At 70.1% G+C, this 57,671-nt stretch carries 43 protein-coding genes (1 of these 43 only partly in view); 12 read left to right on the plus strand and 31 right to left on the minus strand.

The window, feature by feature from the left end; translation table 11 throughout:
• Positions 1–55: 55 nt before the first annotated feature.
• A complete protein-coding gene (locus ACFWIW_RS16725; protein ID WP_378369258.1) occupies positions 56–1,759 on the minus strand; it encodes an AMP-binding protein in 1,704 nt (567 codons plus the stop codon).
• 40 nt (positions 1,760–1,799) lie between these two features.
• Positions 1,800–2,642, minus strand: coding sequence for a crotonase/enoyl-CoA hydratase family protein (locus ACFWIW_RS16730; RefSeq protein ID WP_378369259.1), 843 nt, complete (start codon positions 2,640–2,642; stop codon positions 1,800–1,802).
• Between the two features lie 128 nt (positions 2,643–2,770).
• Between ACFWIW_RS16730 and ACFWIW_RS16735 the strand changes: the two genes are divergently transcribed.
• Positions 2,771–3,658 (plus strand): alpha/beta fold hydrolase, encoded by an 888-nt coding sequence (locus tag ACFWIW_RS16735; protein WP_378369260.1) that lies wholly within the window; start codon positions 2,771–2,773, stop codon positions 3,656–3,658.
• Complete coding sequence (locus tag ACFWIW_RS16740) at positions 3,648–4,202, plus strand: GNAT family N-acetyltransferase (protein ID WP_378369261.1); 555 nt, start codon at positions 3,648–3,650, stop codon at positions 4,200–4,202. The genes ACFWIW_RS16735 and ACFWIW_RS16740 overlap by 11 nt, the downstream gene beginning before the upstream one ends.
• On the opposite strand, the gene cobA is transcribed toward ACFWIW_RS16740, so the two are convergent.
• The 6 genes from cobA to rpmB all read right to left on the minus strand — a co-directional run bounded on the left by cobA (position 4,190) and on the right by rpmB (position 6,888).
• Positions 4,190–5,407, minus strand: coding sequence for a uroporphyrinogen-III C-methyltransferase (gene cobA, locus ACFWIW_RS16745; protein ID WP_378369262.1), 1,218 nt, complete (start codon positions 5,405–5,407; stop codon positions 4,190–4,192). The genes ACFWIW_RS16740 and cobA overlap by 13 nt on opposite strands.
• Positions 5,408–5,461: 54 nt before the next feature.
• Positions 5,462–5,869, minus strand: coding sequence for an ankyrin repeat domain-containing protein (locus ACFWIW_RS16750; protein WP_378369263.1), 408 nt, complete (start codon positions 5,867–5,869; stop codon positions 5,462–5,464).
• 65 nt (positions 5,870–5,934) lie between these two features.
• The gene (gene rpsR, locus ACFWIW_RS16755; RefSeq protein ID WP_378369264.1) at positions 5,935–6,183 is read right to left on the minus strand and encodes a 30S ribosomal protein S18; all 249 of its coding nucleotides are present in this window, start codon (positions 6,181–6,183) and stop codon (positions 5,935–5,937) included.
• Positions 6,180–6,485: a 30S ribosomal protein S14 gene (gene rpsN / locus ACFWIW_RS16760; RefSeq protein WP_378369265.1), complete on the minus strand. Its 306-nt coding sequence runs from the start codon at positions 6,483–6,485 to the stop codon at positions 6,180–6,182. Before rpsN ends, rpsR begins: the two co-directional genes overlap by 4 nt.
• Entirely contained in the window at positions 6,485–6,652 is a 168-nt protein-coding gene (rpmG, locus tag ACFWIW_RS16765; protein WP_378369266.1) for a 50S ribosomal protein L33, read from the minus strand. The genes rpsN and rpmG overlap by 1 nt, the downstream gene beginning before the upstream one ends.
• Positions 6,652–6,888: a 50S ribosomal protein L28 gene (rpmB, locus tag ACFWIW_RS16770; protein ID WP_005149951.1), complete on the minus strand. Its 237-nt coding sequence runs from the start codon at positions 6,886–6,888 to the stop codon at positions 6,652–6,654. The genes rpmG and rpmB overlap by 1 nt, the downstream gene beginning before the upstream one ends.
• Before the next feature lie 84 nt (positions 6,889–6,972).
• On the opposite strand from rpmB, the gene mrf reads away from it, so the two are divergent.
• From mrf to ACFWIW_RS16790, 4 genes are read left to right on the plus strand one after another with little or no spacing between them, the layout of a single operon-like run.
• Entirely contained in the window at positions 6,973–8,226 is a 1,254-nt protein-coding gene (gene mrf, locus ACFWIW_RS16775) for a ribosome hibernation factor-recruiting GTPase MRF (protein WP_378369267.1), read from the plus strand.
• Positions 8,223–8,480 (plus strand): type B 50S ribosomal protein L31, encoded by a 258-nt coding sequence (locus ACFWIW_RS16780; protein ID WP_378369268.1) that lies wholly within the window; start codon positions 8,223–8,225, stop codon positions 8,478–8,480. Before mrf ends, ACFWIW_RS16780 begins: the two co-directional genes overlap by 4 nt.
• Entirely contained in the window at positions 8,480–8,638 is a 159-nt protein-coding gene (gene rpmF / locus ACFWIW_RS16785) for a 50S ribosomal protein L32 (RefSeq protein WP_378369269.1), read from the plus strand. Before ACFWIW_RS16780 ends, rpmF begins: the two co-directional genes overlap by 1 nt.
• Positions 8,635–9,732, plus strand: a complete 1,098-nt coding sequence (locus ACFWIW_RS16790) for a GTP-binding protein (RefSeq protein WP_378369270.1) — start codon at positions 8,635–8,637, stop codon at positions 9,730–9,732. The genes rpmF and ACFWIW_RS16790 overlap by 4 nt, the downstream gene beginning before the upstream one ends.
• 63 nt (positions 9,733–9,795) lie before the next feature.
• Here ACFWIW_RS16790 and ACFWIW_RS16795 read toward each other — a convergent pair whose 3' ends face one another.
• The 13 genes from ACFWIW_RS16795 to ACFWIW_RS16855 form a co-directional block, all read right to left on the minus strand.
• Positions 9,796–10,092: a hypothetical protein gene (locus ACFWIW_RS16795; protein WP_125794207.1), complete on the minus strand. Its 297-nt coding sequence runs from the start codon at positions 10,090–10,092 to the stop codon at positions 9,796–9,798.
• Positions 10,093–10,145: 53 nt separating this feature from the next.
• Positions 10,146–10,997, minus strand: a complete 852-nt coding sequence (locus ACFWIW_RS16800; RefSeq protein ID WP_378369271.1) for an LLM class flavin-dependent oxidoreductase — start codon at positions 10,995–10,997, stop codon at positions 10,146–10,148.
• Between the two features lie 51 nt (positions 10,998–11,048).
• Positions 11,049–12,464 carry a class I adenylate-forming enzyme family protein gene (locus ACFWIW_RS16805; RefSeq protein WP_378369272.1) on the minus strand — a complete coding sequence of 472 codons (1,416 nt, stop codon included), beginning with the start codon at positions 12,462–12,464 and terminating at the stop codon, positions 11,049–11,051.
• A gap of 21 nt (positions 12,465–12,485) precedes the next feature.
• Entirely contained in the window at positions 12,486–13,178 is a 693-nt protein-coding gene (locus tag ACFWIW_RS16810; protein WP_378369273.1) for a DUF899 domain-containing protein, read from the minus strand.
• Positions 13,175–13,624, minus strand: a complete 450-nt coding sequence (locus ACFWIW_RS16815) for an SRPBCC domain-containing protein (RefSeq protein WP_378369274.1) — start codon at positions 13,622–13,624, stop codon at positions 13,175–13,177. Before ACFWIW_RS16815 ends, ACFWIW_RS16810 begins: the two co-directional genes overlap by 4 nt.
• Positions 13,621–13,956: an ArsR/SmtB family transcription factor gene (locus ACFWIW_RS16820; protein ID WP_378369275.1), complete on the minus strand. Its 336-nt coding sequence runs from the start codon at positions 13,954–13,956 to the stop codon at positions 13,621–13,623. The genes ACFWIW_RS16815 and ACFWIW_RS16820 overlap by 4 nt, the downstream gene beginning before the upstream one ends.
• Positions 13,946–14,377 carry an SRPBCC domain-containing protein gene (locus ACFWIW_RS16825; RefSeq protein WP_378369276.1) on the minus strand — a complete coding sequence of 144 codons (432 nt, stop codon included), beginning with the start codon at positions 14,375–14,377 and terminating at the stop codon, positions 13,946–13,948. The genes ACFWIW_RS16820 and ACFWIW_RS16825 overlap by 11 nt, the downstream gene beginning before the upstream one ends.
• A 151-nt stretch (positions 14,378–14,528) precedes the next feature.
• Positions 14,529–15,932: a pyridoxal phosphate-dependent decarboxylase family protein gene (locus tag ACFWIW_RS16830; protein WP_378369277.1), complete on the minus strand. Its 1,404-nt coding sequence runs from the start codon at positions 15,930–15,932 to the stop codon at positions 14,529–14,531.
• Positions 15,929–17,233: an MFS transporter gene (locus ACFWIW_RS16835; protein WP_378369278.1), complete on the minus strand. Its 1,305-nt coding sequence runs from the start codon at positions 17,231–17,233 to the stop codon at positions 15,929–15,931. The genes ACFWIW_RS16830 and ACFWIW_RS16835 overlap by 4 nt, the downstream gene beginning before the upstream one ends.
• 34 nt (positions 17,234–17,267) lie before the next feature.
• On the minus strand, positions 17,268–18,227 hold the full coding sequence (locus ACFWIW_RS16840) for a sphingomyelin phosphodiesterase (protein ID WP_378369279.1): 960 nt from the start codon (positions 18,225–18,227) through the stop codon (positions 17,268–17,270).
• Positions 18,228–18,244: 17 nt separating this feature from the next.
• Positions 18,245–20,260: a neutral/alkaline ceramidase gene (locus ACFWIW_RS16845; protein ID WP_378369280.1), complete on the minus strand. Its 2,016-nt coding sequence runs from the start codon at positions 20,258–20,260 to the stop codon at positions 18,245–18,247.
• A gap of 382 nt (positions 20,261–20,642) precedes the next feature.
• On the minus strand, positions 20,643–21,668 hold the full coding sequence (locus ACFWIW_RS16850) for an LLM class F420-dependent oxidoreductase (RefSeq protein ID WP_378369281.1): 1,026 nt from the start codon (positions 21,666–21,668) through the stop codon (positions 20,643–20,645).
• 12 nt (positions 21,669–21,680) lie between these two features.
• Complete coding sequence (locus ACFWIW_RS16855; protein WP_378369282.1) at positions 21,681–22,601, minus strand: oxygenase MpaB family protein; 921 nt, start codon at positions 22,599–22,601, stop codon at positions 21,681–21,683.
• 90 nt (positions 22,602–22,691) lie between these two features.
• On the opposite strand from ACFWIW_RS16855, the gene ACFWIW_RS16860 reads away from it, so the two are divergent.
• Complete coding sequence (locus tag ACFWIW_RS16860) at positions 22,692–23,285, plus strand: TetR/AcrR family transcriptional regulator (protein ID WP_378369283.1); 594 nt, start codon at positions 22,692–22,694, stop codon at positions 23,283–23,285.
• On the opposite strand, the gene dmpG is transcribed toward ACFWIW_RS16860, so the two are convergent.
• Positions 23,276–24,310, minus strand: coding sequence for a 4-hydroxy-2-oxovalerate aldolase (gene dmpG / locus ACFWIW_RS16865; RefSeq protein ID WP_378369284.1), 1,035 nt, complete (start codon positions 24,308–24,310; stop codon positions 23,276–23,278). The genes ACFWIW_RS16860 and dmpG overlap by 10 nt on opposite strands.
• The gene (locus tag ACFWIW_RS16870; protein WP_378369285.1) at positions 24,307–25,209 is read right to left on the minus strand and encodes an acetaldehyde dehydrogenase (acetylating); all 903 of its coding nucleotides are present in this window, start codon (positions 25,207–25,209) and stop codon (positions 24,307–24,309) included. The genes dmpG and ACFWIW_RS16870 overlap by 4 nt, the downstream gene beginning before the upstream one ends.
• A 41-nt stretch (positions 25,210–25,250) precedes the next feature.
• Here ACFWIW_RS16870 and ACFWIW_RS16875 point away from each other — a divergent pair, with 41 nt between their 5' ends.
• Entirely contained in the window at positions 25,251–26,018 is a 768-nt protein-coding gene (locus tag ACFWIW_RS16875; RefSeq protein ID WP_378369286.1) for an IclR family transcriptional regulator, read from the plus strand.
• A 5-nt stretch (positions 26,019–26,023) separates the two neighbouring features.
• Here ACFWIW_RS16875 and ACFWIW_RS16880 read toward each other — a convergent pair whose 3' ends face one another.
• From ACFWIW_RS16880 to ACFWIW_RS16890, 3 genes are all read right to left on the minus strand, one after another.
• Positions 26,024–27,127 carry an LLM class flavin-dependent oxidoreductase gene (locus tag ACFWIW_RS16880; RefSeq protein ID WP_378369287.1) on the minus strand — a complete coding sequence of 368 codons (1,104 nt, stop codon included), beginning with the start codon at positions 27,125–27,127 and terminating at the stop codon, positions 26,024–26,026.
• 518 nt (positions 27,128–27,645) lie between these two features.
• Complete coding sequence (locus ACFWIW_RS16885; protein ID WP_378369288.1) at positions 27,646–28,356, minus strand: MBL fold metallo-hydrolase; 711 nt, start codon at positions 28,354–28,356, stop codon at positions 27,646–27,648.
• An 18-nt stretch (positions 28,357–28,374) separates the two neighbouring features.
• Positions 28,375–28,899, minus strand: a complete 525-nt coding sequence (locus ACFWIW_RS16890; RefSeq protein ID WP_378369289.1) for a DinB family protein — start codon at positions 28,897–28,899, stop codon at positions 28,375–28,377.
• A gap of 41 nt (positions 28,900–28,940) precedes the next feature.
• Here ACFWIW_RS16890 and ACFWIW_RS16895 point away from each other — a divergent pair, with 41 nt between their 5' ends.
• Positions 28,941–29,792: a DMT family transporter gene (locus ACFWIW_RS16895; RefSeq protein WP_378369290.1), complete on the plus strand. Its 852-nt coding sequence runs from the start codon at positions 28,941–28,943 to the stop codon at positions 29,790–29,792.
• Here ACFWIW_RS16895 and ACFWIW_RS16900 read toward each other — a convergent pair.
• Positions 29,773–30,810, minus strand: coding sequence for a FecCD family ABC transporter permease (locus ACFWIW_RS16900; protein ID WP_378369291.1), 1,038 nt, complete (start codon positions 30,808–30,810; stop codon positions 29,773–29,775). The genes ACFWIW_RS16895 and ACFWIW_RS16900 overlap by 20 nt on opposite strands.
• A gap of 23 nt (positions 30,811–30,833) precedes the next feature.
• The gene (locus ACFWIW_RS16905; protein WP_378369292.1) at positions 30,834–31,877 is read right to left on the minus strand and encodes a FecCD family ABC transporter permease; all 1,044 of its coding nucleotides are present in this window, start codon (positions 31,875–31,877) and stop codon (positions 30,834–30,836) included.
• Positions 31,878–31,982: 105 nt separating this feature from the next.
• Between ACFWIW_RS16905 and ACFWIW_RS16910 the strand changes: the two genes are divergently transcribed.
• The 3 genes from ACFWIW_RS16910 to ACFWIW_RS16920 all read left to right on the plus strand — a co-directional run bounded on the left by ACFWIW_RS16910 (position 31,983) and on the right by ACFWIW_RS16920 (position 36,621).
• Positions 31,983–33,668: an ABC transporter ATP-binding protein gene (locus ACFWIW_RS16910; RefSeq protein WP_378369293.1), complete on the plus strand. Its 1,686-nt coding sequence runs from the start codon at positions 31,983–31,985 to the stop codon at positions 33,666–33,668.
• Positions 33,665–35,422, plus strand: a complete 1,758-nt coding sequence (locus ACFWIW_RS16915) for an ABC transporter ATP-binding protein (RefSeq protein ID WP_378369294.1) — start codon at positions 33,665–33,667, stop codon at positions 35,420–35,422. The genes ACFWIW_RS16910 and ACFWIW_RS16915 overlap by 4 nt, the downstream gene beginning before the upstream one ends.
• A gap of 113 nt (positions 35,423–35,535) precedes the next feature.
• On the plus strand, positions 35,536–36,621 hold the full coding sequence (locus tag ACFWIW_RS16920; protein WP_240598811.1) for an iron-siderophore ABC transporter substrate-binding protein: 1,086 nt from the start codon (positions 35,536–35,538) through the stop codon (positions 36,619–36,621).
• Positions 36,622–36,976: 355 nt separating this feature from the next.
• Here ACFWIW_RS16920 and ACFWIW_RS16925 read toward each other — a convergent pair whose 3' ends face one another.
• The 3 genes from ACFWIW_RS16925 to ACFWIW_RS16935 all read right to left on the minus strand — a co-directional run.
• Positions 36,977–38,002 (minus strand): metallophosphoesterase family protein, encoded by a 1,026-nt coding sequence (locus tag ACFWIW_RS16925; RefSeq protein ID WP_378369295.1) that lies wholly within the window; start codon positions 38,000–38,002, stop codon positions 36,977–36,979.
• Between the two features lie 225 nt (positions 38,003–38,227).
• Positions 38,228–38,437, minus strand: a complete 210-nt coding sequence (locus ACFWIW_RS16930; RefSeq protein WP_007029404.1) for an MbtH family protein — start codon at positions 38,435–38,437, stop codon at positions 38,228–38,230.
• A protein-coding gene (locus ACFWIW_RS16935) for a non-ribosomal peptide synthase/polyketide synthase (RefSeq protein WP_378369296.1) crosses the window boundary here: on the minus strand, positions 38,434–57,671 show its 3' portion. The gene runs 2,995 nt beyond the window's last position; only the last 19,238 of its 22,233 coding nucleotides appear in the window; its start codon lies beyond the right edge, outside the window; it ends in the stop codon at positions 38,434–38,436. The genes ACFWIW_RS16930 and ACFWIW_RS16935 overlap by 4 nt, the downstream gene beginning before the upstream one ends.

Consider the following 57,671-nt stretch of genomic DNA (forward strand, 5'->3'; position numbering starts at 1 on the left):
CGTGAGTGGCGAGGACGGTTCTAACCGTCCTTACCACTCACGAGGCCACGGGGCGTCAGCCCTTCAGTTGCGGGAAGTCCTCCTCGCGGAACTCCCCCGCCGGCCGTTCGGAGGCCTCGTTCTCGCGTCCGCGCAGTTCGACGCGGCGGATCTTGCCGGAGATCGTCTTCGGCAGGTCGGTGAACTCCAGGCGCCGGATTCGCTTGTACGGGGCCAGATGTTCCCGGCAGAAGGCCAGGATGGACACCGCGGTGTCGGCCGTGGGCTCGTGCCCGTTCGTCAGGACGACGTACGCCTTCGGCACCGCGAGCCGGATCGGGTCCGGCGCCGGGACGACCGCCGCTTCGGCGACCGCCTCGTGTTCGAGCAGGACACTTTCCAGCTCGAACGGCGAGATCCGGTAGTCCGACGCCTTGAAGACGTCGTCGGTCCGGCCCACGTAGGTGATGTAGCCGCGTTCGTCGATCGAACCGACGTCCCCGGTGTGGTAGAAGCCGTTCGCGAAGGCCGCGGCGGAGCGTTCCTCGTCGTCGGCGTATCCGGCCATCAGCCCGACCGGCCGCTTGGCGAGGTCGAGGCAGATCTCGCCCTCCTGCGCGCGCTCCCCCGTCACGGGGTCCACGAGCGCCACGGTGAACCCGGGCAGCGGGCGGCCCATCGACCCGGGCACGACGTCCTGTCCGGGCGTGTTGGCGATCTGGACGCTGCTCTCCGTCTGCCCGAAACCGTCGCGGATCGTGACGCCCCAAGCCTTTTCGACCTGGTCGATCACTTCGGGGTTGAGCGGTTCGCCCGCGCCGACCACCTTGCGCGGCGGCGTCTTCAGTACGGTCAGATCCGCTTGGATGAGCATCCGCCACACCGTCGGCGGGGCACAGAAACTGGTGATCCCGCACCGTTCCATCTGCGCCATCAGCGAGACGGCGTCGAACCGCGCGTAGTTGTAGAGGAACACCGTCGCCTCGGCGTTCCACGGCGCGAAGACGTTGCTCCACGCGTGTTTCGCCCAGCCCGGCGAGGAGATGTTGAGGTGGACGTCGCCCGGTTCCAGGCCGATCCAGTACATTGTGGACAGATGGCCGATCGGGTACGAGACCTGCGTGTGCTGCACCAGTTTCGGCTTCGCCGTGGTCCCCGAGGTGAAGTACAGCAGGAGCGGGTCTTCCGCCGCCGTCGGGCCGTCGGGGGTGAAGGTGTCCACTTCCTCGTAGGCGTCCACAAAGGACCGCCAGCCCTCGACGGGCTCACCGACGGCGATGCGCGTGTAGTCGCCCTCGACGTTCTCGAACTTGTGCGCGTCGACGGATCGGATCACGACGTGTTTCGCCGCGCCCCGCTCGACCCGGTCGGTGAGGTCCGCCGGGCCGAGCAGGGTCGAGGCCGGGATGATGACGGCGCCCAGTTTGATCGCGGCGAGGATCGTCTGCCACAGCTCGCCCTGGTTGCCCAGCATCAGGATCAGCCGGTCGCCCCTGGCCACGCCGAGCGAGCGGAGCCAGTTCGCGACCTGGTTGGACCGCCGAGCCATCTCCGGGTAGGTCCAGCGGTTCTCGATGCCGTCCTCTTCGACGATCCACAGCGCGTACCGGTCCTGATTGGCCGGATCGGCCGCGACGACGTCGAACCAGTCCAGTGCCCAGTTGAACTCGGCGGGCTGGGGCCAGGTGAAGTCCCGATAGGCGGTTTCGTAGTCCTCGCGATGGGCCTGCAGATAGTCCCGTGCCTCGCGGAACGTGCGGTATGCCTCCGAAGCGCTCACGATCGTCCTCCTGGTCCGCTGGTTGGGCCGCCGGTTCTTTCTACTCTCCCTTGAACTCGGGCGCGCGGCGCTCGAGGAAGGCCTGCACGGCCTCGCCGAGGTCCTTGCTGGGCAGGAAGGCCGCGTTCCAGGCCGAGACATACCGCAGGCCGTCCGCGACCTGACGTTCGGTGTTGGCCGAGAGGACGTTCTTGGTGCCCTGCACGACCAGCGGCGGGTTCGTGGCGATCTCCGCCGCCAGCTTGCGGGCTTCGGTCAGCAGGGTCTCCTGATCCGCGTGGACGTCGTTGACCAGGCCGATCTTCTCGGCACGGGCGGCGTCGATGTCCTTGCCGGTGAGCGCCAGTTCGCGCAGGTGCCCCTCGCCGATGATCGGCGCGAGCCGCTGGAGGCTGCCGAGGTCGGCCACGATCGCGACCTTGACCTCACGCACGCTGAACTTCGCGTCGGCGCTCGCCAGGCGGATGTCCGCGGCCGCGATCACGTCGACGCCGCCGCCGATGCACCAGCCGGAAATGGCCGCGATGACCGGTTTGCGGCATTCCGCGATCGAGGAGACACTCGCCTGGAGGGTCTTGACCTCGTCGAGGAACTTCGTCCGCGGGCCCGCGAGCGCGTCGCCGCCGAGCATTTCGCCCCAGCTGGGCATCATGGCGGGCAGGTCGAGCCCGTAGGAGAAGTGCTTGCCGCTCCCGGTCAGCACGACCGCCCTGACCTGCGGGTCCGCGTCGAGCGCGCGGAAGACGATCGGCAGCTCGCGCCAGAAATCGGGGCCCATCGCGTTGCCCTTGGACGGACCGAGCAGCGTCACTTCGGCGACGTGCCCGTCGATCTCCACCTTGAGCGAAACGAGATCGGGAAGACTGTCAGCTGTAGCGGTCATGGGGTCATCTTGACTCATGTGATTGACAGGCTGCCAACGGCCACTGTGCCCGGCCGCGCCTGAGATGCTTTCCTGGTAGCAGCGAGTACTACCGGTGAGTACCGACGATCGACGAAGGACGGTGGGAGATGAGCCCGGCCAGCAGTGCCACCGCGGTCGCCGACCTGCCCGCACCGACCCCCGGACGGCGACGGGAACGATCCTCCCGGCCGATCGAACTGTCGGGATCCTTCACCCATGAGGGTCATCGGCTCGCCTACACCGAGTTCGGCTCCGGCGACCGGGTGGTCGTGCTCACCCACGGCATCATGCTGACGAGGCGGATGCACGCCCCGCTCGCCCGCAGGCTGGCCCGCGCCGGTTTCCGGGCGGTGACGCTCGACCTGCTCGGGCACGGCGATTCGGACCGCCCCACCGACTCGTGGCTGTACTCGATGCCCGCGTTCGCGGAGCAGACCGTCGCGCTGCTCGACCACCTGGAGATCGACGCCGCCGTCATCGGCGGGACCTCCCTGGGCGCCAACGTCGCGCTCGAAGTGGGCGTCGCCGCGCCCGAGCGGGCGCTCGGCCTGGTCGTCGAGATGCCCGTGCTGGACAACGCGATCGTCGCCGGGCTGATCACCTTCGCGCCGCTGCTCATGGCCGCCCGGTTCCTGCCGGTGACCGTGCAGGGGGTGGCGCTGGCGGCGAAACTCGTGCCGCACGGCAACCAGTGGGTCGACGTCGTCACCGACACGCTGTCCCAGCAGCCCGCGCCGATGGCGGCGCTCCTGCACGGCGTGCTCTTCGGGCGGATCGCGCCGCCCAAGTCGATCCGGTGCAAGATCGAGAGCCCGGCGCTGGTCATCGGGCACGAGCGGGACCCGATCCATCCCTTCGGCGACGCGGACACGCTGGCCGCGGACATGCCGGCGGCGGAGTTCGTCCAGGCCCGCAGCCCGGTCGAGCTCCGCTTCGACCCCACCCGCCTGACCGACACCATCGCCGACTTCTCCGCGCGCTGTCATGACCGTTGACCCGGCGCCGGTCCGCGGCTCGGAAGAACTGCGGACCGGGCGGCTGGTCCTGCGCCGACCGGTGCCCGAAGACCTCGACGCGATCTTCGCCCTCCACACCGATCCCGAGGCCTGCGCGCACAATCCTTCGGATCTCCTGGACACGCGTAAGGAGGCCGAGCTGCTGCTGCTCCGCTGGTCACACCAGTGGAACCGGTACGGCTTCGGGTACTGGACGATCCGGCGCCACGACTCGGCGGAGACACTGGGATTCTGCGGGGTGAAGATCGTCGGTTTCCGGCGCCGCCCGGTCCTGAACCTCTTCTACCGCTTGTTCCCCGCGTCCTGGGGTTACGGGTACGCCGGCGAGGCCGCCACCGCCGCGGTGGACTGGGCCCGTGCCCACCGGCCGGACGACCTCGTGATCGCCCGCGTCCGGCCGGAGAACGTCGCGTCGCAGCGGGTGGCGCTGCGAGCCGGGCTGGTCCGCGCGGAACACCTCGACACCCCCGGCGACGACGGGACCGACTGGTTCTACGTCTCAGACGTCGGCTACGAAGGCTGAGCCAGCCCCGCCACCGGGCCGAAGACGATCACCGCGGGCGGGCGCACCCCGGCCGCCGCCGCGTCCTCGACCACCTTGTCCAAAGTGGAGCGGAGCACCCGCTGCGTGCGCATGGTGCCGTCCTCGACGATCGCCACCGGCGTGTCGCCCGGCCGCCCCGCCTGGAGCGCCTTGGCGAACAGCGGGAGCCGCTCGACGCCCATCATCAGCACGATCGTGCCGCGCATCTTCGCCAGCAGATCCCAGTCCACCAGCGACTTCTCGTCGTCCGGCGCGACGTGACCGGACACCACGACGACCTCGTGCGCGACGCCGCGATGCGTCACCGGGACGTCCGCCGCGGCGGGGACGGAGAACGCGCTCGTGATGCCGGGGACCATCGTCACCGGGATGCCCGCTTCGGCGCAGGCGAGGACCTCTTCGAAGCCTCGGCCGAACAGGTACGGGTCGCCGCCCTTGAGCCGCACGACGAATTTCCCGGCCTTGGCCCGCTCGATCAGGGTGGAGTTGATCACGTCCTGGCTGGCGGCGCGGCCGTACGGGATCTTCGCGGCGTCGACGATCTCGACGTGGGGCGCGAGTTCGTCGAGCAGTTCGCGCGGGGCCAGCCGGTCAGCGACGACGACGTCGGCCCGGGCGAGGAGACGGCGGCCGCGGACGGTGATCAGTTCCGGATCCCCGGGGCCACCGCCCACGAGGGCGACGCCCGGGAGCTCGTCGTGCGCGTCGGGGACGCGGCCGTCGGCGACGGTGCCCGCGCGGAGGCCGTCGAGAACGCTGTCCCGGACGGTGGCCGACCGCAGCGGCTCACCGCCGGAGAGGACGCCGACCAGCAGCCCGCCGTGCCTGCCGGAAGCCGGCGTGACCGCGCTGCCGAGGTCGCCGTCGTCGGCGCGGACGCAGAACACCCGCGCGCGTTCGGCCTCGGCGCAGACGGCGGCGTTGACCTCGGGATCGTTCGTGCACGCCAGCGCGTACCAGGCGTCGGCGAGGTCGCCGTCGGCGTAGCGGCGTTCGTGCCAGACGATCTCGCCGGCGTCGGCCATGGCACTGACCGACGGTGTGGTGTGCGGCGAGACCAGTTCGACCCGCGCGCCGGCGCTGATCAACCGCGGCAGACGGCGCTGGGCGACCGTCCCGCCACCGATCATCACGACACGACGGCCGGCCAGGTCGAGGCCGGAGAGGTAATGCGGGTCATCCATGCGGGGCAGTGTAAGGATTCAGAGCCCCGGACCGCGATCCGAGTGAGAACCGCCTCAGCGCTCGAGCAGCTTCAGCAGCTCGGTGTTGCCGAACATCCTGGCCGCGTCGATCGCCGACGGCTCCCCCGCCGTCGCGTCCGCGCCGCCCTTCAGGAGCTCCTTCACGACCTTGGGCTCGTTCTTGAAGACCGCCCCGGCGAGCGGGCTCTGGCCGCGGTCGTTCTCGCGGTTCGGGTCGGCGCCGCGCTCGATCAACGCCGCGACGGTCTCGGCATGACCGTGGTAGGCGGCGAGCATGACCAGCGTGTCGCCCCGGTCGTTGGTCAGGTTCGCCGAGATCCCGGCGTCGACGTACGCGGCGAGTTCGGCCGTCGCGCCCGAGCGGGCGTAGCCGAACACCTTGGCCCACAACTCCAGCAGTTCGGGATCGAATTCCTCGGCCTGTCCGGGGTTCTCCGTCATGGCGCCCGATTCTTCCACACCGGACGCGGTCCGGGCGGCGCGTCGCACCGCCCGGACCGGCGGCGTCAGCGCCCCGCGTTGGGATAGGGCAGCAACGCCATCTCACGGGCGTTCTTGATCGCCGTGGCGACCTGTTTCTGCTGCTGGGGGGTCAGCCCGGTGACCCGGCGGGCGCGGATCTTGCCGCGGTCGGAGATGAACTTCCGCAGCAGGTCGACGTCCTTCCAGTCGACCTCGGTGATCTTGTTGGCGTGCAACAGGTTGGTCTTGCGCTTGTGGGGACGGTCGCGGTTCGGCTTGCCCATCGCGCTCACCAGCTCGACTTCGTGACGCCGGGCAGTTCGCCGTTGTGCGCCATCTGCCGCATCCGGACCCGCGAGAGACCGAACTTCCGCAGGTAACCGCGAGGACGGCCGTCCGCGGTGTCGCGATTGCGGATCCGCGTCGCGCTGGCGTCCCGCGGCATCGCCTGCAGGGCCGACACCGCGGCCGCCTTCTCCTCCGGCGACGAGGAAGGCGAGGCGATGGTGGCCTTCAGCTCGCGACGACGTTCGACGTAGCGGGCGGCGATCACCTTGCGCTGCTCGTTCTTGGCGATCTTCGACTTCTTGGCCATCAGCGCTCCTCCTTGAACTCGACGTGCTTGCGCGCGATCGGGTCGTATTTGCGCAGCACCATGCGGTCCGGGTCGTTCCGGCGGTTCTTCTTGGTGACGTAGGTGTAGCCGGTGCCCGCGGTCGAGCGGAGCTTGATGACCGGCCGGATGTCGGTGCTCTTGGCCATCAGAGCTTCACCCCTTTCGCGCGGAGCTCGGCCACGACGGCCTCGATCCCCCGCTTGTCGATGGTCTTCATGCCCTTCACCGAGACCCGCAGCCGGACCCAGCGCCCTTCGCTCGGCACGAAGTACCGCTTGGCCTGCAGATTCGGTTCCCAGCGCCGGGACGTGCGCCGATGCGAATGCGACACCTGCTTCCCGTAGCCCGGTTTGCGGCCGGTGACCTGGCACACGGCGGACATACACCCTCCCGAGTTGATATCGGTTGTCGTTTTCATTTACTCTACACAGCCGAACCAGAACGCCCTCGACGCCCCGGAGCTTCAGTGACCGACAACCCCCGCGTGCCCCTCGTCCTGATCAGTGGCCTCGCACCGGGACCGAACGCCGACCTCGCCGAGCGGCTGCGCCTCGCCGAACCCGGCACCGCCGTCGTGCACCACGACCTGAGGCAGATTCACTCCGGAGTGGTCCGGCGGCGGATCCGGCTCGGCGACCGCGACCAGCTGACGGTGCTCGAACTGGCGCACGGCTGCGTGTCGTGCACGCTGCGCGAAGACCTGTTGCCGTTGCTGCGCAAGCTCTCCCAGATGCCGCAGGTGCGGCGGATCGTGGTGCGGCTCGACGAGGCGATGGAACCCGAGCCGGTCAGCTGGGCGCTGCACAACGTCCTCGTCGGCGAGCGGCCGGTGATCGAGGACGTCGACCTGCGGGCCGTGCTGACCGTCGTCGACTGCGCGGGCTGGCTCGCCGACAGCACCGGCGACGACACGCTGGCCGAGCGGAACCTGCTGGCCAGCCCCGAGGACGAGCGCACCGTCGCGCAGGTCGCGCTGTCCCAGGTCGAATTCGCCGATCTGCTCGTGCTCTCCGGCGCGGCGACCGACGCCTGGACCGCGGCGAAGGCCTCGGCCGTGCTCGACCGGGTCGCGCCATCGATCCCCCGCGTCGAGCTGTCCTCCGTGGACGGGAAGACCGTGCTCGACGCCGTACCTTCCGATGCCCGGCGCGGCGAGGTCACCGACATGCACGGCCCGCTGCTGCGCGGCCAGCCGCCGTTGCACACCGACTGCGGGATCGGGCTGCTCACCTTCACCTCGCAGCGCCCGTTCCACCCGGAGCGCCTCCACGACGCGATCGACGTCCTGCTCGACGGCGTCGTCCGCACCCGGGGACGGCTCTGGGTGGCGAGCCAGCCGGATATGGCGCTGTGGATCGAATCCGCCGGCGGCGGCCTCGGCGTCGGGCACGCCGGGCCGTGGCTCGCCGCCCCGGACGGTCCGGACTGGGCCGCCGTCTCCCCCGAACGACGCACCCTCGCCTCCCTGCGCTGGGACCCGCTGTTCGGCGACCGCGCGCAGGAACTGGTCGTCGTCACCGATCAGGCCACACCGGACGAGATCGAGTCCGCACTGAACGGGGCGCTGCTGACCGAAGAGGAACTCGCCGCCGGGGAGCGGGAATGGCTCCGCTACCCGGATCCGTTCGGCGAGTGGCACGAAGAACCGTGCGAGGACACGGAAACCGACCCCGAGAAGCACGACGTGAACGCGTCGAACCGAAAGGACGAAACGCAGTGAAACCGGGAATCCACCCCGACTACCACCCTGTGGTGTTCAAGGACCTCTCCACCGGGGACGCCTTCCTGACCCGCTCCACCGCCACCTCGGACCAGACCATCGAGTGGAGCGACGGCAACACCTACCCGCTGGTGAACGTCGAGATCAGCTCGTGGTCGCATCCGTTCTGGACCGGTAACCAGCGGATCATGGACAGCGCCGGACAGGTCGAGAAGTTCCACCGTCGCTACGGACGGCGCGGAGGGTCGAAGTAATGGCCGTCCCGAAGCGGAAGATGTCGCGCAGCAACACCCGGTCCCGTCGTTCGCAGTGGAAGGCGGCCGTGCCGGATCTGGTGCCGATCAAGGTGAACGGCGAAACGAAGCTCGTGCCGCGCAAGCTCATGAAGCACTTTCATCAGGATGGGGCGTGACGACGCCGGTCACGGTGCTGTCCGGATTCCTCGGCGCGGGCAAGACGACCGTGCTCAACCACGTCCTCGCCAACCGCGACGGGCTGCGGGTGGCGGTGATCGTGAACGACATGAGCGAGGTCAACATCGACGCCGCGCTGGTGCGGGACGGGAACAGCCTGTCCCGCACCGAGGAACGGCTCGTCGAGATGACCAACGGCTGCATCTGCTGCACCTTGCGCGACGACCTCTTGGAGGAGGTCTCGCGGCTGTGCGAGGACGGGCGGTTCGACTATCTGCTCATCGAGTCGAGCGGGATCTCCGAGCCGATGCCCGTGGCGGCGACGTTCTCCTTCGCCCGTGAGGACGGCGCGACCCTGCTGGACTCCGCGCGGCTCGACACGATGGTGACCGTGGTCGACGCGGTCAACTTCGAACGGGAACTGGCGGCCGGGGACGCGCTGACCGAACGCGGGCTGGACCAGTACGACGGGGACGAGCGGACGGTCAGCGACCTGCTGATGGACCAGATCGAGTTCGCGGACGTCCTCCTGCTCAACAAGGCGGACCTGGTCCCGGCCGGTTCGCTCGACCGGCTGACGGCGGTGCTGCGGCGGCTCATCCCGGCCGCCGACGTCGTCGTTTCGACGCACGGCCGGATCCCGCTCGACCGGGTGCTCGGCACCGGACGCTACGACGTCGAGCGGGCACAGGAAGCACCTGGCTGGGTGGCGGAGCTCAACGGCGATCACGTTCCGGAGACGGAGGAGTACGGGATCTCCAGCGTCGTCTTCCGCGCCGCGCTCGCTTTCGACGCCGAGCGGCTGTGGGACTTCGTCGGGCGGCTCGACACCGGGGAGTTCGGGACGGTCCTGCGGTCGAAGGGGTTCTTCTCGCTGGCGTCGCGACCTGGGGTGACCGGGTTGTGGTCGCAGGCTGGTTCGGTCGCCCGGTTCGAGCCGCAGGGCGTCGAGGAGGCGCCGCGTCAGGAACTGGTGTTCATCGGCGTGGGACTGGAGAAGGACGCTCTGCTGGACTCGCTCCGGTCGTGCCTGGCCACCGATCCCGCCGGTGCGGACCCGTTCCCGGCGTGGGAAGCGGTGCACGTCCACTGAGCAGTGCGCCTCGTGAGTGGTAAGGACGGTTCTAACCGTCCTTACCACTCACGAGGACGAGGGTCAGTGGTCGTCGTAGTGGTCCCCGTGCGCGGCGTGGCGGTGGCCGTCGTGCAGGTAGTCGACATGGTCGCCGTGCGGCACGGCGACATGGCCACAGCCCTCGCCGTGCGCGTGGTCGTGACCCTGGTGCGGGATGTGGTCGCCGGTTTCGCACTCGTCGAAATGCCCGTCGTGCGCGCGGTGCAGGTGACCGTCGTGCACGTAGTCGACGTGGTCGCCGTGGGGTACGGCGACGTGGCCGCATCCTTCGCCGTGAGCGTGCGTATGGCCGGCGTGTTCGGTGTGCGCGGCGGTCATCACCGGGTCCTTCCTGATCGGAAATGCCTGATCAGGCGGACCGTAGCACCGGTCTACGGCCCCAGCAGCGCTCTCACCCGACCGAGTGCCCGCACCTGGTCGGCCCAGCGCGGGCCCGCCAGCCCGACGACGATGTGGGCCGCTCCCGCGTCCCGGTACGCCGCCAGCCGTTCGGCGACGGCCTCGGCGGAACCGGTCAGCGGCAAGGAGAGCGCCTGGTCGAGCGGCATCCCATAGGTGCCGGTGATCCCTGACGCCAGATCCGCCGCCGTCGGCAGGTCCGCGCCTTCGCCCAGCGCGCCGGTGGCGCCGACCGCGATCACCGGATTCGCGAGGCCGAGATCCGTCAGCCGTCGCCGTCCGCCGGCGACCGCGTCCGGCGGCAGGAGCGACGGGAACCACCCGGTGCCGTGTTCGGCGACGCGCTGGAGCACGAGCCGTCCCCGATTGCCCACCCAGATCGGCGGAACCGCCACCGCGGGCGCCAAGGCGACGACGGCATCGCCGATCCGCACCTCGTTGCCCGCCAGTAGCTCCGGCAACAGGCGGAGCGCCTGGTTGGTGCGGGGGCCGCGTTCGCCGAACGGTACCCCGGCCGCGGCGAACTGGGCCTCTCCCCCGCCCGAGCCGATGCCGAGGATCAGCCGTTCGCCAGACACCTGCTGCAGCGTCGCGATCTGCTTGGCCGCCCACGCCAACGGCCGCATCGCCGGGACGAAAACGCTCAGCCCGATCCGGATCCGGGTCGTGACCGCGGCGGCGACCGCCAGCCCGACCGTGCTGTCGAGCGAGGGACGGCCGGTCATCAGGTGGTCGCCGAGGAACACACTGTCGAGGCCCGCGTCCTCGGCCTGCCGGGCGGAGACACGGAGGTCGCCGGACGGGAGGATCACACCCAGTTTCATGAGCCCATCCTGCGACCTCCACTTGGCTGGAGGTCAAGGCGCGGATCACGGTCAGGCGATGTGGCGGCGGTGCCCGGCCCAGAACGGCTCCCGGAGCGCCCGCTTGTCGACCTTGCCGATCGCGGTCAGCGGCAGCGCCTCGGCGAAGTCCACATCGGACGGTACGAAATGCTCGCGTCCGAAGAACTCCCTGGCGTGCGCACGGACATCTTCGGCCGACAGCGCTCCCGAGGCGACCACCACGGCGTGGACCCGCTCGCCCTCGCCGCCGTCGCCCGGCACGCCGAACACGGCCGCGGAGCGGATCAGCGGATGCCGGGTGAGCGCGTTCTCGACCACCGTCGAGTACACCTTGGTGCCGTGCTCACCGGTGATGATGACGTCGTTCGCCCGGTCCAGCAGATAGAGGTAACCCTCGTCGTCGAACCGCCCGAGATCACCGGTCCGCAACCAGCCGTCCCCGATCGGCGCCGACCCGTGGTAGCCGTCCATCATGGACAGTCCGCGCACCAGGACCTCCCCGTCGTCGATCCGGGCCTCCATGCCCGGGACGATCCGGCCCACGGACTCGAGCCGTTCCGGCCGCCCGTCGAGCTCCGCCGCGGAGATGCTCGCGATCATCGGCGCCTCGGTGAGCCCGTATCCCTGGCCGACCACGGGCCCGAACACGTCGAGCGCCTGGGCCAGCCGCCGTGGCGGAAGCGGGGCGGCCCCCAGCGAAAGCCCGCGCACACTGCCGACGTCGCGCGACGTCATGGCCGGATGATCGAGCACCGCGGCCAGCCGCGCGGGGGTGAGGGACAACGTGGTGATCCGGCGTTCCTCGATCGCGGCCAGTACGTCGCCCGCGTCGAAACCCCGCAGCAGCACCACACTTTCCCGCCGCAGGATCGCCCCCAGCACGGTGGCGTTGCCGGTCATATGCGTCATCGGCGCGATCAGCAGGGTGCGTCCCGGCCCCGCCGGATCAGGCGCGAAGATATGGGCCATCCCGTCGTAGATCCCGCTGTGCCGGATGAGTTTCGGCGTTCCGGTGGTGCCACCGGTGGGGAAGACGACGGTGACCGACTCCGGCAACGTCGCCGGGTCGGCACCCTCGCGGTCCACCAGTTCGTCGAGGATGGTCACCCTCGCGTCGCCGTCAGGCCAGTCCGCCGCCTGCTCGGCCACCAGGGTCGTGACCCCGGCCGCTTCGACCGCGGCGAGCCGATCCGGCGAACTCGCCGACGCGGCGACGAGCAGGACCGTCGAACCCCGCAGGAGGGCGGCGATCTGCAGGAGGACGGTTTCGGGCCGGTTGCCGGCGTCGATGGCGACCACCCCGCCCTCCGGCAGCCCCGCGTACATCCGGCGCAGGAGTTCGAGCGCCTGCCCGTAGCCGGTCTCGACGCCGTCCTGGACGAACAGCACCTCGTCGCCACCCGAACGAAGCGCGTCCAGCACCCGGGTCAGAAACAGACTCTCCACCGGCCGGACCCTAGCCCAGGCTCACGAACCCGAGCAGCACCCGCCACCGGACGAAGCGGAATCCCCGTAAGCGTCGTGCCAGTTCCACCACTCGTACGGCGGCGTCTGCGGATAGCCCTCCGGCGAGTCCTCCCACTCCTCCTGCCGTCCCAGCGCGGTGATGTCGAGGTAGCTCCAGGTGCTCCCCATCGTCTCGTCGCCGCGATCGTTGACGAAATACGTCCGGAACACCTGGTCACCCTCGCGGATGAAGGCGTTGGTGCCGTGCCATTCATCGACGCCGAAGTCGACGTCGAAGTCGCCGGTGATCGTGTACCACGGCATCGTCCAGCCCATCCGGGTCTTCAGCCGCGCGATGTCCGGCTGCGTGCCTCGCGAGGCGAAGGCCAGTGTGGTGTCGCGGGCGTTCAGATGCGCGACGTGCGCGACCTGGTCGGCCACCAGCGAACAGCCTTTGCAGGCGTGGTCGGGGAAACCCTCCACGCCGGGATCGAAGAAGGCCCGGTAGACGATCAGCTGACGGCGTCCCTCGAACAGGTCGAGCAGGTTCACCTTCCCGGACGGGCCTTCGAACTCGTACGGCTTCTCCACCGCGAGCCACGGCATCCGCCGCCGCTCGGCCGCGAGCGCGTCGCGGGCTCGGGTCAGCTCCTTTTCCTTCACCAGCAACCGAAGGCGCGCTTCCTCCCATTCGGCCGCGGACACCGTGTTCATCGGGCCAGCTCCGCGGGCAGCACGCTCTGCCGGTTCGGCTGCCCCTCGCCCGTGGTGATCAGGTCCCGCAGGCTGGTGCCGACGTAGAACGTCCACGCCTTGTGGCAGACGTCGAAGCATTCGTACTCCGGGACAAGCCCGTGATGGGTGAACCGCGCTTCGGTCTTGCCGTCCTTCTCCTCGATCTCGAACGTGATCGTGGTGCCGACCCATTCGGTGTCGTCGCGGGTGAAGTCGAAGTGGTTTTCCAGGACCAGCCAGGAGACCTTGCGGCCCGGTACGGACTCGGTGATCCGGATCCGGCAGCGGTGGACCTCTTCGTAGTGGTACTCGAATTCGTCGCCGGTGTACTCGATCTCTTCCGACCACCACCGGCGGGCGTCGGTGAAGGCGTCGAAGACCTCCTGCGGCGTCTGGTCCACGGTGAAACTCGTCGTGAAGCTCATGATGTTCCCTCCAGATGGTCTTTCAGAGCCGCGAGCGGCCCGTCCCAATCGCGGGCGAGCGCGGCGAGGAACTGCTGGGCCACCTGCATCGGGGCCGAGTGCAGGCGATACCGGACGCGGCGCCGCTCCCCCTGTTCCGGGGTCACCAGGCCGGCGTCGGTGAGCAGGGCGAGGTGCTTGGCGATGGCCTGCCGCGTGATCGGCAGCCGCTCGGCCAGGTCGGTCGCCGTGGCGGGGCCGCCCGAGGCGAGCGTGGCGAGGATGCTCCGCCTGCTCGGGTCGGCCAACGCGACGAAGACCTGTTCGGCGATCGCTTCGATGTCAGGCGGCATCGAGGTATTCGATCAGTTCGCCCAGCTCGGCCGCCCACCCCTTCGTGTTCCCCTCGAACGCGACCTGGTGGACGTCGTCCGGCAGCTGGGAGAAACCGGTCTCGACGACCGTGAGCCGCGTGCCTTCGCCGTTCGGGGCGAGGGTGAACTCGACGTAGGTACGACGCGGGTCGTCGTCGGGCAGGCCGTAGATGTTCCAGGTGAAGCCGAAGACCTCCGGCTCTTCGACCCGCTCCACGCGCATGTTCGCCTTGTGCCCCTCGTCCCATTTCATCTCCGCCTCACCACCGGGCCGCAGGTCGATGCTGGCCTGGTTGCCGAACCAGGTGCCGAGGCCCTCGGCCGTGGTCAGCGCGGCCCAGACCTTCGCGGGCGGATGGGCGATCTCGACGGTGCGTTCGATCCGGTCGGGGAATCCCACGACGGCCTCCTCAAGTAGCAATCAATCGGTTGCTATAACTTTGTATAGCAACCGGCTGATTGCGTCAAGCGTCGATGACGCGAAAGCCACTTTCGCAACGTTGGAGGTTGCGAAAGTGGCTTTCACAACCCGTCACTCAGGCCCTACCCCCTCAGGGCGAGGCCGTGTACAGCGCGCCGAGGAACTCGAGCAGCAGCCGCTCCCGCAACGGACCGGGCGCCGTGGCCAGCAGCGCGTTGATCTCCGCCATCCGGGTGGGCAGCCCGTCCGCACCGCCGAGCCCCGCGGCGGCCAGCAACCCGGCGAACTGCTCCGGCGTCAGCGTCGCGGGATCCAGCGCGGCGACGAACTCCGCCACCCGCGGATCGACGACGACCGGCCCGGCCTCCCGGGCGGCCGCGACCGAAGCGGCGAGATCGGCCAGGAAGTCCTTTTCGCTCCCCCTGTTCGCGGCCGTCACGGTCAGGTGCAGGTTCGCCGGCGACGACTCGTGGGCGAACTGCGGCTGGACGTACCAGCCACGCTCACGCATCTCGTCCGCGACGGTGAACAGATCGAACCCGGCCCCGTCCGCCACGGTGAACGCGAGCAGGGTCGACACCGGATCGCCGAGGACCCGCAACCCGTCCAGCGCCTCGATCCCGGTACGGATCTCCACCGCCGCCTCACGCGCCGCCGAAGCCAGCTTCCGGTAACCCTCTTCGCCGACATGACGCACGACGGCCCACGCCGCGGCGAGCGGACCACCGGACCGCGTGCTCTGCAGCGTGGTGTTCAGCATCGTGTAGCCGGGCCAGTCCGCGCTGGCGAAGTACTGCGGCCGGCGAAGGTCCGCGTTGGCGTGCAAGAGAACCGACACGCCTTTCGGGCAGTACGCGTACTTGTGCAGGTCCACCGAAACGCTGGTGACGCCGGGGATGTCGAAGCCGAACGGGCCGAGCCCCAGATACGGCAGCACCCAGCCGCCGATGCAGGCGTCGACGTGGAACCGGACGCCGTCCAGCAGCGCGGCGATCTCCGGGATCGGGTCGAGGACGCCGTGGGCGTACGACGGCGCGCTCGCGACGACGAGCACTGTGCCGTCGTCGACCGCGGCGGCCATCGCCTCTGGGACGGCGCGGAAGCTCACCGGATCTACCGGCACCGAAACCACGCGCACACCGAAGAAATGCGCCGCCTTGTGGAACGCGGCGTGTGCGGTCGTGGGCAGCACGATGTTCGGCGAAGCCACGTCCGGACGCGCGTCCCGGGCGGCCAGGACGGCGAGCATGCACGACTCCGTGCCGCCCGAGGTCACCGATCCGGCCGTCTCCGCCGTCCCGCCCAGCAACCGGGCGGCGGTGCCGACGAGATCGTTCTCCATCCGCAGCAGGCTCGGGAACGCCGTCGGGTCGAGCCCGTTGGCCGACGAGGCCAGCGCGTGCGCCGCCGCGCCGAGTTCGTCCACTTCGGACAGACCGCTGTCGTAGACGTACGCGAGCGTCCGGCCTCCGTGCGTCGGCAAGTCCCCCGTGCGTAGTTCCCGCAGTTCCTCAAGGACGTCTTCGGCGGTCACGCGCGGCGCTCCAGCACCGATTTACGCAGCAGCGGGATACCGAGCACGATCAGCACGGCCGGCAGGATCGACGCGCCGAGCAGGATCGCGGTGAGCGCGCTGTCCGGCTGCGCGGCCTTGGCGTCGAGACTGGACTGGTAGCCGCCGAACTGCAGCACCAGTCCCCAGAGCCCCGGTCCGAGCGCGAGCCCCAGCGTCTCGGACGCGGTCCATACCCCGGCCGCGACCCCGGCCCTGGTCTCGCCGGTCCGCTCCTCCTCGTCGCTGATCAGATCCGGCAGGATCGCCAGCGGGAACACCGAGATCCCCGCGTACCCGACCCCGCAGAAGGCGACGAACACCATCGTGACGGCGAACGGGAGCACCTCGGCGCCGAGAAGGCCGAGCAGGCCGACCCCGAACGCGGCGGTGGCGATCCGGAACCCGGCCAGTTTCCCGACGCTCGCCCCGAGTTTCGGCCACAGCGGCATGGTCAGCAGTGCCGGACCGACGAAACCGACGAAGAGCACCGTCGAGTAGCCGGAGCTGCCGAGGATCCGTTCGGCGAAGAACGGGATCGCGGCCAGCACCGTGCCGATACCGAGCGCCTGGATGAAGTAGACGCCGAGCAGCCAGCGGAACGGCCTCCACTGCGCCAGTGTCCGGAGCAGCTCGCGCGGGCTCACCGTGTTCGGCCGCAGCGCGCCGACGGGAGCGTCCTTGAGCCCGAAGTACACGCCGAGGGTCGCGAGCAGGATGACCACGGCGATGAACAGGCCCATGACCCGGTAGCCGGTGACACCGCCGACGAGGTCCGTGATCGCGGGCGCGCCGCCGCCGGAGACCAGGATGGCGACCGCGAGGAAGCCGATCCGGACGCTGGTCAGCTTCGTGCGCTCTTCGGCCGAGTCCGTCAGCTCGGCGGGCAGCGCGTTGAACGGCACCTGGAAGAAGGCGTACGCCGTGGCGCACAACAGGAACACGACGACGACGTAGATCGCGTCGGGCACGGGGCCGCCGAAGCCCGGGTGCGCGAACAGGGCCGCGAAAAGCACCGCGACACCGATGCCGCCGTAGAGCAGGAACCGGCGGCGGCTCCCGGTGCGGACCATGTCCGCGTCCGACAGCCGTCCCGCGATCGGGTTGAAGAGCACGTCCCACGCTTTGGGAACGAAGACGATCAGGCCGGCCACGCCCGCCGCGACGCCCATCGTGTCGGTGAGGTACTTCAGGAGGAGCAGGCCGGGAACCGTGCCGAAGGCGCCGGTGACGAACGAGCCGAGCGAGTAGCGGTACCTCGTCCGTGCTGGCAGCGATGCCATGATCCTCCTCGAGGCGGTTCTCCCGATGAAGGCCTCAGTATTGGATCTTGGCCACCACCGGGTAGTGGTCGGAAGGAATCGTGCCACCGTCGTAATGCACGAGCTGTACCGGGCCGACAGCGGCGAGTGGACGGCCGCCCGCGCGCACGGCGCCGACGTAGTCCAGCGAGTCGCGGTAGGTCGCCGGAACGGACTTCGCCGCATTCGGGTTCGTCGCCGCGTCGAAGGTGTACGCGCCTTCGCCGGTCGTGCGGAGAACGCCGTCGAGGAACGCCTCGCCCTGCTGAACCTGGGTCCTGCCGAGGGAATCCTTGCGCGTCTGTCCCGCCCAGTACTCGATGTTCAGGTCGCCGGCGATGACGACCGGTTCGTGGGCTGGGGCGTATTTCGTGACCAGGTCCCGGATCTCACCGAGCTGCGCCATCCGGACGTCGTGCGCCTTCGGCAGTGTCTCCGGGCCCTCGTCGGCCTGCATATGGGTGCCCGCGATCCAGACCGGCTTCCCGGCGACGACCAGGCGCGCGAGCGCGGCGCCCTTGTTGGACAGGTAGTCCGCGGTGCCGGAGTGGGAATTGCGGAACACCAGCTGGTGCTGTTCGGTCACCGGCGCCTTGCTGAGCACGGTGACCCCGCCGTTGACCACGATCGGGGAATTCGAGCAATTGCCGTTCACCGAGTTCCAGCCCGGCGAGGTGGAACAGTACTGGCCGACGAGCGGGGTCTGATGCGGCCAGACGTCCTTCAGCCGGTTCCGCATTTCCTCCGCCTGGGCGCTGAAGGCCTCGTCCAGGACGACGACGTCGGCGTCGGTCGCGCGGATGACGGCCTCCGCCGCGCGAGCCCGCGCTTGTTTGTCCGAGGTGTTCGGGCTGGCGATCCAGGGCAGCTGCCAGATGTTGAACGCCATGACCTTCACCGAGACCGCCGCTTGGGCGGGGACGGCGGTTCCGGCGAACAAGGCGGCGGCGATGGCGAGTACGGCGAGCTTCCGCACGAAAGACCCTTCCGGTGTCAGGAGACGACGAACGTCCGAGAAGTCCCGCTGAACGCGGAGATCGCCCCGTTCCAGCCGTTCTTCCAGTCGCCGAAGTGGACCACGCGATATTTGCCGATCGGGGCGTTCGCGGGGATCTTCCAGTGGACGACGGCTTTCGATTCGGCGACGAACGTCCGCGCCCAGTGGTACTTCGTGTCCCAGTCGCCGTCGTCGGCATGGCGGACCCACTTGCCGTCGACCAGCCGCTGGATCTCCAGGAACGTGCCGCCGCGCCGGAGGTCGTTCTTCGGATGCCCGGTCACGAACTCGACCGCGACCTGTTCGCCGCGCGCGTAGGTGCTTTTCGCGTCGGTCAGGACGTCACCGAAGTTCTTGAACGCGGGCGGGCTGTCGAAGACGACGCCGGGCTGGAAGTTGATCAGCTTGCCGCGCAGATCCCGCGGCGTCGGCCCGTGCGGGACCGATGTCCCCGCCTTCATCGCCGCCGCGAGTTTCGCGAATTCCTGCTGGTACGCGGGAAGCGTGTAGCGGCCATAGAGGGTCGACGCGCCTTCGTACTGCTGCGAGTCGTACTCCTCCGGCGTGGTGACGTACTGGCTGTAGGCGTTGGAGTAGCCCTGGATGAGCACGTTCTCCAGCGGGACACCGAGTTCGGCGGCGACGGTCCGGCGCAACCGGAGCCCGGCGACGATGGTCAGTTCGGCCGGGACGGCCACGAGGTGCAGCTGCCCGATCCGGACGAGTTGCAGTGGCAGGACCTCAGGCGTCCACGGATACGGCTTCATCGCGCCGAACGGCACCGCGATCACCTTCGGCGCGTGCGCGTCGGCCAATGCCTGCGGGATGGGCGCGTCGATACCGCCGAGCCAGTCGATGAACGGGTTCTTCACCCCTTCCGGGAGCGGCAGGCCGGGGCCGTCCTCGCGGCTGCCCGCCAGCATCGAGACCCCGATCGCGGCCGTGCAGGTGCGCTGCGGCCGCCCGTTCGGGGTGTACTTCGCGTCGACGGCCACGTCGGACATGTCCACGTAGCACATCCGGTGGTCGACGCCGCCCGTCACGGCTTCGGCCGCGGCGTCGAAGGCGCTCTTCGCCGCGCGGAACTGGAGATCGCCGATGGTGCGGGTGTTCTCGAACTCGGTTTCGGGCGTACCGGGTTCGAGGTTCAGGTTCGGGCTCATGTCGCCGGTGTTGGTCTGCGGGAACGCGGCGACGAACCGCGGGTTCCCGTCGAGGTAGCGCACGCCGGCGTGGTCGTGCTCCCACTCGTAGGCGGCGTACCCCTTGTTGTCGCCGCTGATCAGGTGGTTGCCGTTGCTCATCGACGTCCCGTGCGTGGCGAACCAGCTGATCGCGCCGACGTCGGCGCCGTTCTGGCTGAACCGCAGCACCGTGACGGCGGGGTCGATCGCCTGCGGGAAATGGTCCTTGTCGGCCTGCGGGTTCAGGTCGAAGGCCTTGCGGGAGCGATTGACGCTCGCCTCGGTCAGCTCCGCCCGGCCTAGCCGGATCGAGCCGGGCGCGAGGTTCGCGTGTGCCCGGGTGATGGCCTCGAAGATCCCGTCGACGTGCGCGTCGTACACCTGCTGCTGGAAGCCGAGGATCGCCAGATCGTAGGCGGCGTAATGGGAATCCCCGCCGCAGGCGGAGTGGGTGTGCGTGGCGTTGAGAAGCACGTTCTGCTCGGTGTACAGGTCGCCGTACGCGGCCTGGAGCTTGCGCAGCACGCCCTGGTGGACGGACTGGAACAGCGCGCCGAGGTCGGCGGTGACGAAGGCGATCCGCTTGGTCCCGTCGTCGACCACGAAGGCCCGCGCCCGGGTGCGGAGGTGGATGCCGGCGGTCTGCTGCTGCGGCATCGAGTAACCCATCATGCCGTTCTCGGCGGCCGGGCCGGTGACGTCGGAGATGCCGACGCCGACGCGGAAACCCTTCGCCGACGCCGCTTGGCCCTGCTGGGCGCCGAGCACGCTCGCCGCGACGGGCAACGCCGCCGCGCCCGCGAGAACCCGCCTCCGGCTCACCGTCATGAGTCGCACCTCCAGGCCGCGAACATGAACCGACTTCATGTTCGTGGCCGGGACGGTACGTGATCGACCTCACTGCCGCAACCCACGAAAGGCCGGGGGGCTGAAGGAGCCTTTCCTCGCATCTGACGCGGCGAAGGGCGCTTTCACCGCGTGTGATGCGGTGAAAGCGCCCTTCAGCAGAACGACACTGAGCCTCGCCAGCGGCGATAGGGACCCGGCCACGACCGCCGCTCTCCGCCGGCCACCCACCAAGTGACGCGAAAGCCACTTTCAGGACACCAGACGTCGCGAAAGTGGCTTCCGCGACATCATTTCCGACAGGATTCCTCGTGAGTGGCAAGGGCGGTTCTAACCGTCCTTGCCACTCACGAGACCGGGGCGGCTACGCGAGGGTTTCCGCGACTTTCGTGAGCGTCGCGGCATCGCCCCGCAGGAGCAGGGTGGTCACCACGGTCTCCTCCCACGCCGCGAGTTCGTCGCGGATCTTCTCCGGCGGACCGATCAGCGACGTGTCCTCAACCAGCGACGTCGGGATCGCGGCCGTCGCCTCGTCCTTGCGGCCTGCCAGGTACAGCTCCTGCACCTTGTCGGCGACGTCCTCGTACCCCATCCGCGCGAAGACGTCGTGGTGGAAGTTGACCGATTTCGCGCCCATACCGCCGATGTAGAGCGCGAGCGACGGTTTGATCCAGCTCGCGGCCTCTTCGACGTCGTCGTGGACGAGCACCGGCACGGACGCGGCGACCTCGAAGTCGCCGAAACCGCGCCGCGCGCCGGGCCGCGAGAAGCCTTCCTCCAACGCCGTCCGGTAGAAGGCGTCGCTCTTGGGCGAGAAGAACAACGGGAGCCAGCCGTCGCAGATCTCCGCCGACAGCGCCACGTTCTTCGGCCCCTCCGCGGCGAGGAAGATCGGGATCTCCTTGCGGAACGGGTGCACTGTGGACTTCAACGGTTTGCCGAGCCCGGTGCCGCCCTGCAACGGAAGCTGGAAATGCTGCCCGTCGTGGGTCACCGGCGCCTCGCGCGCGACGACCTTCCGCACGATGTCGACGTACTCGCGGGTGCGGGCGAGCGGTTTCGGATACGGCTGCCCGTACCAGCCTTCGACCACCTGCGGCCCGGACGCGCCGAGCCCGAGCACGAACCGGCCACCGGACAGATGATCCAGCGTCAGCGCGTGCATCGCGGTGGCGGTCGGGGTGCGCGCCGACATCTGGACGATGTTGGTGCCGAGCTTGATCCGGCTGGTCGACGCGCCCCACCAGGCGAGCGGGGTGAACGCGTCCGAGCCGTAACCCTCGGCGGTCCACACCGAATCGAAGCCGAGTTCTTCGGCCCGCAGGATCGCGTCCAGCGCGCCCTCGGGCGGGCCGGAGGACCAGTAACCGAGGTGGTAACCAAGCTTCATCGAGGCTCCTCGTCAGACGTTCGGTGAGTAGTGCTCGGGCTTGCCCCGCTCCGAAAGCGGCGGAAGGTTCCTCGCGGGAGTCTCGACCAACGGCGCGTCCGGGGCCAGCTCGCCACGCTCGCGGCGCCAGCCCGCCCTGGCGCGCGGGTGGTAGCGACGATCGCGCGGGACCAGCTTGAACGCCGCGTTGATCAGCTTCCCCACGCGGCGGTGCCGCCGTTCGTCGCGTTCGGTCCAGGTGTAGCCGAGCCGCTCGCGGATCGGCGGGTCGTACAGCCCGACCGTCAGCCAGACGAAGTTCCGCGCCACCTGCCCGCGCACGAGGTTCCACGCGAAATCCGGCAGCCAGGGCAGGAAATGCGGTTTGGCGATGTCCTGGATCTCGAGGACGTCGCGGGTCGCCTTGTTGTCCTCCAAGACGTCCTCGCACATACGCTTCCAGTACAGCTGGAAGTCCTCCCACGATTCCGGCACCGGGCGCATGCTCATCCCGTACATCTCGTACCACCGCACGTGCTCGTCGAACAGTTTCCGCTTCTCGGCCTCGCCGATGCCGCCGCAGAAGTTGTCGGCGATGAGGATCGCGCTCACGAAGAACGTCGAATGCGCCCAGTAGAAGGTGTCCGGGTTGAGCGCGTGATAGCGCCGCCCGTGTTTGTCGACGCCCTTGATCCGATCGTGGTAGCCGCGCACCTCCAGCGCGGTCTGCCGCGCCCGCGGACCGTCGTAGATCACTCCCCCGATCGGGTACAGCGAACGGAACAGCCGCTGCCAGCGTTCCTCGAAGAACCGCGAGTGCTCTTCGACGCCCGCGCCCAGCTCGGGGTGCATGTTCTGCATGGATCCGGCCCAGAGCGCGATGAGCAGCCCGCGCCAGTCGCCGAAGTACTTCCAGGTCAGCGAATCCGGTCCCAGCGGGCGTGGCTGCGTCATCCCCGGTCTCCTCAGTGAGCTGGTTAAATTGACCACAACTGTTGTCAGGTTAAGGTTGACAACGGCCGTAGTCAACAAGAGGAGCCGATCATGGCCGGCCGGAGCTGGGCAGGCACGACCCTGGACGACCGCAAGGCCGCGAGGCGGGGACAACTGGTCGACGCGGGCCTCGACCTGCTCGGCACCCAGGGCAGCGCGGGGGTGAGCGTCCGCGCGGTGTGCCGCCAAGCCAAGCTGACGGAGCGGTATTTCTACGAGAGCTTCGCCGACCGCGAGGAACTGGTCGTCGCGGTCTACGAGCATATCGGCGAGCAGGCGCGGCAGGCGCTGGTCGACGCGGTCAGCGACACGGCCGAACCCGCCGAACGGGCGAAGGCCGCGGTCCGCGCGTTCGTCGAATTGATGCTCGACGACCCGCGCAAGGGCCGCGTTCTCCTGCTCGCGCCGATCACCGATCCCGCGCTGACCACGCGCGGGATCGCGCTCCTCCCCTCGTTCGCCGATCTGGTCAGCGGACAGCTGTCCCACGGCGACGCGGCCGAACGGCAGATGACCTCGATCGGGCTGGTGGGCGCGCTGAGCAACGTGTTCATCGCCTACCTCGACGGCTCGCTCAAGGTGAGCCGCGAGCGCCTGATCGACCATTGCGTCCGCCTCGTGCTCGGCGCCGACCGTCAGCCCTGACCGCGTTCGGCGACCAGCTGCAGGGCGATGTCGATGATCATGTCCTCCTGCCCGCCCACGTACTTCGCGGCGCCGACGCGGTAGAGGATCTCGTGCGCCGGGACGCCGTAGCGTTCCGCCGCGCGTTCGGCGTGCAGCAGGAAACTCGAGTACACCCCGGCGAATCCCTGCACGATCGACGACCGGTCCATCACCGGCAGCCGCGTGATGTAGGGCTTCACGACGTTCTCCGCCGCGTCCATCAGCACGTCCTTGTCGACGCCCGTGCGGATCCCGAGCCGCTCGAAGGTCGCCGCGAGGACCTCGGTCGGCGAATTGCCCGCGCCCGCGCCGAGCGCCACGAGCGAACCGTCGATCTGCCGCGCGCCCGCCCGGTAGGCGAGTACCGAGTTCGCGACGCCGAAGCTCAGGTTCTGGTGCCCGTGGTAACCGACCTGCGCCTCGTCCCCGAACTCCGCCACCAGCGCGGCGACGCGTTCACCGGCGTCTTCCAGGATCAGCGCCCCGGCGGAGTCGACGACGTAGACGCACTGGCACCCGGCGTCCACCATGATCCGGCCCTGTTCGGCCAGCGCCTCGGGCGTGGACATATGGGACAGCATCAGGAAACCGACCGTCTCCAGCCCGAGCTCGCGCGCCGCGCCGAAATGCTGCACCGAGACGTCGGCCTCGGTGCAATGGGTCGCGATCCGGACCGCGCCGGCGCCGAGGTCCGCGGCCACCCGCAGGTCGCCGACCGTGCCGAGTCCCGGCAGCAGCAGCACCGCGATCTTCGCGTGCCGTGCCTCGTCGACCGCCGCCTCGATCAGTTTCCGTTCGTCCACAAGGGAAAAGCCGTAGTTGAACGTCGAGCCGCCGAGTCCGTCGCCGTGGCTGACCTCGATCAGCGAGACCCCGGCGTCGTCCAGCGCCCGGACGGTGTCGCGCACGTTCTTCTCGGTGAACTGATGCGCCATCGCGTGGCTGCCGTCGCGCAGACTCGTGTCGACCAGCCGGACCTCACGGTTCACGTCGTCCCAGCTCATGCCGCCACCTCCTGAGTGGCCAGCAGATCGCCGACGCGGGCGGCCGCGGCCGTCATGATGTCGAGGTTCCCGGCGTACTTCGGCAGGAAGTCCCCGTTCCCGGCGACCTCCAGGAACACCGCGACCCGCGCCTGCCCGCTCCACCCCGGCCGGGGCGGGTCGTACTGCGGATCCGCTTTGAGCGTGTAACCCGGCACGTAACCCTGGACGGTCTCGACCATCCGGTGGATGGATTCGCTCACCTCGTCGAAGTCCGCGTCCGGGTCGATCGCGCAGAACACGGTGTCGCGCATGATCATCGGCGGTTCGACCGGATTGATGATGATGATCGCCTTGCCGCGGCTCGCTCCCCCGACCAGTTCGATGCCGCGTGCCGTCGTCGCGGTGAACTCGTCGATGTTCGCCCGCGTGCCAGGCCCGGCCGAACGCGACGAGACGGACGCGACGATCTCCGCGTAGGGCACCGGCGTCACCCGCGACACCGCGTGCACGATCGGGATCGTGGCCTGGCCGCCGCAGGTGATGAGGTTGACGTTGGGCACGTCGAGCCGTTCGGGCAGACCCACCGCGGGGCAGGTGAACGGGCCGACCGCGGCCGGGGTCAGGTCGATCGCGCGGATCCCGGCGGTGGCGTACCGCGGCGCGTTCGCCAGATGCGCCTTCGCCGAAGTCGCCTCGAAGACCAGGTCCGGCAGCTCGTCCCGCGACAGCAGCCAGTCGACACCTCCGGCGGAGGTCTCCAGTCCCAGTTCCGCGGCCTTGGCCAGCCCGTCGGAGTCCGGGTCCACGCCGACCATGTACCGCACCTCGACGTGCTCGCTGCGCCTCAGCTTCGCGAGCAGGTCGGTGCCGATGTTCCCGGGACCGACGATCGCGGCCACCGCTTTCCGTTGCGCCATGCCAGGTGACGCTCCCCGAGCGGATAGGGCACACTCAACCCATGCGTGCCGCTGGGCGGAACGACGACCCGGAACGAACCGGAGCGGACGGCCTCGTCGCCGCCCGGATCTCCGCGCTGCTCTCCGCCTTCCGCCCCGGCGACGACGCGCTCGGCGTCTCCGAGCTGGCGCGGCGGACCGGGCTGGCGAAATCGACCGTCCACCGGCTCACCGGGCATCTGGTCGCGACCGGTCTGCTCGAACGCGAGGGCGCGGCGTTGCGGCTCGGGCTCAAGCTGTTCGAGATCGGCCAGCTGGCGGTCCGGCGCCGGGGGCTCGTCGAGGCGGCGCGGCCGTATCTCGCCGATCTGCGCGAGGCGACCCGCAACACCGTGCACCTGGCGGTCCTGGAAGGCACCGAGGTCGTCTATCTCGACATCCTGCGGGGGCCCGACGCGCCGTCGCTGCCATCCCGGATCGGCGGCCGGTTCCCCGCGCACGCCACCGGCGTCGGCAAGGCGATCCTCGCCTTCTCCCCGGAATCCGTTGTGACACAAGTGATCGACGCCGGTCTGCCCCGCGTCAGCGTGCGGACGATCACCGCCGCCGGCCTGTTGCGGCGTCAGCTGGCCAAGATCCACGGTGAAGGAATCGCGTTCGAACGAGAGGAGTCCGGCGTCGGCGTCGTCTGCGCCGCGAGCCCGCTGCTCGACGCGCACGGTGTCGCGGTGGCGGCGTTGTCGATCTCCGGCTGGGCGAATCGCATGCACACCAACCGCGTCGCACCTGCGGTGCGGACCGCCGCTCTGGCACTTTCCCGCACCCTGTGAGGCTTTTACGCGACGAGCCCGCGGCGGGCCAGTTCCGGCCGCACGCCTTCCCCGAACCAGTACGCCTCTTCGAGATGCGGGTATCCGGACAGGACGAACTCCTCGATGCCGTGCGCGTGGTACTCCTCGATGAGATCGGCCACCTCGCCGTGGCTGCCGACGAGCGCGGTGCCCGCTCCGCCGCGGACCAGCCCGATCCCGGCCCACAGGTTGGGGTACACCTCCAGGCCGCGGACTCCGCCGTCGGTCTTCCCGCCGTGCAGGGCGGCCATTCGCCGCTGCCCCACGGATTCGCTGGCGGACAACTGCTTCTGGGTGTGGGCGATCCGCTCCGGGTCGATCGCGTCCAGCAGCTTTCCCGCCTCCGCCCAGGCTTCCGCCGACGTATCACGGGAAAGGGTGTGCAGCCTGATGCCGAAGCGGATCTTCCGGCCTTGCTCGTCCGCGAGTTCGCGGACCTTGGCGATCTTCTCGGCGACCTGCGCGGGCGGCTCGCCCCAGGTCAGGTAGACGTCGGCGTGCCTCGCCGCGACCGGCAGCGCCGCCGCGGACGACCCGCCGAAGTAGATCGGCGGGACCGGATCGGGCGCGGCGCGCGTGGTCGCGCCCTCGACTTTGAGGTGCTCGCCGTCGAAATCGAACGGCTTGCCGCTCCACACGCCGCGCACGATCTCGAGGAACTCGCCGGTGCGGGCGTAACGCTGATCGTGGTCGTGCCAGTCGCCGAAGCGGCGCTGTTCGACCGCGTCGCCGCCGGTGACGACGTTGAGCAGCACGCGCCCCCGCGAGATCCGCTGGAACGTGCCTGCCATCTGCGCGGCCAGCGTCGGCGAGATCGTCCCCGGCCGGAACGCGACCAGGAACTTGAGGCTTCTCGTCTCGCGGATCAGCGCGGCCGTCGTCAGCCAGGCGTCCTCGCACCAGGTGCCGGTCGGCGTCAGCACACCTTCGAAACCGTTGGCCTCGGCGGCGCGGGCGACCTGCGCGAGATAGTCGAGGCTCGGCTCGCGGCCGGCGGACGCCCCGGCGGCGCGGTTGGCGTGGAAGTGCTCGACGATCGTCCGGCCGTCCCCGGTGGTGGGCAGGAACCAATGCAGCTTGAGCGTCACGGTTCCGAGCTTCGGCTTCCGGGGCGGGCCGGGTCAATCGGCGGGCACCGCGTCCCGCGATCTGGACACCTCCTCCCCGCTTTTATCGAGGGGCAAGTCGAAGGTGCCGTGCCTGGGTGCGCCTCAGTGGTCAGTCCGGTCGTCGGGCGCCCGCACGGCTCCGCTCAGGTTGCGAAAGTGGCTTTCGCAACGTTGAAGGTTGCGAAAGTGGCTTTCGCAACACGCCACGACAGCAGGTTCCGGACCCGACTTGCGGATTTACCCGGCGCACAGTGTCCACAAGGGACAGCGTGCGCCGATCGCACGTCCGGTTGACGCCATGATGTCCGGTTCTCGCGTGGGTCGTGAGTGGCAAAGAGGGTTAGAACGATCATTACCACTCACGACCCCCTCCCACACGGATGGTGGATTTCCGTCCTTTATGGACAGTTGTGCGGGCATGTCAGGTCCCGCAGGCGAGCCCTCGGCACGCAACGCGCCACGCTTGCCTTACCCCTCAACAAATCCTCTGAATGCGGTCAGCCGCCGAACATCAGCCGCCATTCCTCCAGCGACTTCGGCCGGAACACAAAGTTCGTGTCCTTGACCCGTGACAGGTTCGCCGACGGCTCGGCGGAGTACTGGTGCCCCGGATAGACGACCGGATCCCCGTCCAGCCCGGCCAGCCATTGCAGGCTCCGGTAGATGGCTTCCGCGTCACCGCCCGGGAAATCGGTGCGGCCACAGCCTTCGAGGAACAACGTGTCCCCGGAGACGAGCTTCCCGTCGACCAGGAAGCACTGGCTGCCCGGGGTGTGGCCCGGCGTGTGCAGCAGCCGGATCGGCACCGCGCCGACCTGCAGTACCTCGTCGTGTTCGTGCGAACGCAGGTCGGTGCCGGAGACACCGGTGGTGCGGCGGACCCATTCGGCTTCGGCGCCGTTGACGTGGATCGGCACCTGCACGCGCTCCAGCAGCTCCGCGATCCCCGGCAGCGAGAACCCCATCATCTCGCCGCCGACGTGGTCGGGATGGTGATGCGTGGCGAGGACACCGGTGAGCCGCATACCGTCGGCCTCCAGCAGGTCCAGCAGATCGCCGACGGCGTACGCCGGGTCGACGAGCACGGCCTCGTTCGTCTCCCGGTCGCCGATCAGGTAGGCGAAGTTGACCATCTGCGTCGCGATCGGATCCCCCACCGCGAAGTCGCGGCCCGCGAGCAACTGCCGGAAGTACAGCCTGTCAACCATGGCGCCTACCTTACGGCGCTACTCCCCCGTGGTTCCGTCGGCCAGCTCCCGCAAGACGTCCAGATGCCCGACGTGACGCGCGGTCTCCTGGAGCACGTGGGCGAGCACCCACCGCACGGTGAACTTCCCCGACCTGCGCGCCCGGTCGTCCGGCGAGACATCGGCCAGCGACGACTCCGACAACACCCATTCGGCGCGGTACGCCTCGACGACCGAGCGGGGGTCGTCATCCTCGGACAGATCCCAGCTCGGATCCGGTGAGCCTTCCCACAGCGAAGGCAGATCGGCGCCGCCCGCCTCGATCGAGAGCCACCAGCGCTCCACCGCGGTCAGATGTTTGAGCAGCCCCAGCGCGCTCGTCCGCGGGGACGACGGCAGCGGTGTCGCGGACGCCTGTTCCCTGGTCAGCCCGGCGACCTTGTTGACCGCGGTGGCGCGGAGGAAGCGCAGGAAGTCCCACTGGATCCCGGCTTCGTCCTCGGCGATCCCGTCCGGCCAAGCCCGCTCCACCGGCTCGGCGGAACTCGAACTCGTGTTCGACATGCGGTCACCTTACACAGCTGGCAGGACTAGGCTCACGATCCATGTGGTGGGGATTGCTTTGCGCGTTCTTCGCGGCCTGTGCCTACGGTGTCGCTTCGGTGATGCAGGCGATCGCCGCGAAAGCGACATCGGGCGCCGAAGACCGAGTCGATCCCCGGCTGCTCGTGCGGGTGCTGCGGCAGTGGAAGTTCGTCGCGGGGCTGGCGCTGGACGTCATCGGGTTCGTCGCCCAGGTCGCCGCCCTGCGGGTGCTGCCGCTGTTCGTGGTCCAGGCGGCGCTGGCGGGCAGTCTCGCGGTGACCGCGGTCGCCGCGCGGGCACTCGGCGTCCGGCTGGGCCGTCGCGAGTGGACGGCGGTCGCGGTCGTCTGCGCCGGGCTCGCGTTGCTCGGGATGTCGGCGGAGAGCGAGGGCTCGGAGCCGACCGGACTGGGTTTCCGGCTCGTACTGATCGGCGCGGTGGCCGTCCTCGGGACGGCCGGGATGCTCGCCGGCCGCGCGGCACGGCGGATCCGGACACCGGCGCTGGGCCTGATCGCAGGCCTGTGCTTCGGTGTCGTCGCGCTTTCCGGCCGCGCGCTCACCAGTCTCGCCCCGCTGGATCTGCTGACCGACCCGGCCACGTACACGCTGGCTGTGGCGGGCGCGCTGGCGATGTTGTTCTACGCCACCGCGTTGCAACGCGGCAGTGTCACCACCTCGACCGCGATGATGGTGATCGGCGAGACCGTCTTCCCGTCCCTGATCGGCGTGCTCGTGCTGGGCGACACCACGAGGCCGGGTTTCGCGGCCGTGGCGGCGATCGGGTTCGTGCTCGCGGTTTCGGCCGCGCTCGCGCTGGCCCGTTTCGGCGAGCCCGCGCCGATCGAGCCGGTCAGCGCGCCGCTCGGCTGACCCCGCGCCGGGACACCAGCAGCCAGGCCAGGTACAGCCCGCCGATCGCGCCGGTCACCAGCCCGACGGGCAGGCCCGCCAGGAACTGCTGGGTGACCAGATCGCTCGCCACCAGCAGGAGCATGCCCATCAGCGCGGCGGCGGCCAGCCCTGGTCCCGAAGAGCGGGTGAGCCGCTTCGACAGCTGAGGCGCGGCAAGGGCGAGGAACGCGATCGGGCCGGCGGCCGCCGTCGCGATCGAACACAGCCCGACACTCACACCGAGCAGCACGACCCGGCTCCGCTGGACCGGCACGCCCAGCCCCATGGCCGAATCGTCGCCCATCTCCAGCAGCGAAAGCCTTCTGCCGTAGACGAACGCGGGCGGCAGGAGGACGGCGATGGCGATCGCGACCGGGACGACGTGTTCCCAGCCGCGTCCGTTGAGCCCGCCGACCAGCCAAGCCTGTGCCGCGAGGCCGTCCTGCCAGGCGGCCCTGGTGATCAGATAGGAGTTGAACGCGATGAGCATCGCGTTCACGCCGATGCCGACGAGGATCAGCCGGAAGGTGTGCACGCCGCCTTTCAGCGCGAGCAACGCGATCAACGCCGCCGTCACGACGCCGCCGACCAGCGCGCCCAGCGACACCTGGAGCATGCCGCCGTGCACCACGATGATCGTCAGCAGCGCGCCCGCCGCCGCGCCTTCGGTGAAGCCGATGAAGTCGGGGCTGCCCAAGGGATTCCCGGACAGGCTCTGCAGGATCGCGCCGCTGACCGCGAGCGCGCCGCCGACCAGCAGGGCGGTCAGCAGCCGGGGCAGCCGCAGGGTGGTCACGATGAACTCGGTGCTCCGGTCGCCTAAACCGAACAGCGTCTGGATGACCTCGCCGACGGACAGCGGGTAGTCGCCCGTGGTCATGCTGACCGCGCCGACGAAGAACACGGCGACGGCCAGCAGGGTGACGACGATCGCCGCCCGCGGGGTGACGCGCAGGGAAAGGCCGCCGCCCGGGGTGCGCAGGACGCGGGTGCTCATCCGTGGGTGCTCCTTGATCGCTGTCACAGGCGGGCCAGCTTCCGGCGGCGGCAGAGCGCGATGAATACCGGCGCCCCGAGGAACGCGACGACGATCCCCGCCTGCAGTTCCTCCGGCGGGTTCAGCACGCGGCCGACGACGTCGGCGCCGATCAGCGCGATCGGCGCGAGCAGCATCGAGTACGGCAGCACCCAGCGCTGATCCGGGCCGACCAGCATCCGCGCGGCGTGTGGCACGGCGAGCCCGAGGAACAGGACCGGTCCGATCGCCGCGGTACCCGCGCCGCAGAGCAGCATCACCACGACGGCGCCCAGCACCCGGGTGCGGCCGACGTGGGCGCCGAGCGCCTTGCCGGTCTGGTCGCCGAGCGCGAGGACGTTGAGCGGTCGGGCGAGCAGCAGCGCGATGATCACGCCGAGCCCGACGAACGGCGAGATCTGCAGGAACACGTCCCATTTGCGGCCGCTGAGCGAACCGACGTTCCAGAACCGGAACTGGTTGAACGTCTCCGGCATCAGCAGCAGCACACCGACGATGTACGCCTGCAGCACCGCCATCACGGCCGAACCGGCGAGCACGAGCCGGTCCGGCGTGGCGCTGCGGCCCGCCGAGCCGAGGACGTACACGACGACCGAAGCGATCGCGGCGCCGGCGAAGGCGAACCAGATGTAGCCGAGCACGCTGGTGACGCCGACGAACGCGATACCCGAAACGACGGCGGCCGCGGCGCCGGTGTTGACGCCGAGGAGGCCGGGGTCGGCGAGCGGGTTCCTGGTGAGCGCCTGCATCACCGCGCCCGCGAGCCCGAGCGCCGCTCCGACGACCAGGCCCAGCAGCGTCCGCGGGATGCGGAGGTCGTGGATGATCACCGCGTCGGTCGAGCCGTCGTTGTGCCACAGCACCGACCAGGTGGAGGTGAACGGGATGTTCTTCGACCCCACCCAGATGCTCAGCAGGAACACCAGCGCCAGCAGGGCGAGCCCCACCAGCAGACCGCCGGCGCGGAACGTCCGTGCCGCCGCGCTGGGCGGGGACGCCGCTTCGGGCGGGCGTTCGGTGACGACCACGGGACCTCCTTTGAGTGAGGCGAGGCTAACCGAACGCCGGAGTTCACCTCAACGAGCTACCTACTTAGACTAGCCTTACCTTCCCCACCACGATCGGAGGCGCCGGTGACCGCAGCGGCCACCACCAGCCGAAGCGTCCTGCGCCAGGCGATTTCCGGGCAGCGACGGCAGGTCACGCTCGCGTCCGTGCTCGCCGCCGGGCACCAGGGCGGTGAAGCACTCGTCCCGGTGATCATCGGCGTGGTGATCGACCAGGCGGTCGACGGCGGTTCCGCGGGCACGCTCGTGCTCTGGCTCGCCGTGCTCGCCGTGGTCTTCGCGGGACTGTCCTACAGCTACCGGTTCGCCGCGCGCGCGGCCGAAGGCGCGTCGCTGCGGGCCGCGCACGACCTCCGCATCGCGATCAGCCGCCGGGTCCTGCATCCCGGCGGCGGCGCGGAGAACGGCAAGCTGGCCGGCGAATTGGTCAACATCGGCACCAGCGACGCGCAACGCGTCGGGGTGGTGAACGCGGTGCTGCCGTTCGGGATCGCGGCGCTGGCCGGGGTCCTGGTCAGCGCGGTCGCCCTCCTGCGCATCTCGCTTCCGCTGGGTCTCCTCGTGCTGCTGGGCACACCACCGCTGCTGTACCTCGCACATCTCATCGGGAAGCCGCTGGAACGCCGCAGCGAAGCGGAACAGGAGCGGTCCGCGCACGCCTCGGGGGTCGCCACGGATCTGGTCTCCGGGTTGCGGGTGCTCAAGGGCATCGGCGCCGAACCGGCCGCCGTCGCCCGCTACCGCGACACGAGCCAGAACTCGCTCAAGGCGACGTTGCGCGCCGCGCGGGCGAAGGCCTGGCACGACGGCGCGGTGCTCGCGCTGACCGGCGTCTTCATCGCGATCGTCGCGCTCGTCGGCGGGCATCTCGCGTCGTCGGGGTCGATCAGCGTCGGCGATCTCGTCGCGGCCGTCGGGCTCGCCCAGTTCCTGCTCACCCCGTTCCTGATCTTCTCGTGGGTCAACGGCGAGCTGGCGCAGGGCCGCGCGTCCGCGTCCCGGGTCGCCGACCTGCTGACCACGCCGGCCGCGGTGGAACCCGGCGACGCCGGGCTCCCGTCGCCGGCCGCGGGAGACGTCCGGCTCACCGAGGTCTCCTACGGCAGCCTCCGCGGCGTCGACCTCGACATCCCGGCCGGACAGCTGATCGGCGTCGTCGCCGCGGATCCGGCCGCCGCGACCGATCTGCTCGACTGCCTCGGCCGCGCGGGCGATCCCGCCGAGGGCGCGGTCCACGTCGACGGCGTGGATCTGTCCACTGTGGACCCCGAACGGGTACGGGAGGTCGTCCTGGTCGCGGCGCACGACGCGGACCTGTTCGAAGGGACGCTCGCGGACAACGTCGGCGCCGGGGACCGCTCGCCCGACGAGGCGCTGGCCGCGTCGGCGGCGGACGAGGTCGCGGCGGCGCTGCCGGACGGCACCGCGACCGCGGTCACCGAACGCGGACGTTCCCTCTCCGGCGGTCAGCGGCAACGGGTCGCGCTCGCCCGCGCGCTCGCCGCGGACGCGCCGGTGCTCGTCGTCCACGACCCGACGACGGCGGTCGACACGGTGACCGAGGCGAAGATCGCCACCGGGCTCGCCCGGCTACGACGAGGACGGACCACGATCCTGGTGACCACGAGCCCCGCACTGCTCGCCGTGGCGGACCGCGTCGTCGTGCTCGACGGCGGCCGCATCACCGGCGAAGGCGGCCACGCCGAACTCGTCCGCGATCGCGCCGACTACCGCGCGGCGGTGCTGTCATGACCCGCGAACTCCTTCCCACCGCCGACGGCAAGCGGATCCGGGCGGTCCTCGGCGAGCTGCTCCGCACCTCGAAGGCCCGTGCCGCGGGCGCGCTCACGATGCTCGTCGGCGCCACCGCGATCGGGCTGCTCACCGCCCGCCTGCTCGGCCACATCGTCGACCTGGTCATCGAGAAACGGCCCGCGACCGAACTGGCGACACCGGTGGTGGCCCTGGTCCTGGTCGCCGTCGCGCAGGCGATCGCGACGGCGCTGGGTGTCTCGCTCACCGCGAAGCTCGGCGAAACCCTGCTGGCGGAACTGCGCGAACGGTTCGTCGACCGCGCGCTGGGACTTCCGCTGGAGCAGATCGAACGCGCGGGCTCCGGCGACCTGACCGCCCGCGTCACCAACGACGTCACGGTGGTCGCGAGGGCGGTCCGCGAAGCCCTTCCCGAACTCGGCCGCTCGGTGCTCACCATCGTGCTGACCCTCGGCGCGCTCGCCGTCCTGGACTGGCGGTTCCTGCTCGCCGCGCTGCTGGCGGCGCCGATCCAGCTGCACACCGTGCGCTGGTACGTCCGCAACGCCGTGCCGTTGTACGCGAAGCAGCGGATCGCGACGGGTTCGCAGCAGCAGCAACTGCTCGACACGATCGGCGGCGCGAAGACCGTCCGCGCGTTCCGGCTCGCCGACGCCCACGTGGAGCGCGTCCGGCAGCGGTCCGAGGGCGCGATGGACCTGATGCTGCGCGGCGTCCGGCTGATGACGAAGTTCTTCGCCCGGCTCAACCTCGCCGAGTTCATCGGTCTCTCGGCCGTGCTCGCGGCCGGTTTCCTGCTGGTGGGCGCCGACGCGGTGACCGTCGGCGCGGCGACGGCCGCTGCGTTGTACTTCCACAGCCTGTTCGGCCCGATCAACACCGCGCTGGCATTGGTGGACGACGCGCAAGCGGCCGCCGCGAGCCTCGCCCGGCTGATCGGTGTCGCCGACCTGCCGGCACCGCGCGAACCCGGCCGGCCCGCGAAACCGGTTGACGCGTCGGTGAAAGCCGCCGGGATCTCTCATTCCTATGTGGATGGACACCCGGTGCTGCGGGACGTCGACCTCGCCCTCTCCCCCGGTGAGCGGGTCGCGCTGGTCGGGGCGAGCGGGGCCGGGAAGACGACGCTCGCCAAGCTGATCGCCGGGATCCACACCCCGGCTTCGGGCACGATCTCCGTCGGCGGGGTCCCGCTCGACGAGCTCGGACCGTCCGCCACGCGGCGGGCGGTCGCGCTGATCAGCCAGGAGGTGCACGTCTTCGCCGGTTCGCTGGCGGACGACCTGCGCCTGGCCCGTCCGGCCGCTTCCGACACGGACCTGTTGGCAGCGCTGGAAAAAGTCGGCGCACGCGGCTGGACGGAGGCACTGAGCGAGGGGCTCGCGACCGTCGTCGGCGAGGGCGGGCACCAGCTGACCGTCACCCAGGCGCAGCAGCTGGCACTGGCCAGGCTGGTGCTCGCGGATCCGCCGATCGCGATCCTCGACGAGGCCACCGCGGAAGCCGGGAGCGCGGGCGCGAAGACCCTCGAAGCAGCCGCGGCCGCCGCCTTGGAAGGGCGGACCGGTCTGGTCGTCGCGCACCGGCTGACGCAGGCGGCGGCCTCGGACCGCGTCGTCGTGCTCGACGCGGGCGTGATCGTCGAAAGCGGGACGCACGACGAACTCGTGGCCTCGGGTGGTCAATACGCAACGCTTTGGGCGGCGTGGTCCGACAACCGTTCACAGACGTGACCCGGGACGCAGCGTCACCGGTTGCAATCGGCCCGTCTGCGTCTTAGGTTAGCCAAACCTGATTCTCGATTAATCCGGCATTACGCCGGACAGCCGATCACGAAGGACGGATGATGGCCCGAATCCCCACCCTCTCCGCCGTGCGCGGGCGCCTGAAGACCGCCGGCCTGCTGGCGTCCACCCTGGTACTGGCCGCCTCGCTCACCGCGTGCGGAGGAGGCGGCGAGTCGGCTACCCCGGCCGCGCAGAACTCCGCCGGCTCCGCGGTCGACGCGAACGCGTTCCCGACCACCATCGAGCACAAGTACGGCAGCACCACCATCACCCAGGAGCCCAAGCGCGTCGTCACGGTCGGCCTGACCGAACAGGACGCGCTGCTCGCCCTCGGCGTGGTCCCGGTGGGGGTCACCGAGTGGCTCGGCAAGTTCCCCGGCACGATCGGCCCGTGGGCGACCGACAAACTCGGCGGCGCCGCGCTGCCCGAGGTCCTCAAGGACGTCGACGGGCCGCAGTACGAGAAGATCGCCGCGCTCAAGCCGGATCTGATCATCGCGCTGTACTCCGGGCTCACCAAGGAGCAGTACGACAAGCTGAGCCAGATCGGTGTCCCGGTCGTCGCGCAGCCCAAGGAGTACAACGACTACGGCATCCCGTGGAACGAGGCGACCAAGAAGGTCGGCCAGGCCGTCGGGCGCGCCACCAAGGCGAACGAACTGGTCAAGGCCGTCGAGGACAAGTTCGCCCAGGCCCGCAAGGATCACCCGGAGTTCGCGGGCAAGTCGGCGCTGATGGCGTCGACCTACGAGGGCTACTTCGTCTACGGCAGCCAGGACGGCCGCTCGCACATCCTCGAATCGCTCGGCTTCAAGCTCCCCGCCGACCTCGACGCCGTCATCGGCGACAAGTTCGGCAAGAGCCTCAGCGCGGAACGCACCGACCTGCTCGACCGCGACGCGCTCGTCTGGCTCATCGACACCCCGGCCAAGGCGCAGGAGATCCTCGGCAAGGACGCGCTCTACACCGGCCTCAAGGTGGCGAAGGAGAAGCGCGAGGTCTTCATCGAGAACGAAGGCAACTACGGCAGCGCGGTCTCCTTCGTGACCGTGCTGAGCCTGCCGTACGTGATCGACCGGATCGTCCCGCAGCTGGCCGCGGCGGTCGACGGTGACCCGAAGACCGAGGTCAAGCCGGCTAGCTGAGCCACGACGATTTGCGCGTGAAGGCCCCCTTCCCTCCGCTGAGCCGAGGGAAGGGGGCCTTCACGCGCTGGTGGCAACGTCCGGCGGCTGGGCCACCTCGGGTCCGGGACTCGACGATGGCGGAATCGGGACACTCGACTCCACGCTTGACCGCTCTTGCTTCACATTCGCGGTCTTCACTCACGATCCGGCGCGCCGGATCGGTACTTTCGCGTGCCTGAGCGGACGGCACGCGTGTTCAGACGGACGACACGCTTCACGGGCGCCGCGAGCCGTCCGGGCGATCACACGTGTCGTCCACTCGAACACGTGTGTCGTCCCTCCAGTCACGCGACTTCCTTGGCTCCAACCGTCCTCACCACTCACGAGGCCAGGAGTTGTGCAGCGGAACGGTGATCTGCTTCAGCCAGGTCTTCGTGGTGAAGTCGCGGGCCTTGATCACCACCGAGCCGGGCGAGACCTCGACCTGCAGTCCCTGGTTGAACGCGCCGCCGAGGGACACCTCCCCGCCCTTGCCGTCGTCCGTCCACCCGGTCTGGACGGCCGCGGTGTTGACCACGGTGAAGCCTTCGAGGTTGCCGGTACCCGGGACCACCCGGCGGACCACCCAGTCCGACAGGTTGAGATCCCAGTGCGTGTGCCCGGAGAACAGGAACACGTCCCGGTGACGGCCGAGGATCGACAGCAGCCTGTCGGCCTGCAGGTAATCGGACCGGTAGAGCTTGTTGTGCGTACCGGAAACCGTGTTGGGCAACGGATGATGGGTCAGCACCATCACCGGGCTGCGCCGGATCGACCAGTACCGGAGCCGCTGCTCCAGCCAGGTGAACTGGCGATCGCTCAGCCAGACCTCGTCCCACAGCTTGGGGTCGTGGTACTTCGCGTACCGCTCGGTCCCGAGGCAGAGCACCGGAACCCCGCCGAACGACGTCTCGCTGTAGACGGTGTTGCGGCCCGCGAACCGGTAGAAGCTGCGGAACAGCGAGTCCTCGGTCGTCCCGTTGGGCCAAGTCTCCTGGGCGAGAGTCTCGGGATCCCTCCACTTCGGGACGTAGAACTCGTGATTGCCGATGGCCCACGCGACTTCGCGCGGATGCGGGTGCTTGTCGAACGTCGAGCGGAGCTGGGCGTACTCGAAGTCGTAGCCGCGCGGCGTGAGATCACCCGCGATACCGAGGCCCGCACTGCCCGGGTTGATCGCGTGCAGGTCGTCGAGCGCCTTGCCGAAGTCGGTGAGATCGCCCTGGATGTCACTGAGGACGTTGAACCGGACGACCGGCCGGTGCGGGCCCCGTTTCTCCTGTGCCTCGGCCTGTCCCGGCAGCATCGCCGCCCCCGCCGCCGCACCGCCGGCGGCCACCATGAACGCTCTTCGATCCATAACCCGAACGCTACTCATGTTTTATGGCCGGATTCGGTCGCGCTTCTGAACAACGCAAGTCCGTGAAGGCCTCCTTGAGGGACCATGGAACACCGAACTCGCGTGATTGGAGACGGAACACGCGTGTTTGGAAGCCGAACACCGACATCCGCCTCCAGACACGCGTGATCCGCCTCCAATCACGCGTGATCGGCGAAACCGGAGGCCTTCACGGAACGAAGCGGGTCAGGACTCCATGGCCTTGACGAGCGAAGCGGGCCGGAGGTCGGTCCAGTTGGTCTCGACGTACTCGAGGCACTCCGGACGCGAGGCCGGGCCGAACTTCGTGGTCCAGCCCGCCGGGACCTCGACGAACTCGGGCCACAGGCTGTGCTGCCCTTCGTCGTTGACGAGCACCAGGTACGTGCCGTCGGGGTTCTCGAACGGGTTCGTCATTCCTTGTTCTCCTTCTCTGCGGCCGGTGAATCAGCCCGGCGGATGAGCGCGTCCAGCGCGAGGAACCAGCCTTCCGCGAGTTCCCGCACCGAGTCTTCGGTGAGCACGGCCTCCGGCCACGACCAGTGTGCGGCCAGTTCGGGACCGCCGGGGCGGTCCTCGGCCAGGACGTTGACCGTCAGCGCGTGCGAGACCGGCATCCCGTCGTCGGCGCAGAGTTCGGCAGCCTCGGCCTCCGGGGCGTACGACCAGTCGGTCGCTTCGGGGACGCCGATCCGGCCAAGGTAGTTGAACTCGATCTGCGGCTTCGCGGACCTCGCGAGTTCAGGCCCGGTACGGGGGTCGAGATAGCGGAGCACTCCGTGCCCGATACCGCCGTCCGGCAATCCGTCGAGGTGAGACTGGACCCGCTTCAGCGCTTCGACGGCGGCTGCTCCGCCCGCGAAGGCGTCGTCCAGGTCGACGTCGCCCGGGTCCAGGCACACCGGCACGACGCTGGTGAACCAGCCGACCGTGCGCGAAAGGTCCGCCCCGGCGGCCAGTTCCTCCTCGCGGCCGTGCCCCTCGACGTCGACCAGCACCGCCTGTCCCCGCCTCCACCTGGCGACGGCGAGGGCGAGGCCGGTGAGCAGGACGTCGTTGATCGTCGCCCGGAACGCCGACGGTACCTGGGAAAGCAGCGGGGCGGTCCGCTCGGCCGGCAGCGTCAGAGACACCTTCCGCACGGTCGACTGCACGTCCCGAGCGGGGTCGAGCGGCCGGTCCAGCGGGATCGGATCCCCACCGGCCAGCACCGACTTCCATCGGTCCAGCTCACCCGAACGGTCCTGTGTGGACAGAACCTGCGCCCATCGCCGGAACGAAGTGTCCACAGAGGACAAGGTCGGCGTCTCGCCGCGTTCGACCGATTCCCAGGCGGAAGCGAGGTCGGGCAGCAGGATCCGCCACGAGACGCCGTCGACGGCCAGGTGATGGATCATCAGCAGCAGCCGTCCAGGCTCAGACGAGCCCGCGTCGAACCACGTCGCGCTCAGCATCACACCGTCGTCCGGTTTCAGCCTGGCGCGGGCCGGCTTCGCGTGCCGCTCGATCAGCGCGAACAGATCACCGTCCTCGGCCTCGACACGCTCGACGAGCACCTCCGCGGACTCCGCGACCCGCAGCGCCCAGCCGTCGGCCGACCGGTCGAGCCGAGCCCGCAGCATGTCGTGCCTCGCCACGAGTGCGTCGAGCACGGTCTTCAGCTGCTCACCGGTCATTCCAGCGGGCGTCCGCACCAGCGCGGCCTGGTGGTAACCGTCGATCGGTCCGCCGAGTTCGCGGAGCGCGTGCATGATCGGCGTGAGCGCGACCGTGCCGTCGTCCTCGATCCGTTTTGCGACCTCCGCCAGCGCCGCGACCGTCCGGCCCGCGAACACGTCGTGAGGCGTGATCTTCAGCCCGGCCGCGCGTGCGCGGCCGACCAGCCGCATCGCGACGATGCTGTCCCCGCCGAGGGCGAAGAAGTCGTCGTCGGCACCCAGCTCCGGCACGTCGAGCACTTCCGCGAAGAGCGCGCACAAGGTCTTTTCCAGCGCGGTCTCGGGCGCGCGGCCACCGGCGAGTTCCGAGTAGTCCGGCGCCGGCAGCGCCTTGCGATCCAGCTTGCCGTTCGACAGCGTGGGAAGCGCGTCGAGGGTGACGAACGCCGCCGGGACCATGTAGTCCGGCAACGTCTCGGCCGCGAACCGCCGCAACTCGTCCCGATCCACAGTGGACACCACGTACGCCACGAGTTGCTTGACCCGAGGCCGGTCCTCACGCACCAGGACGACGGCTTGAGCGACGTCGCCGTGGCGTTCGAGCACGGCTTCGATCTCACCGGGCTCGACCCGGAACCCGCGGATCTTCGCCTGGTCGTCGGCGCGCCCGCCGAAGTCGAGGCGTCCGTCCGCGGTCCAGCGGGCGAGGTCTCCGGTGCGGTACATCCTGGCTCCCGCCGGGCCGAACGGATCCGCCACGAACCGCTCCGACGTCAGCGCCGTCCGCCCGAGGTAACCGCGGGCGAGCCCGGCACCGGCGAGGTACAGCTCACCGGTGACCCCGGGCGGCACCGGCCGCAGCGCCGCGTCCAGCACGTAGGCCCTGGTGTTCGCGACCGGCCTGCCGACCAGCGGTTTGTCGCTGTCGCCGATCCGCGCGACCAGGGCGTCCACTGTGGACTCGGTCGGCCCGTACAGGTTGAAGGCCTCGGTACCGTCCAAAGTGGCCAGACGGCGCCACAGACTCTCGGGTACCGCCTCACCGCCGACACCGATCACCGCGAGGGGGCACCGGTCGCCGTCGAGCAGGCCCGCGTCCGCCATCTGCGCGAAGAAGGACGGCGTGACCTCGATGAAGTCGAAGTCCTCCCGTTCGATCATCGCGGCCAGCAGCTCGGGGTCGCGCCGCGTCTCCTCGTCCACGATGTGCACGGCGTGCCCGTCGAGCAGCCACAGCTGGGGTTGCCAGGAGGCGTCGAAGGAGAACGACCACGCGTGCCCCACCCGCAGATGCGGTTTGCCGGTCGCTTCGACCGCGGGCCGGTGCAAGGTGGCGCGGTGGCTGTGGAACAGGTTCACCACACCGCGATGCGGGACGACGACGCCCTTGGGCGTGCCGGTCGAGCCCGACGTGTAGATCACGTACGCCGGATGCTCCGGGACGAGCGGGCGGACGCGGTCCCGGTCGGTCAGGTCGTGCGCCTGCCGGTCCTCGGTGACGAGCGCGCAGAGCGCCAGTGTCTCGATCTCCGTCCGGGGCAACGACTCCAGGAGCTCGGGCTCGGCCAGGATCACCTTCGGCCGCGCGTCGGCGAGCATCGCGGCCAGCCGCTCGGCCGGGTAGTCCGGGTCGAGCGGCAGGTACGCCGCCCCCGCCTTGTGCACCGCGAGGATCGCCAGCAGCACGTCGGCCGAACGCGGCAACGCCAAGGCGACGAAGTCCTCCGGGCCCACACCGTGCGCGACCAGCGCCCTGGCCAGCCGGTTGGCACGCTCGTTGAGTTCGGTGAAGGTCAAGGAGACCGCACCGGACACCACCGCCGTCGCGCCGGGCGAACGCCGCACCTGACCCTCGAACAGACCGGCCACAGTGGACGGTTCGACGGCGAGCGCCGTCCCGTTCCACTCGCGCACGATCAGGTCCAGGTCGGCCTCGCCCAGGATGTCGACCCGGCCGACGGGCGAGTCCACATCGGACACCATGGCCGCGAGCACGCGCTCCATCGCCGGGAGAAGCCGTTCCGGCAGCCCGGCTTCGAACAGGTCGGAGCGGTACTCCGCGGTGAGTTTCAGCCGTGCTCCCGGCTCCACGGCCCAGGTGAGCGGATAGTGCGTGGAGTCGTCGTGACGCACGATCTCCCCGCGCAACCCGGCACCCGTCTCGTCCTCGTCCGCGCCCGGGTAGCTCTCGAACACCATCAGCGTGTCGAACAGCTCCCCCAGCCCGGCGCCGCGCTGGATGTCGGCGAGCCCGGAGTGCTGGTGCGCGAGCAATCCGGACTGCTCGTCCTGGACCCGGTCGAGCAGGTCGCCCAGCTTTTCGGCCGGGTCGAGCGCGATCCGCACCGGGATGGTGTTGATGAACAGGCCGATCATCCGCTCGACCCCGGCCAGTTCGGGCGGGCGCCCGGCGACCGTCGCGCCGAAGACGACGTCCGAACGGCCGGTCAGCCTGCCGAGCACGATGCTCCACGCGGTCTGGACCAGCGTGTTCAGCGTCAGGCCGCGTGAACGGGCGACCCCGGTCAGCGCCTCGGTCGCCTGCTCCGGCAGCTCCAGCGACAGCCGCTCCGGCAGGGCCGGGACGCGCTGCGGGTCGTGCGGGACGAGATGGGTCGGCTCGGTCAGGCCGTCGAGCGCCTGCCGCCACGCGGACTCCGCGGCTTCCTGATCCTGCTCGCCGAGCCAGGCGAGATGGTCGCGATAGTCCCGCGCGGGCGTCGGGTCGGCTCCGGCGTAGAGCTGGGACAGCTCCGCGAACAGCTGCGGCACCGACCAGCCGTCGAGCAGCACGTGCTGGTGGGTGAACACCAGCCGGTGCCGTCCGTCCGGCAGGGCGAGCAGCAGGAAACGCAGCACCGGCGCGGCCGCCGGATCGAAGCGGCGCCTGTCGTGGGCCATCTCCGCTTCGACGGCGTCCGGCGAAGCGACGAAACGCCAGGGAACCGTGACCGAACGCGCCACCAGCGCGACCGGACGGCCGGACGCGAGGTAGCGGTAGCCGGTCCGCAGGACGGCGTGCCGGTCGACGAGTGCCTGAGCGGCGTCGCGCAACCGAGCGGGATCGAGCGGCCCTTCGAGATCGAAGGACACCTGGACGGTGTAGACGTCGGGTCCGTCCCCGTCCATCGTCGCGTGGAAGAGCAACCCGGCCTGCAACGGCGTCAGCGGCCACACCTCGGCCGTGTCCGGTGCGACGTCGAGGATCTCCGCACGCTCGCTCTCGTCGAGCTCCACCAACGGTTTCCCGCTCTCGGGCGCGGGTGCGTCGAGCCGCACGGCACTGACCTCGGCCAAGGCAGCGACGGTCCTGTGCCGGAAGACGTCACGCGGGCTCAGCAGCAGCCCCGCCCGCCGCACGCGGCCGACGAGCTGCATCGCGACGATACTGTCCCCGCCGAGGCGGAAGAAGTCGTCGTGGACACCGACCTTCTCCAGCCCGAGCACTTCCGCGACGAGCGACGCGAGCAGTTCCTCGCGAGGGGTGCGCGGGGCGGCGTCGGTGACCTCGCCGGAGAAGTCCGGCGCGGGCAGCGCCTTGCGGTCGAGCTTTCCGTTGGGTGTCAACGGGTACGCGTCCAGCACAACGAATGCGGACGGCACCATGTACTCCGGCAGCGTGGCCTCCGCGAGCCGCCGGGCCTCCTCGATGTCGGCTTCCCCGGTCAGGTACGCGACGAGCCTGCCCTCCCGCAGGACCACCCGCGCGGAGAGCACCGACTCGATCTCGCCCAGCTCGATCCGGAAGCCGCGCAGTTTGACCTGGTCGTCTGCGCGGCCGAGATAGTCGAGCGCGCCGTCGGCCCGCCACCGCGCGAGGTCGCCGGTGCGGTACATCCGCTCCCCCGCGGCGAACGGGTTCGCCACGAACCGCTCCGCGGTGAGCCCGGCCCGGCCGAGGTAGCCACGCGCGAGCTGCTTGCCCGCCAGGTACAGCTCGCCCGCCACACCCGGTGGCACCGGACGGAGCCGGGAGTCGAGCACGTGCGCCTGGGTGTTCCACACCGGACGTCCGATGGGGACGGTGTTATCGACGACCTCCCAGGAGGTCACGTCCACCGAAGCCTCTGTCGGCCCGTAGAGGTTGTGCAGCGGGACGGTCACGCGAGCGGCCAGCTCCGGCGACAGCGCCTCGCCGCTGCACAGGACGCGGCGGACGCCGTGCCACTCCGGCTCTTCGGCGAGGAACGCTTCCAGCATCGACGGGACGAAGTGCAGGGTCGTGATCCGCTGGTCCCGGATCAGCGCTTCGAGATACGCCGGATCGCGGTGCCCGTCCGGTTTGGCGACCACCAGCGTGGCGCCGGCGATCAGCGGCCAGAAGAACTCCCACACCGACACATCGAAACTCGACGGCGTCTTCTGCAGCACCCGATCGTCGGCCGTCAAACCGTACTCGTCCTGCATCCACAGCAACCGGTTCACGATGCCCTCATGCGGCACCACGACACCCTTCGGACGCCCCGTCGAACCTGACGTGTAGATCACGTACGCCGGGGACGTGGGATCCACGGTCCGTCGCAGGCCCTCGCCGGAGTAGCCGTCCAGCACCGGCAGCTCGTCGAGAACGACCGCCGGAGCGGCGTCTTCGAGCATGAACGCGAGGCGATCCGCCGGGTAGTCCGTGTCGAGCGGCAGGTAAGCGCCACCGGCCTTGTGCACGGCATACAACGCGACCACGAGATCGATCGACCGCGGCAACGACACCGCCACCACCGACTCCGCGCCCACACCCTGGTCGACCAGCCACCGCGCGAGCCGATTCACCCGAGCATCGAACTCGGCATACGACAGCTGGACGTCCTCGAACACCACAGCGGGCGCATCCGGCGTCCGAGCCACCTGCGCCTCGAACAACTCCGGCAGGGTGCTCGATCGGACGTCGTGCGAGGTGTCGTTCCACTGTCCGAGCAGCGTGCGCTCGTCCTCGCCGAGGACGTCGAGGTCGCCGACCGGGATCGCGGGATCGGCGGCCACCTGCTCCAGGACGGTCACCAGCCGCCGCGCGAACGACTCGGCGGTGGCGTGGTCGAACAGGTCGGCGCTGTATTCGATCGCGCCCGAGATCCCGTCGCCGTTCTCCAGGAAACCGAATTCGAGGTCGAACTTGGCGACGCCCTGCGCGAAGTCCTCTTGCTCCGCGCGAAGTCCGGGCAGCTTCAGCCCGTCTTCGGCTTCGGGCAGGTACACCACCATGACCTGGAACAGCGGGTGCCTGGCCAGCGAACGTTCCGGGTTGACCGCGTCGACCAGGCGCTCGAACGGCAGCTCCTGGTGCTCGAAGGCGGCCAGGTCGGTCGCGCGCACCCGCGAGAGCAGTTCGCCGAACGCCGGATCGCCGGACAGGTCGGTGCGCAGCACGAGCGAGTTCACGAAGAAGCCGATCAGCGGCTCCAGCCGCTCGTCGACACGGCCGGAACTCGGGGCGCCGAGCGGGATGTCGTCCCCGGCACCGAGCCGGTGCAGCAGCGCCGCGACCGCCGCCTGCACCAGCATGAACATGCTGACGTCGTGCCGCCGGGCCACCGAGCGCAGCCGCCCGGTGAGCGCGGCGTCGATCGGGAAGGTGACGAGACCACCGCGATGGCTCGACTCGGCCGGACGCCGCCGGTCCGCGGGCAGGGGCAGTTCGTCGGGCAGGCCCGCCAGCGCTTCCCGCCAGAACCCGAGGTGCCCGGAGGCCGTGGAGTCGAGCAGTTCGCGTTGCCACAGGGCGTAGTCGGCGTATTGGACCGCCAGATCCGTCCACTGTGGAGGGTGTCCGGCGAGACGCGCCTCGTACGCGGTGGCGAGGTCGGCCATGAGCGGTCCCTGCGACCACTCGTCCGTCGCCACGTGGTGGATCACCAGCAGCAGGACGTGTTCGGCCGGTGACACGGCGAAGACCGTGGCCCGGATCGGGAGTTCCTCGTCGAGGGCGAAGCCGCGACCGGCCTCGGCGGTCAGCTGTGCCTGGAGGTCGTTCGCTTCCTCGAAACGGATCTCCGGACGCGCGTCGGTCAAGATGCGCTGCGACGCGACGCCGCCTTCTTCGACGAACACCGTCCGGAGCGGTTCGTGCCGCTCGACGAGGTCGCCGATCGCCGCACGCAACGCGTCCACGTCCAGCTCGCCGTGCAGCCGCCAGGCGAGCGGGATGTTGTAGGTGGGCGTGACTCCTTCGAGCCGGTACAGGAACCACAGTCGTTGCTGCGCGGGCGAAAGCGGCAGCAGATCCGGCCGGTGCCCGGCGCTCAGGACCGGCTGGGCCGACGGTTCGGCGAGCCGTTCGGCCAGCGCCGCGACGGTGGGGGCGTCGAAGACGTCGCGGACGGTCACGGTGGCGCCCAGGCTCGCCGAGATCCGGCTGACCAGGCGCATCACGAGGAGCGAATGGCCGCCGAGGGCGAAGAAGCCGTCGTCGATGCCGACCCGCTCGACGCCGAGCACGTCGGCGAACAACGCGCACAGGGCCTCTTCCCGCGGGTTGCGCGGTTCACGGCCTTCCGCGGCCGCGAACTCGGGTGCGGGCAGGGCCTTGCGGTCGAGCTTGCCGTTCGGGGTCAGCGGGATCTCGTCGAGCACGACGAACGCCGACGGCACCATGTGCTCGGGCAGCTTCTCCGCCACCGCTTCCCGCAGCCCGTCGGCGGAACCGACGACGTACGCGACCAGCCGGTCTTCACGGGCGACGACCACCGCGCGCGCGACGGAGCCGGACGCGGTGAGCGCCGCCTCGACCTCGCCGAGTTCGACCCGGAAGCCGCGGATCTTGACCTGGTCGTCCACCCGGCCAAGGAACTCCAGCACGCCGTCGTCTGACCAGCGCGCGAGGTCCCCGGTGCGGTACATCCGCTCCCCCGGGCCGCCGAACGGGTCCGCGACGAACCGCTCCGCGGTCAGCCCGGGCCGGGCCAGGTACCCGCGAGCGAGCTGCACACCCGCGAGGTAAAGCTCACCGGGAACACCCGGCGGGACCGGGTTCAGCCGCGCGTCCAGCACATACGTCCGGGTATTCCACACCGGACGTCCGATCGGGACGGACGGCGTCGTCTCGGCGCCGGCCCGCCATGCGGTGACGTCGACTGACGCTTCGGTCGGGCCGTAGAGGTTGAACAGCGGGACGTCCACGCGGGCCGCCAGTTCCGACGGCAACGCCTCGCCACTGCAAATCACGCGCCGCAAACCGGTGCAGTCTGCCGTCTCCAGGAAAAGCGCGAGCATCGACGGTACGAAGTGGACAGTGGTGATCCCGGCGGTGCGGATCAGTTCGGCGAGATAGGCCGGGTCCTTGTGTCCCTCGGGTTTGGCGACCACCAGCGTCGCTCCCGTGATCAACGGCCAGAAGAACTCCCACACCGACACGTCGAAACTCGACGGCGTCTTCTGCAACACCCGGTCATCGGCCGCCAGACCGTATTCGTCCTGCATCCACAGTAGACGGTTCACGATGCCCGCATGCGGCACGACGACACCCTTGGGACGCCCCGTCGAACCTGACGTGTAGATGACGTACGCCGGAGACGACGGGTCGACGATCCGCCCCAGGCTTTCGCCCGAGTAGCCGTCGAGAACGGGCAGCTCGTCGAGAACGACGGCGGGGGCGGCGTCTTCGAGCATGAACGCGACGCGATCCGCCGGGTAGTCACGATCGACCGGAAGGTAGGCGCCACCGGCCTTGTGCACCGCGTACAACGCGACGACCAGATCGATCGACCGCGGCAACGACACCGCCACGACCGACTCCGCACCCACACCCTGATCGACCAACCACCGCGCCAGCTGATTCGCCCGAGCATCGAACTCGGCATACGACAGCTGGACGTCCTCGAACACCACAGCGGGCGCATCCGGCGTCCGCCCCACCTGCGCCTCGAACAACTCCGGCAGGGTCGCGGCCGGGACTTCCCGGGCCGTGCGGTTCCATTCCGTGACCCGTGCGAGTTCGTCACCGACTAGGACATCGAGTGCGGCGACCGGCCGGTCCGGTTCCGCGGTGACCTGCTCCAGCAAGGACGTGAGCCGGTCCAGCAAGCGCACGGCCGTCGTCTCGCCCGCGAGGTCTTCGGCGTACTCCAGCATCAGCGTGGCGGTGGTGCCGTCGTCGACCATCGTGAAGTGCAGATCGAACTTCGCCATGCCGGTGTCCATCTCGAACCACTCGGCGGGCAGCCCGAGCACGTCGTGCGCGTCGCTCTGCCGGTGGTAGCCCACCATCACCTGGAACAGCGGGTTGCGTCCCGGCACCCGGGGCGGGTTCAGCCGCTCGACCACGCTTTCGAACGGCAGGTCGCCGTGCGAGAAGGCGGCCAGGTCTGCCTCGCGCACCCGGTCGAGCAGGGCGGCGAACGTCGGCTCACCGGAGAGATCGGTCCGCAGCACCAGGGTGTTCACGAAGAACCCGACGAGGTCGTCGAGCGCCGCGTCGGTCCGTCCGGCGATCGGGGCGCCCAGCGGGATGTCGTCCCCGGCGCCGGTCCGGTGCAGCAGCGTGGCCACCGCTGCCTGGAGCACCATGAACGGGCTCGCTCCCGCCTTCGCCGCCAGTTCGCGCACCGCGGCCGAAAGTTCCTCGGAGAGCGGGGATTTCACCTTCCCGCCCCTGCCCGTCGGCTGGAGCGGACGGGGGCGGTCCAGCGGCAAGGTCAGCTCGTCCGGCGCGCCGCGCAGCGCATCGGCCCAGAAGGCGACCTGCGCCGCACCGTGCTGGTCGAGGAAGTCCTTCTGCCACAACGCGAAATCGGCGTACTGCACCGGGAGGTCCGTCCACACGGGACTGTCACCGGCGAGCCGCGCCCGATAGGCCGACGTCAGGTCGCCGAGGAACGGCCGGTCGGACCATTCGTCGGTCGCGCTGTGGTGCAGGACCAGCGAGATCACCTGGTCGCCTTCGCCGAGGCGCAGCACCCGCAGCCGGACCGGGATCTCCCGCGCCAGGTCGAACGGTGCCCGCGAGAGCTCGGCGATCCGGGCATCCAGCCCGGCCTCGTCGCAGTCCTCGACCGCGAACGGGAGCTCCGGCGCGTCGAGAACGCGCTGGTAGGGCTCCCCGTCGTGCTCGTCGAAGACGGACCGCAGGACTTCGTGCCTGCCGAGCACGTCGCCGAACGCGGCCCGCAGCGCTTCGAGGTCCAGATCGCCGCGCAGGCGGATGGTCAGCGGGAAGTTGTAGGCGACCGCGTTCGCTTCCATCCGGTCGACGAGCCAGAGACTGCGCTGAGCCGCCGAAAGCGGGATGCGATCGGGCCGCTCGGCGCGGACCACGGCAGGCCGTGCCGGTTCGCCGCCGCCCGCGCGAGCGGCCAGCTCGGCGACCGTCGGCGCTTCGAACAGGTCACGGATGGCCAGTTCGGCGCCGAGTTCGGTGCGGGCCCGGCTGATGAGCCGGGTGGCGAGCAGGGAATGGCCGCCGAGGTCGAAGAAGTTGTCCTCGACGCCGACCCCCTCCACGCCGAGGACCTCGCCGAAGAGCGCGCACAGCTTCTCCTCCTCGGCGGTCTCGGCCGGACGGCTTTCGGCGAGCCGCACCGTCTGCTCGGCGTCCGGGAGCGCGCGGGTGTTGAGCTTGCCGTTGTCGGTCAACGGCAGGGCGCCGAGCGTGACGAACGCGGCCGGGACCATGTAGTCCGGCAGTTCCGTCTTGAGCCGCTCCCGCAGGCGTTGCACCAGTTCACCGCCGCCGCGGGCCGCCGTCGGGCTCGTCGCGTACTTGGCCAGGCTCGTGCCCACCGAAACCGGCTGATGCACACCGGTGACCAGCGCGTCCGTCTGTCCCTCGTGGACGAACACGGCCTCGAACGCGCCGTCGGCCGACCAGGTGCAATACACCCGGAAGCCGAGCCGCTCGCCGAGTTCGTGCACGTCTTCGGGCTCGACCCCGGCCGGAGCGCGGAACAGGTCCAGGACGTCGATGAGCGGCGCACCCGCGTCCAGCGCGCGGGTCGCCTCGACCTCGGGCGCCTGCCGCGCGTCCGGGATCCGGCTCACCCGCAGCGTTTCCGCACCGGTGAGGCGGTCCTCCAACGCCGCAAGGGAGCCCACTTCTTCCCAGGACAACCGCGGCGCCTGCGTGACCGAGAAGGTCTCGGCGGGCTCTTTCACCAGGACCGCGTCGTAGCGGTACCGGCTCAGCTCGTTGTGCAGCCGTGCCCGTTTGATCCGGACCTGCGCGGCGACGTCCGGGAGCCGCCGCGCGAGCGCGGTGAAGTAGTCCGGGTCGATCAGCAGTTCCTTCTCCAGCGCGGCACCGCGTTCGATCGCGCGGCGTACCTGGGCGACGTCGGAGGTGGCGTCGGCGCGGGTGAGCTGGATCGCGGTGTGGAAGGCGCGGGCGAGCCGCAGGTTCCGGACGTCACCGACGAACAGCGCACCGCCGGGCGCGAGCAGCCCGATCGCCTTGGTGACGACGTCGGTCAGGTAGTCGACGCTCGGGAAGTACTGGATGACGGAGTTGATCACGATCGTGTCGAACCGGCCGTCGGGCAGGCCGTCGAACACGTGCGCCGGCTGGGCGCGCAGGTTCACCTTGGCCGCCAGCGCCGGATCCTGTTCCAGCTCGCGGTTCAGCTTCGCGATCACCGGCGCGGCGAGATCGGTGCCCCAGTACTCCTGGGCGAGCGGCGCGATCTGCCCCATGAGCAGACCGGTGCCGACCCCGATCTCCAGCACCCGTTCCGGCCTGAGTTCGGCGATCCGGTCGACGGTCGCGCTCCGCCATTCCCGCATGTGCTCCAGCGGGATCGGGTCGCCGTCGTAGCTGGAGTCCCAGCCCGCGAAGTCCTCGGTGAACAACGCCGTCGGGATCTCGGAGTATTCGTCCGAGTAGATCTGCTGCCATTCGCCGACCTGGTCGGCTTCCGCTTCGGCGCGCGCGTCCCCGCTCAGTTCGGCCGGGACGACGTAGCCGATGAGCCGCTGCAGACCGGGCGCCGACGGGTCCGGCCGCGCGATGACGGCGGCCTGCGCGACCTCCGGGTACCGGCTGAGCGCGGTCTCGATCTCGCCGAGTTCGACGCGGTAGCCGCGGATCTTGACCTGGTCGTCGGTGCGGCCGAGGAAGTCGAGATTGCCGTCCGGACGGCGGCGCACCAGGTCACCGGTGCGGTACATCCGCCCGCCCCCGGGCACGAACGGGTCGGCGACGAACCGTTCGGCGGTCAGCCCGGGACGGCCCAGGTAACCGCGCGCCAGGCCTTCACCCGCGATGTACAGCTCGCCCGCGACACCGTCGCGGACCGGCCGGAGCCAGGCGTCGACGATGTAGGCGCGGGTGTTCCAGATCGGCTTGCCCACGGTCGGGGTGTCGCTGTCGGTCGTGCCGCCGCCGAGCGTGTTGATCGTGTACTCGGTGGGGCCGTACAGGTTGTAGCCGTACGTGCCGTCGGTGTCCCGCAGCCGGTTCCACACCGACTCCGACACCGCCTCGCCGCCGAGCAGGACCAGTGCGGGCCGGTGCCCCTCCAGCAGCCCTTCCTCGATCAGCAGGTGCGCGTACGTCGGCGTCACGTTGACGACGTCGACCTCGTGCTCGTCGCAGTACGCCACGAGCGCCCGCGCGTCCCGGCGCAGTTCCTCGTCGCAGACGTGGACCTCGTGCCCCTCCACAAGCCACAGCAGCTCTTCCCAGGACATGTCGAAGGCGAACGACACGGTGTGCGCGATCCGCAGCCGCCGCCCGCCCGCCGACGCGATGGCCGGGGCGAAGATGGCGCCCTGGTGGTTGAGCTGCATGTTCGTCAGGCCGCGGTACGGCGTGACGACGCCCTTGGGTTTACCCGTCGAGCCCGAGGTGTAGATGACGTACGCCGGGTGTTCCATGCGGTCCGCGCGGCTGCGCGCGAACAGCGGGCGTTCGGCGTCGGAGATCGGGCCGCCGCCGAACGCCCTGTCTTCGTGGTCGTCGACGAGCACCCGGGGCGTGGCAGCGGGCAGCGTCGCCGAAACGTCCTTTGTGGACACCAGGCAGAGTGGCCGGGCGTCTTCCAGCATCACCGCGAGCCGTTCGACCGGGTAGTCGAGTTCCAGCGGCAGATACGCCGCACCGGTCCGCAGGACGGCGAACAGCGCGACGACCATGTCGATCGACCGCGGCAGACCGAGGGCGATCACCTGTTCCGGCGCCGCCCCCTTCGCCAGCAGCAGCCGGGCCATCCGGTTGATCCGCGCGTCGAGTTCGGCGTAGGTCAGGTGTTCTTCGCCGAACACCAGTGCCGTCTCGCCGGGAGTCCGCTCCGCCTGGACGGCCAGCAGATCCGCGATCGTGTCCTCGATGACCGGGTGTTCGGCCTCGGCCCAGCCCGCCTCCAGCGCGGCACGGTCCTCAGTGGACACCGTGGCCAGCGCGGCGACCGGTTTCGCCGGATCGTCGACGATCTGCTCGACCAGTGACGTGAACCGGTCGAGCACGGACGCCGCCTCGGTGTCGTCGATGACGTCGTCCCGGTAGGACAGCGTGACCCGAATGTCCTCGCCCGGCGTGACCACCAGCGTCAGCGGGTAGTGCGTGGCGTCGATGTTCAGCAGGTCGGTGATGCCGTGCCGGTGGCGGAGACCGTCGCGCCGTTCGTCACCGTCGGCGTTGCGCAGCACGAAAAGCGTGTCGAAGAGGACCCGGTGCCCGGCCTCGCGTTGCAGGACCCCGAGGCTCATGAACTCGTACGGGGTCAGGTCCATCCGCTCGGACTGCAGGCGCCGCACCAGGTCCAGCACGGATTCGGCCGCGTCGAGCCGCACCCGCGTGGGCACGGTGTTGAGGAACAGGCCGATGGTGTTCTCGATCTCGGGCACGGCGGCCGGCCTGCCCGCGACCGCGGCGCCGAACACGACGTCCTGCCGTCCGGTCATGGTCGACAGGACCAGCCCCCAGGCGGCGTTGAGCACGGAGTTCACCGTGAGACCGTGCCTGCGGGCCTGCTCGCGCAGCCCGCGGCTCAGGCCGGAGGGCAGCACGGTGTCCAGGTTGACCGGGGTCGCCGGGGCAAGGTCACGGCCTTCGGGCCCGACCACGGTCGGTTCGGCGAGGCCGGAAAGCGCCTCACGCCACGCGTTCGTGGCGGCCTCGATGTCCTGCCGGTCCAGCCAGCGCAGGAAGTCCACATAGGACCCGGCCGCGGGCAGCGTCCGGTCGTCGCCGCCGAGGTCGTACAGCGCGAACAGCTGCTCGATGAACAGCCAGGCGGACCAGCCGTCCCAGAGCAGCAGATGCCGGTTCAGCACCACGCGGTCGCGTCCGTTCCCGAGCCGCACCAGGTTCAGCCGGAACAGCGGCGGGGCGCCGAGGTCGAACCGCGTCGCCCGGTCCTGCGCCATGAGTTCTTCGAGCCGTTCACGTTGCTCGGCTTCGGGCAGCGCCGAAAGGTCCACTTCGGACACCGGCGGCTCGACCTCGGCCGCCACGAACTGCACCGGACCGCGCAGCCCCTCGCTGGTGAAACCGGCGCCGAGGCTCGGGATCCGCCGCAGCAGCGCGGCCACCGCCGCCCGCAGGCGAGCGGCGTCCAGGCGGTGATCGAAGTCGATCGCCTCCTGGATCGTGTAGATGTCGACCCGGTCGGAGTTGTAGCTGGAGTGGAAGAACAGGCCTTCCTGCAGTGGCGACAACGGCCAGACGTCGGCGACCGGCACCGGGCTGGACCGCTCGACGCGGGCGATCTCCTCCTGCGTCAGCGAGACCAGTTCGAGGTCGGAAGGCGTGAGCCCCACCGGCGCGTTCGTGTCCACGGCCGCGAGATCGGCCAGAGCGGCGGCCCACCGTTCGGCGAGCGCTCCGCCCCCCGCGAACGTGGCCGTCAGCCGCGGCCCGTCCCCGGTCTCCTCGCAGGCGACCCCGATCCGCACGCCATGGTCGCCGGATGGCGGCACGGCGGCGTACCCGGCGACCTGCCAGTCCCCCTGCCCGGCCGGGATTCGGCCGTCGTACCGCAGGGCGATCGGCGGCTTCGCGAGCCCGGCGAGCAGTGGCCCGGTCTGGGGGTTGAGGTACCGCAGCGGGCCGTAGCCCTCGGGCGTCTTCCGGACGGTTTCCTTGACGGCCTTGAGCATCGCGAGCGGCTCGCCGGACGCGGTGATCCGCACCGGGCGGACCGAGGTCAGCGCGCCGATCGTGGCCGACGGGTCGACCCGGCCGTGCAGATCGACGAGGAGCTCACCGCCGACGGCGATCTTCAGCGCGGTCAGAAGCACGTCGGTCACGTCGCCGTGCACGGCGGACGGCAGCGCCCCGGCGAGGGTCCGGGTGTCCTCGACGGACAGGGTGATCCGGCGTTCAGTGACATCGCCACCGTCGACCTCGAAGGAGACCGGCGCCAGCGTCCCGGCCCAGTGCTCGATCTCGCCGAGCAGCGCGGGATCCTGTGCCGCGTCGGTGATCCGGCGGGCGATGGTCCGCAACGACGTCCGCGCGGGGGTGAACACCGGCGGGCGGCCCTCGGTCACGGCCTGCCAGGCGATCGCGAGATCGGCGGACAGCTCCGTCAGGCTCCGCGCGTCCAGCAGGACCGGATGCGCGACCAGCAGCAGCCTGCCGGGATCATCGAACAGGACGGCCTGCAACAGATTGTCCGGCAACCGGCTGGCGGCGGCCCGGCGTTCGTCTTCGAGAGATCCGGTCGCGTGCCGAAGCAGGTCCGCGGCCTGGACAGTCCCTTGTGGACGGACTTCGAGCGACCACAGCACCGAGGCGACGCGAGACAGCCGGAGCCGCAGGCCGTCGTGGTGGTCGAGCACGAGCTGCAGGGCCGCGGCGAGCGTCTCGACGTCGGCCCCGGCGGGCACGGTCAGCAGCACGGACACCGGCTGCACCGCGTCGCCCAGCTCACGCAGCCGGAGAACTTCCGGCAGCAGGGGGACGGCCCCGATGCCGTCGGTGTCGGCCACCGGCTCGGCCGGTGTGGCGGACGCGGCGAGCGCGGCCGGGGTCCGGAGTTCGAAGACGTCCTTGGGGCTCAGCTCGAATCCGGCCCGCCGGGCCCGGCTCGACACGGCGATCGACGAGATGCTGTCGCCGCCCAGCAGGAAGAAGTCGCCGTCGGCGCCGACGGTCTCCAGGCCGAGGACGTCGGCGAAGATCCGCGCGAGCGCGCGCTCCCGATCGTTCACCGGCGTGGCTTCGGTACGCCCGGTCTCTGGTGCGGGCAGGGCCCGGACGTCGAGCTTTCCGCTGGGGGTCAAGGGGAATTCGTCGAGGACGACGAACGCCTGCGGCACCATCGGCGCGGGCAGTGCCTCGCCGAGTGCGGTCCGCAGGCTCTCCGGATCCGCGCTCCCGGCGACGTAGCCGACGAGCGCGCCGTCCTTCGCCACGACCGTCGCGGCCGTGACCTCCGGCTGCGCGACGAGGACGGCTTCGATCTCGCCGAGCTCGATCCGGTTGCCGCGGATCTTCACCTGCCGGTCGGTGCGGCCGAGGTACTCGATCTCGCCGTCGGCGCGGCGGCGCACCAGGTCACCGGTGCGGTACAGCCGCTGCCCGGGTTCGCCGAACGGGTCGGCGACAAAACGTTCGGAGGTCAGGCCGGGCCGTCCGTGGTAACCGCGGGCCAGCTGGACACCGGCGAGGTACAGCTCGCCCGCCACGCCGTCGGGCACCGGGCGAAGGCAGCCGTCGAGGACGTGCAGCCGCGTGTTCCACACCGGACGTCCGATGGGGACGGTGGTGCCGTCGTCGCCGGTGCTGGCGAAGAAGGTCACGTCCACGGCCGCCTCGGTGGGGCCGTAGAGGTTGTGCAGCGGGACACCGGTGAGCGAGCGCCACCGCGCGGCGGTCTCGCCGGGCAGCGCCTCACCGCTGGAGAACACCTGACGCAGCGATCCGAGATCGCCGGTCGCCTCGTCGCTGCCGAGGAAGGCGGCGAGCATGGACGGGACGAAGTGCAGGGTGGTGATCCGGCGATCCCGGATCACGCGCGCGAGATAGGCGGGATCGCGATGGCCGTCCGGTTCGGCCAGCACCACCGTGGCGCCTTCGCACAGCGCCCAGAAGAACTCCCACACGGACACGTCGAAACTCGACGGTGTCTTCTGCAGCACGCGGTCCGCGGCCGTGAGCCGGTATTCGTGCTGCATCCACGCGAGCCGGTTGACGATCGCGCGATGCGTGACGGCCACACCCTTCGGCCGCCCGGTCGATCCGGAGGTGTAGATCAAGTAGGCGGTGTTGTCCGGCCCGGCGGCCGCGCCCTCGACGTCGTCCACGGGCTCGCCGGCCACGGGGACCTGGGTCAGTCCGGCGACATCCGGGATCCGCGCGGCCGTCCCGGGTTCGGAGAGCACGAGACGCGCGCCGGAATCGGCCAGCATGTATTCGAGCCGGTCGGCCGGATAGTCGAGGTCGATCGGCAGGTAGGCGGCCCCGGACTTCAGGACACCCAGCAGGGCGACCATCAGCTCGGCCGACCGCGGCACGGCGACGGCCACGATCTCTTCGGGACCGGCGCCGAGGGAACGCAGCCTGCGGGCCAGGCTCTCCGCGCGGGCGTCGAGGTCCGCATAGGACAGTTCGGTGTCCTTGAACAACACCGCTGTCGCGGACGGGGTCTTGGCGACCTGCTCGGCGAACGCCTCGGCCAGCGTGCGCTCCGGCACGGGATGCGCGGTCGCGTTGAGTTCGGCGAGGCGGCCGCGTTCGGCGGGCGACAAGAGGTCGAGCGCGGCGACCGGCAGGCCGGGGTTCGCGGTCAGCGTCTCCAGCAGCCGGGCGAAGCGCTCCGCGAGCTGCCCGGCCGCCACCGCGTCGATCCTCGCGGCGTCGAATTTGAGGCTGAACGTCAGGTCCTCACCCGGTGTCGCGATCACCGCGACCGGGAAGTGCACCGCGTCGGTGACTTCGACGCCGGTGAGGCGGAGAGTTCCGGACGCGCGCTCGTCGTCGCGCGGGAAGTTCTCGACGACGACAAGCGTGTCGAACAGTTCTTCCTGCCCCGCGCCCGCGAGACGCTGCAGTTCACCGAGGCCGAGATGCTGGTGGTCCAGCAGGGCCGCCTGCTCGTCCTGCAGCCGTCGCAGAACAGCGGCGACGGTCTCGGACCCCGACCAGCGCAGCCGCACCGGCACCGTGTTGATGTAGAGGCCGACCGCCGATTCGAGGCCGGCTGCGCCGGTGTCACGGCCGGAGACCGTGCTCCCGAACAGCACGTCGTCCCGGCCGGTCAGCCCGCCGAGCAGGAGGCCCCAAGCGCCGTGCAGGACGGTGCCGAGGGTGAGCCCGTGCTCGCGGGCCATCGCGGACAACGCCGTCGTCGCCTGTTCGCCCAGGCTCAAGTGCAGCCGCGAGGGCCGTCTCGCCACCCCGGCTCGTTCGTCGATCAGCCGGGTTGGTTCGTCCACTCCGGACAGTGCTGCCCGCCATGCCTCGCGTGAGACCTCGTGATCGCGCGACGCGAGCCGCCGAAGGTGGTCGGTCCGGGTGCCCGCTTCCGGAAGTACGGGTGCTCCCCCGTACGCCGCCAGCAGTTCACGGAGCAGCACCACGACCGACCAGCCGTCGGCGATGATGTGATGGAACGTGAGCGCCAGCTTGGCGCGATCCTCGCCGAGCCGGGTGAAGGTCGCCCGCAGCAGCGGCGGCCGCGCGAAGTCGAACCGGCGCGCGCGGTCGGCCTCGAAGGCCGCCTCGGCGTCTTCGGCGGTCACCTCACGCCAAGGAAGCTCGGCGTGGCGTGCCACCGTCTGGACGACCCGGCCGCCGTCGAGCTGCCGGAAACCGGACCGCAGCGACGAATACCGGTCCAGCAGCGCCTGCGCCGACCGGCGCAACGCCTCGGCGTCGACGTCGCCTTCGAGATCCAGCACCTCCTGGACCGTGTAGATGTCGGCTGCCGGGCCGCCTTCGAACTCCGCGTGGAAGAAGAACCCTTCCTGCAACGGTGTCACGGGCAGGACTTCGGCGTATTCGGCGAGCGACGCACGTTCGGCGTCGGTCAGCTCCAGCAGCGGTCGCTCGTCCACAGTGGACTCGGTGCGCACTGCTCCCGCGCAGACGGCCAGGGCTTCGGGAGTGCGGTGCTGGAACACCTGGC

Source organism: Amycolatopsis sp. NPDC058340, assembly GCF_042723975.1.
Taxonomy (GTDB): Bacteria; Actinomycetota; Actinomycetes; order Mycobacteriales; family Pseudonocardiaceae; genus Amycolatopsis.

Coding starts and splice junctions, on each gene's coding strand:
- ACFWIW_RS16730 (WP_378369259.1), bottom strand. CDS start 2,642: ATGACCGCTACAGCTGACAGTCTTCCCGATCTCGTTTCGCTCAAGGTG.
- ACFWIW_RS16735 (WP_378369260.1), top strand. CDS start 2,771: ATGAGCCCGGCCAGCAGTGCCACCGCGGTCGCCGACCTGCCCGCACCG.
- ACFWIW_RS16740 (WP_378369261.1), top strand. CDS start 3,648: ATGACCGTTGACCCGGCGCCGGTCCGCGGCTCGGAAGAACTGCGGACC.
- cobA (WP_378369262.1), bottom strand. CDS start 5,407: ATGGATGACCCGCATTACCTCTCCGGCCTCGACCTGGCCGGCCGTCGT.
- ACFWIW_RS16750 (WP_378369263.1), bottom strand. CDS start 5,869: ATGACGGAGAACCCCGGACAGGCCGAGGAATTCGATCCCGAACTGCTG.
- rpsN (WP_378369265.1), bottom strand. CDS start 6,485: ATGGCCAAGAAGTCGAAGATCGCCAAGAACGAGCAGCGCAAGGTGATC.
- rpmG (WP_378369266.1), bottom strand. CDS start 6,652: ATGGCCAAGAGCACCGACATCCGGCCGGTCATCAAGCTCCGCTCGACC.
- rpmB (WP_005149951.1), bottom strand. CDS start 6,888: ATGTCCGCCGTGTGCCAGGTCACCGGCCGCAAACCGGGCTACGGGAAG.
- rpmF (WP_378369269.1), top strand. CDS start 8,480: ATGGCCGTCCCGAAGCGGAAGATGTCGCGCAGCAACACCCGGTCCCGT.
- ACFWIW_RS16795 (WP_125794207.1), bottom strand. CDS start 10,092: ATGACCGCCGCGCACACCGAACACGCCGGCCATACGCACGCTCACGGC.
- ACFWIW_RS16800 (WP_378369271.1), bottom strand. CDS start 10,997: ATGAAACTGGGTGTGATCCTCCCGTCCGGCGACCTCCGTGTCTCCGCC.
- ACFWIW_RS16810 (WP_378369273.1), bottom strand. CDS start 13,178: ATGAACACGGTGTCCGCGGCCGAATGGGAGGAAGCGCGCCTTCGGTTG.
- ACFWIW_RS16815 (WP_378369274.1), bottom strand. CDS start 13,624: ATGAGCTTCACGACGAGTTTCACCGTGGACCAGACGCCGCAGGAGGTC.
- ACFWIW_RS16820 (WP_378369275.1), bottom strand. CDS start 13,956: ATGCCGCCTGACATCGAAGCGATCGCCGAACAGGTCTTCGTCGCGTTG.
- ACFWIW_RS16835 (WP_378369278.1), bottom strand. CDS start 17,233: ATGGCATCGCTGCCAGCACGGACGAGGTACCGCTACTCGCTCGGCTCG.
- ACFWIW_RS16845 (WP_378369280.1), bottom strand. CDS start 20,260: ATGACGGTGAGCCGGAGGCGGGTTCTCGCGGGCGCGGCGGCGTTGCCC.
- ACFWIW_RS16850 (WP_378369281.1), bottom strand. CDS start 21,668: ATGAAGCTTGGTTACCACCTCGGTTACTGGTCCTCCGGCCCGCCCGAG.
- ACFWIW_RS16855 (WP_378369282.1), bottom strand. CDS start 22,601: ATGACGCAGCCACGCCCGCTGGGACCGGATTCGCTGACCTGGAAGTAC.
- ACFWIW_RS16860 (WP_378369283.1), top strand. CDS start 22,692: ATGGCCGGCCGGAGCTGGGCAGGCACGACCCTGGACGACCGCAAGGCC.
- dmpG (WP_378369284.1), bottom strand. CDS start 24,310: ATGAGCTGGGACGACGTGAACCGTGAGGTCCGGCTGGTCGACACGAGT.
- ACFWIW_RS16870 (WP_378369285.1), bottom strand. CDS start 25,209: ATGGCGCAACGGAAAGCGGTGGCCGCGATCGTCGGTCCCGGGAACATC.
- ACFWIW_RS16875 (WP_378369286.1), top strand. CDS start 25,251: ATGCGTGCCGCTGGGCGGAACGACGACCCGGAACGAACCGGAGCGGAC.
- ACFWIW_RS16885 (WP_378369288.1), bottom strand. CDS start 28,356: ATGGTTGACAGGCTGTACTTCCGGCAGTTGCTCGCGGGCCGCGACTTC.
- ACFWIW_RS16890 (WP_378369289.1), bottom strand. CDS start 28,899: ATGTCGAACACGAGTTCGAGTTCCGCCGAGCCGGTGGAGCGGGCTTGG.
- ACFWIW_RS16895 (WP_378369290.1), top strand. CDS start 28,941: ATGTGGTGGGGATTGCTTTGCGCGTTCTTCGCGGCCTGTGCCTACGGT.
- ACFWIW_RS16900 (WP_378369291.1), bottom strand. CDS start 30,810: ATGAGCACCCGCGTCCTGCGCACCCCGGGCGGCGGCCTTTCCCTGCGC.
- ACFWIW_RS16915 (WP_378369294.1), top strand. CDS start 33,665: ATGACCCGCGAACTCCTTCCCACCGCCGACGGCAAGCGGATCCGGGCG.
- ACFWIW_RS16920 (WP_240598811.1), top strand. CDS start 35,536: ATGGCCCGAATCCCCACCCTCTCCGCCGTGCGCGGGCGCCTGAAGACC.
- ACFWIW_RS16925 (WP_378369295.1), bottom strand. CDS start 38,002: ATGGATCGAAGAGCGTTCATGGTGGCCGCCGGCGGTGCGGCGGCGGGG.
- ACFWIW_RS16930 (WP_007029404.1), bottom strand. CDS start 38,437: ATGACGAACCCGTTCGAGAACCCCGACGGCACGTACCTGGTGCTCGTC.